We start from the raw sequence: 57,671 nt of genomic DNA on the forward strand, positions 1-57,671 counted from the left end.
GTGCTGGACGAAGTCGATGTGAATGAGACCATCGATGATACATTTTCTTTTACCTCCTCTGTCGTTGACTATGAATATAATGAGATCGCCCCTTATGTAATGACCAAATCTGGTGGGGAGCAAGGATGGATCCAATCCGCCTCGATGCTGCCAGATAAAACCAATCTTCAAATCATTATTCAAATTCAATCGCAAGTCACGAATCAGACGCAATTGGCTGAAGGGCAACCGCGAGTACATACAGCTTCTGCCGAATATATCTATGAAATGCAGCTTGAAGAAGAAGACCTCGAACAAAGACAAACACAGCTGGATATTTGGCGAAACATTTTTTATCCCTATTACTTACCTTCTACAGCAGGGCAAGCTGTATCCGCCGATACTTGGGTTCGAAAATTGTTTGAAGTCGCCGATTTTCAACGCGTACGTCCATCGTTTGATTATCTCGCTTTTGAATCGGATGACTTCTTGCAATTCGGGTTTGCCAACAATGTCCTGCAAGATTTTCAAGACGGCAGATTTTTAGATTTTCGAACAAAGCCGATTCTTAATTGGCTGCATTTCGATGGTTCCTTTTTCTTTAATCATGGGGTCCAGATGGAAGGACAGGGAAGCGGGCAATTTTCGGCAAAAAGTCTGCTTACGATCCAGAATGATGGCGGACAGCCTAGTAACGGGTTGAACGTGATCAAAGACATCTTCTTGCAAGCCGGTTTAGGAATGTATATCGATTTGGGCAGTCGAGCTGGCAGTCGCTTGGTCCTATCACAAGCATATACGGATATCCTTGCTGGAAACGTATGGATCAACAACACCAATAGTTCGGCTTCGAGAGTTGAGCAAGAAGGGGTTCTCTTTGCTGAAGGCCATCTGAATGTTTCCGTAAATTCACCGGATGCGGGCACTGGGTTAGGCGAATTAAATACCAATTATTTTAATTTTTATCATCGAGAAGCTACGAAACAGAACCCTGCGGCAGATGGTAGTTTGACGTTTATGAAGCCGTCGATGGTTCTGACGAGCAGCAATTTTTATGCGGGACCAGTCACGGAAGGCTCGATCGTGCATAGTACCGAAGATACGGAACGAAGGATTACTGTTTATGGTGATTTTATGCTGACGAATACGATGATGCCTAGTGGTGGAACGATCGATGATTTCTCGTATTTTCAGAATCAAAATCAATTCACAGTGCCCCATGACCCGTCAAGAATCACATTGGATGGCAGCAATACCATAATGGAGGTTCACGGGCTTTCATTTATCGATGCGCCGAAAACTGCTCGTAGATTGGCATTAGCAGAAGCCGGCAGTTCCGCGGTTTTTGATTCTTATTATGAAGATCCAGCGTATTGGAATCAAATCACCTTAAAAAATGGTGCCCAGCTGATCTTGGGTCATACAGGCGTTGAACCCTTTCATTTAGCTGTGGATAGAGAGTCGACCTTTGTCATGGAAATACTGCCAGATTTGGCATTATTTGACCCGACTTTTTTAGCAACAGGGGCTCATAACCGTCGTCTTGAAGGAACGGTCGTTCTCGTACCTTACTATATGGATGACCAGGTGGAACTAGAAAATCAACTGCAACAATTAGGCGTCAATTATCGCGTCCGCGACTTTGAAAGTCAGGCGCAATCGGGGGAGGTAACGATCCTCAGAAGTTTTTTGGATCGAAACATGTGGTCTGATGATGAAGCATATTTAACCGTTACACGAATGTTTGACTATATCAACAAACTCGATTATTGAAAGGAGGGCGCCAGTTGCCGCAATCAAGTGAAAGAACGCCACGTAGAAAACCTAGAAGGCCTCTCAAAAAGTCAGAGAACACCACAAGTTCAACCACTGCTGAGAAAACACAAACAGGCAACCTGTTTGACTTAGAGATCAGCTCAGAGGTTTTGTCCTTGATCCCCCGCTCGTTTGCCAAACAGCACAGCGTCTTTCCATTAGAAAAAAAAGGCAACCGCTTGACCGTTGCGATGGCAAACCCTGGGGATTATGCGGCGATCAATGAAATGCGTTTGATCACTGGGTTATTGATTCGTCCGCAAAAAGCCCACAATGCCGATATCCAACAACTGATCGTTCGCGATTACCCTTCTGAGATCAGTTTGGATGGCTTGAGCGACTCTCTCGTTGAAACCATCGACCCAGAAGGCGACTCAAAATTAGATGATTCGCCGATTGTCAAATTGGTCAATACCCTGCTGCAAGATGCGGTGGATCGGGGCGCCAGTGATATCCATTTCGATCCCCAAGAAAAAGGATTAGTCGTCCGCTTACGGGTCGATGGGGAGCTTCGTACCCATGAAAACTTGCCTAAGAGTATTCAGACTGGTGTTACTTCACGACTGAAAATCATTTCCTCCTTGGATATCACCGAAACACGTGTGCCACAAGATGGTCGGGCAATGATTCGTAACGGGGGCAACGTGGTTGATTTGCGGGTCTCGGTTTTGCCTGTCATTCATGGGGAGAAAGTCGTGATTCGGGTGTTGGATCGCTCCAGTGGCATTCGGCGCCTAGATGAGTTTCGCTTTGAACCGAAGGTATTGGCGACCTTTAAAGCGATTTTGCATAAACCCCATGGAATCATTCTTGTCACAGGACCGACAGGATCAGGGAAATCATCTTCCTTGTATGCGGCGCTGCAAGAGTTGAACACGCCGGAGATCAATATTATCACCGTCGAAGACCCAGTAGAGTTTCAGCTGCAAGGTATCAACCAAGTGGCAGTCAACAGCAATGTCGGTTTGACCTTTTCCGCTGGGTTACGGTCGATCTTGCGACAAGACCCCAATGTCGTGATGGTGGGAGAGATTCGAGATGGCGAAACGGCGGAGATTGCGATTCGGGCTTCCATGACCGGGCACTTGGTATTATCCACCCTGCATACCAATGATTCCGTCAGCACCATCAATCGCTTAGTCGACATGGGGGTAGAACCGTTTCTGGTCGCCAATGCGTTAGAAGGCATCTTAGCTCAACGGCTCGTCCGAACCCTTTGTTCTTCTTGTAAGACAGTAGGACCAGCCAGCGACAAGGACAAGCAGTTATTTGAATCCTATGGCATCACGGTTACGGAACTGGCACAGCCTGTGGGCTGTCCAAAGTGTGGCAATACGGGATTCAAAGGGCGAATGGCCGTCCAAGAGCTGTTGACGATCGATGCCAAGCTGCGTCGTATGATCACGAACAAAGCGACTAACGACCAGCTGATGGATTATGTTCAGGAACGAAAGATGCGCTTTTTGTTGGATGATGGGTTAGACAAAGTGCAACAAGGCTTTTCCACCATCGAAGAAGTCTTGAAGGTGGTCGCCGCAGAAGAGTGAGGCACGGATTGATTTATCGGTGATCTAGGGATCACCGAAGAACTACATACATTGTTTTAAAAGGAAATGCACATAGAAAGGGGCTGGTTTAATGGATCAAACGAGAGTGGCAACACAAGAGCGAGCAACCAAAAGGGCGACGAGAGAAAAAACAGCTCCGACCCGTACCCGCATCCGTGAAAATCGTGAACTGAGAGAAAAAAAACGTGCCCGCAATCGCCAGAGCGATCAAGACCGATCTGTCTCGACGCGGGAGATCATTCAAAAAGCAGAACGGCAAGCAGCGACAAAAACGACGACTGCCAGCAGTGCACAAGGCGTCAATCGCAACGAAGCGGCGCAGTTTGCTGCCATGTCACCTAAAGAGCGGATCGATCATTGGCTGATGATCGCTGTGGAACAAAAAGCATCGGATATCCATTTAGTCGAAGGCGTACCGCCGATTTTTCGTCGCCACGGCGACTTGCTACCGATCGAGGGGGTTCCGACCATCGACACCAAGGATATCGAAGCCATTGCCGAAATCCTTTGCAACCAACGGCAATGGGAGGAATTCAAGGAAAAAGGCGAAACCGACTTGGCCTACGAATTAGGCGACATCTGCCGCTTTCGGGTCAATATTTTCCGCCAAAAAGATACCGTTTCGATCGCCTTACGGCAGATCCCCATCGAGATCCCGAAGTTAAGCAAACTCGGTATGCCAACCGTCTTACGGACCCTGATCCATAAAAGCCAAGGCTTGTTCTTAGTTACAGGGCCGACCGGTTCTGGAAAATCAACGACACTGGCTGCGATGCTGGACTATTTGAATGATACCAAAAAGACGCATATTTTGACGTTGGAAGACCCGATTGAGTACATCCATAACCACAAAAAAAGCATCGTTGCCCAGCGCGAAGTCGGCAGCGACACCCTGTCCTTTGGCAATGGCTTACGAGCTGCCCTGCGTCAAGATCCAGACGTCATCTTAGTAGGGGAGCTACGAGATTTTGAAACAATCTCGATTGCCTTGACGGCAGCGGAAACGGGACACTTGGTATTAGGAACCTTGCATACGTCAAGTGCACCGGCGACCATTGAACGGATCGTCGATGTCTTTCCTGCCGATCAGCAGACTCAGATTCGTACACAGCTTGCTGGCGCATTACTAGGGATCTTGTCCCAGCGCTTGCTGCCAACGATCGATGGCAACGGACGGGTAGCAGCAACCGAAATGATGCTCAATACCCGAGGGATCGCCAGTTTGATCCGTCAAGGGAAAACCCACCAGATTCATAATATGCTGCAGATGGGGAAAAACGAAGGTATGCATACCATGAGCGCTTCTTTAGAAGAACTCGTTGCTGCGGAACGGGTCGATGCCGATGTGGCAGATAACTTGATGGAGGAAGGGGGCGAATAGCCGATGGCACTCTTTGCCTATCAAGGCACCAATGTCCGAGGCGAAACGTTTTCTGGCAGCTTACGTGCCAATTCCTCCGTTGAAGCCCGCCAAAAGCTGCGCCAAAAGCATATCAAAGTCAACAGTTTGATCGAACAGCCAGAAACCTTGGCGAATAAAGAGATTCAACTCTTTACAAAAGTTTCGTTAAAACTGCTGGTAGGGTATTTGCGCCAGTTTTCGACATTGATCGCTTCGGGGATCACGATCGTTGATGCTTCACGAATGCTGGAAGAGCAACAAAAAAACCCGAATTTTAAGAAAATTCTTGGTGAAGTTCGGGATGAGATTGATAGCGGACGCCCGCTCTCAGAAGCCTATAAAGATCATCCCAATGCCTTTCCGACACTTTTGACCAGTGTTATCGCTGTTTCGGAGATGTCTGGATCACTAGAAGGAAATTTAAAGGATATGGCGGATTACTATGAAAAAAGCGCCGAAAACCGTAGCGGGATTGTTACCGCGATGGTCTATCCGATTATTTTAGTGATTTTAACCTTTATCGTAGGGATCATTTTATTGGTGATGATCGTACCGATGTTCGTGGAAGTATTTGAAGGATTTGATGCCGATCTGCCGACGATCACCGTCGCAACAATGGCGATCAGCGAGTTCCTTCAAACCAGAGGGTGGGTTTTAGCCGTCTTGATCGTCGGATTTTTCGTCGGACTGTGGATCGCGCGACGCAATCCAACCTTTGATTTTGCTTTTCAAAGTTTTCTATTACGTATTCCGCTGATTGGCGATATGATCACCAAAAATAGTTTTTCATTATTTATGACAACCATGTCGACACTGCTCAGCAGCTCCGTCGGTATGGTGACCGCCTTGAATATGAGTCGGGATGTCGTTTCCAATAAATACATCAAGCGAATCATCGATAATTGTGCCTTTCAAATTGAAGAAGGTGGCAAGATGAGCGATGTCTTTCGCGGCAACATGATGGTCCCGATGTTAGTGACCCAGATGGTCGAGATTGGCGAAAGTACTGGTTCCCTAGAGGACATGCTGAAACGATTGAGTATCATCTATCAAAAAGAAGTTGATGAAACCAGTAAACGACTGAAGACGATCATGGAACCGATTGTCATCTTGATAATCTGTGTGATCGTTGGCTTGATCGTTGCGGCGATCATGATCCCGATGTTCGATTTATTCGGTGCGATCCAAGGGTAATGATTTTGGTATTATCAAGCCACCTAGACGGCTTGTTTAATATATATGGAAGAAACAGGAGGAGTAAACACACTATGATTGATGCAATTTTAGCAGAAGAAACAACGGACAATCGATTGAATAAATTATTGAAAGACGAGCGCGGCCTCTCCTTGGTCGAGTTGCTGGCAGTAGTCGTTATCTTAGCGATCATCGCTGGGATCGGGGTTATTGCGATCGGTAACGTAATTCAAAATTCACGGGAAGATGCAGCTGTTGCAGATGTACAACAAGCATTTTCAGCAGCAATATTGTACCAATCAACGAATCGTACATTAAACAATGGAACAGCAGGAGCAGCAAATTTTGATTTGGCAGATGTGATTGAAGACGGCTTGTTGAGTGCAAATGCGTGGACATCAGTGTCAGCAAATGCTCCAGGCACAGTCCAATTCTATGTTTCAGCAGATGGTGAACTTACAATGTTTGTTCCAGGTGATGTTTTGAGAGCAGGGCAAGTAACCAATGATCCTGTGGGAGCAGCAAATGCTGGTTATAGTCAGAGTCAAATCAATGCTTTAACACGAGATGATCTATTTACACGACCTTAAGTCACTAACCTGACCTAAGGTGTACGGCAACTCAACCCCCAGGAAAAAAGGAGTTTTTTATGAACGAAATTTTGCAACAGATCCCAATGGGCCTAATCATTGGTTATCTTTTCATCATAGGAATGTGTCTAGGTTCTTTTTTCCTAGTGGTTGGTTGGCGGGTTCCCAAAAAGGAATCCCTGCTGACTCGCTCGCACTGTGATGACTGCCAACAGACATTGGGTGCAAGGGACCTCATTCCAGTTTTATCATACCTTATTTTAAAAGGCAAGTGCCGTAAGTGTCAAAAAAAGATCCCGCTGATTGCTTTTCTTTATGAAGTGTTGATCGGCATGCTATTTACGGGTACGACCTTGCTGTTTTGGGGCACTGCTGAAGTGATTGCCGCTTGGTGTTTATTAGCCTTATTAGCCATTATTTCTGCCAGCGACATCTTCTATCAGCTGATCCCCAATAAAGTGTTAGCCCCTTTTTTCGCCGGAGGGATCGGTTTACGGTTGATCCAACCGCAAAATGAATTTTGGTGGTATTGGCTCGTCGGCTTCTTTGCTGGCTTCTTGCCATTGTATCTCTTAGCGGAGCTCAGTAAAAAAGGCATGGGTGGCGGCGATATCAAATTATTTGCCGTCTTAGGCGTGTATATCGGCCCAGTGCAAGTCTTGACCGTTTTATTTGTCGCTTCTTGCTTGGCAGTGATCTTTTACGTGATCCAAATGCTACGGGGCAAAGTCAAAAGCCGCTACATTGCTTTTGGTCCCTTTATCGCCATTGCTACCGGCATGGTTTATCTTGGCAGCGGCTGGTTCCTTTGAATTGGGTTGCTGACCTTGACGTTTGCTTGATTAGCTAAGCAAGCGTTGTACATAGAAATAACGTTGGTTCCTTCATATAAAACCAACAAGAAGAAAGCAGGTCCTCGTATGTTTGGCAAAAAAACAATTCCCCGCTTAGTAGGGATCGACATCCAAAAAAACTGCATCCGTTACTGTACCAAAAAAGGTGACCGTCTCAAATACGGCGAGCTGGTTGTGAATGGTACGATTTTTAAAGATGATAAGCTGCGCAATCCTGATAGTCTTGAAGCCGCCTTCAATGAGATTGCCAAACGCTTGGGATTACGCACGATGAGTGTGGTGATCACGGCACTAAATTCTCGTCTGCTGATCAAACAGATCCCAATCGGTAAGATGAACTCGGAAAAAGAGATTCGCGAGTACTTGTATTTTGAATTGGGGGAGTCCATCTCTTTGCCTTTTGAAAACCCGATTTTTGATCTACTGATCCTTGGTAAAGGTAACAAGGAAAAAGCACCAAAAGCACAAAAGAAAAAAGCCAGCAAGAAGGAAGAGAAAGCAGAACCGCAAGCTGTGGTCATCCAGCGGAATCGGTTTACCATCAATGGCAATGTGCCAGTCGTGGTCACATCAGAGCCGATTTTGATTCAACTCGGCGACACATTGAAAAAAGGCGGCCATCAGCTGATGGGCGTCGATTGCAGTTTTCTGGCGTATAGTCGTATGTTTCAGCGACAGATCAACTGGAGTGAAAATTTTGTGCTGGTCGAGTTAGATGCTGGCATCGCTAATATCACCTTTTTTGAAGAATTGGTGCCGACTTACGTGCAGTATGAAGATTATAATCAAGCCAACTGGAAATATATTGAAAAAGCCCAATCTGTGCAAGTGAACTTTAGGGAAAGTGCGGAGATCCAAGCACTGGAAGGGTTAGCAGAAACCTTGAATTCGGTGATTGCTTACTATTATCAGGAAATCTCGCCTGATTGTGAATTGAAAAAAATCTACTTAGTCGGCGGTCATCCAATGCTGCGGAAAGAAGTCCAAGAAATATTTCATGAGTTGTCTTCTTTGCCGGTCAAAACGATTTCCGCAAAAGTAAGTGAAACCAGCAAGAAAAAAATTCCCGACCGCTATATCTTGGCTGCGGGATTAGCGACGAAAGAGGTGTAACCATGAACATCAATCTATTGCCTAATAAATTTATCCGTAATCGGGCGTTTGAAGTCATTCTTTCGGTTTCGCTTCTCCTTTCGTTAGTAGTCGTTGGGGTTTGTGGGTTAGGCTTTTGGTATTATCAAAGGCTGGTGACCAATAATCAAAGCAATATCATGTCTAGTCAAACAGAGCGCATCGTTTTCCAGCGCCAGTTAGAAGAGATGCTAGCGTCAAAATCTCAAGACCTGCAAGAATTCATTGCCTTGCAAAAGCAAGAGAAATATTTCACAGCGCCTATTATGGAAACCTTTGAGGAAGTGGCATCAGGAATCGATGTGACCATCAATTCGTATAATTTGCTGCTAAATGGCGAGGGGACAATGTCCGAAACAGCCCAAGACGGTACACCATTGTTTCCTTTGGTGAGCATGGCAGTCCAAGGGGATGTTTATGAAAGTCTGATTCGCCTTAAATCGGCTTTTGAAGCAATCGATTGGGTACATCATGTGACTTATCAATCTTTTTCTCATAGTTCAACGCCGCAAGATGGGCGCATCACTGTCTACCTCTCACGAATCGCTGCACCACAAGTGATCAGTGAAGAGAGCGAAGAGGAAAGCGAGGTGGAAGCGGATGACTAGAGTCTTTTTCTCCAAAAAACACATCATCATCTCCGCGGTGATTGCATTAGTTCTTGCTACCTCCGTACTCATTTTCTGGCTATTTTTGCTGAACCCCAAACGTGCCGAAGGGATCGAATTGGCTCAGGAATTAGCTGGGATCGAAGCTGAGATCCGCGACATTCAAGAACAGCTGGTCTACCTGCAAGGGGAACCAGACCTTCTTTCATCAGAGACGGTCAATGAGGTGCCGATCATTCCCAATGGCATGGCGATCGAGTCTTATTTTACCGATCTCGCTGCCCTTGAAACGGAATTGCCGATCACGATTTTGCAATCGACCTTTAATGAGGAGATGCTTTACCCTACACCAGAACAACTGGCAGATCAGACTGGTGACAATCCTTTGGCTACGCAATTTCGGGTCACAAGGATCGGCTTTGACCTCCTGAGTGAGACGAATGAAGGAATCGTGCGTTTTATTGATCGGATGGAAAACCTGAATCGCTTTTTAAAAGTGGAATCAGTCGAATATCGGCAAGGAAGCAATACGTCAGGAGCAGATGCGTTTTCGGCAAGTGTCGTTATCAAGCTGTATTATCTATCAAGCTTTGAAACGGGACAAGAACTGTTGGAGTAATCAAAGGAAAGGGGTGCCTAGATGAAATCATTTACTGTTCTAGCGACTGTCTCGAAAATCAAACTGGCTGCCGCTGCATTAGGGGGTTTTATCGTTATTTCTGTCTTGTATGCGGTCTTTGCTATCCATGGTGGCAATTCTTATGAAGTGTCCGGTCACTTTGACCCAGAAACAGGACAATATGTATTGACGATCGAATCGGAACAAGCTGCGGGCGAGACGCTTTTCTTGATGGCGAATCATGAAGCGCTGGTGTCATTAGAAATGTTTGAAATGCTTGAGCTGGAAGAAGCGACCTTGCATCCAGCTGAACAAGAGGGTGTTTATGGTGTGGAAATCGAAGTGGCGGATACGGAAGAAACGTTGTCCTTGGCATTACCAGTCTCTTTAGGAGAAGAAGACGCCATCGAATTTGTTCTAAAGCGGGGAAACCGGACGCTGCAAAAAATCGCTCCGCCTTCTCTCGAGGAACGACAAGCCTTGCGATTGGAAGCTGACAAGGCTGTAGAAGAAGCAGCCTTGCTTGACATTCAGCAGCAGGAAACCAATGAGTCAGCGACAGTCGAACTGCTTTCAGAACGGGCGACGCAAGGAGAGCGTGCCGAAGTTTCGGACTATCAAGAGCTTCGGGCTGCTTTTAGTGATTCATCGATCTCTGAAATCGTGTTTCTCGCTGACATTACCGCTGATTATACGGATGAGGCCAACAATCGTTTAACAGCGTTGGATCGGTCGGTGTCCATCGATGGGAATGGCTTTACCTTAACCACACCGAAGCGTTTCAACACGAACGGGACACCAAACTATAGCACGAATCCTACTGGACGTTTCTTTGAACTGACGACTACCCATGATCATCAGCCAGCGGTCTTTGAGTTGAAAAATATGACGATCGATTTTCAGGGAAACAATCTAGGATTAAACGCGTTGATCTATCAACAATCGTTGGCAGCCTCAGCTTTTTGGACGGTCAAAATAGAAAATATCGAGGCAAAAAGTGGTGTGCTAGAGGGAAGTACGGGCAATAATTTCCTTTATTTGCAACAAGGAAATCTCGAGATTCGCGGAACGTTCCATTGGGTGGCTCACAGGAACCCAGCCGCGGGCAACAGTTCAGATACTGGCAGCTTTAATGTCAAAAGTGTCTTGATCACAGATGAGGCGGATGTCAAGATCTCAAATACGCAGCCGATTTTTCGGTTCCGACCAGACAACAATAATATCTCAACCTCGTTTCGGGTCAATAAGGGTTCCAAAGTAGATCTCTATAGTGTCCAGTGGCAAGCAATTTGGGCAAATCTCGAAGGACGTACTAACGAGGTGATTTTTGAAGTCGATGGAGAAGGCACGGTCTTAAATGCCTCATCACAAATGGACTTAGCGGGAGCAAACGGCGCAATCATTTCCTTGATTGGACAACGGGATGAAACGCAAAATAAGTTTTCTCGTACGATTATTTCTGGTGGTGCGGTCGTAAACTCCTATTCTAGAGCGCCTGCTCCCACGAGTGGTGTACCGAGAGGAACCACTGCTTTTGTCAATCAAATTTCAAAAGCGGGATCGACCACCAAACTCGGCGGCAATGTGACGGTAACTGGGGAAGGGTCGCAGTTTAATATGTTTGGCGAAGGTCAACATCATGAGTATGGTTCAGTTATGCGGTTTCGCTTAGTAGGGGAACAGACCTTTGTGCTTGCCGACCAAGGGAGAATGAATATCGTCAAATACCACGGAAATGCGGCTGCAGTGCGGATGTACGGGCGGAACAACGAATTCTATGTGGAGTCAGCCGGTCAGTTGAATATCTTTAACCATGCAGGCACCAGGACTGCGGCAGATGATGGCATCTATATTGATGAAACAGGTTTTGCCGTATTTGATCAGTACAATGATGAAGAACGAGAATTTGATCCGTCAGCCGATTCTACCATTACTGCCAGTAATGGCTCAGATACGGCTGGTCGGCAAGGCATTCAATTTCCTCTTGATGGCAGTGGAACCTCGGTCTTTCATGCACAAGGTGAAAACAGTCGAATCCACATCTATGCACATCGTGGTCCTGCTGTTTGGATGCAAGGCGGAGAAGCCGAGTTCTTAGCTGGAAAAGACGCGACCTTTCGAATGGAAGGTCGGACCCTAGGCGCAAATAACGGAATAATCAGTTCGGCCGCAAGAAGCAATTTTGTGATTGATGAACCACTTTTTTATGATTTTCGAAACAATCGACCCAATGGCGGACAAGCGTTCTCAAATACAAATCGCAACAGTACCTTTACGTCTAATCGTGTTGGACTAGCGGTTTGGGAAAAACGCAACGGAGTGAATCTAGATGGTGATCCGGACAATTTCTGGAATCCATTGAGCTATCAACTAGGCAATGTCAATTTTGCACAAATCGTTAGTCCGCAGCCGGGAGAGCCTTTTTCAAATGAGTTCAACAGTACGACTTTTAGGGGCGGGAATGCCTACACGCGATTTTCTGCCAATAATTATCCGCCAATGATCCAGCACTTAGTGACCCCGACCAATGCCGACAAAACCTTTTATGCCAAAGCGGTCGTTCCGTATGAATACACGGGGGCGATTCGCGATGCTTGGGATGATGAGGTCTGGGTGGAAGTTGCTTTGAAGGACGAAGCAGGCAACCAGCTTGAAACGCAATGGCTTTCCTCCAAATCAACTGTCGATGTTTTTGGTGAGGTGCATAATGGTGTGATCGCATGGACGCGGGACGACTTTTTCAAGACAGGTCAACGTTTTGAAGTGCTGCGTGCCCACCGAGGATTAGACCCAACGATGGAGGATGTTGACGATTCGATTTTCATTCATGCAACAGAAGAGAGTATTGCCGCTTTGCCTGATGCGGTCGTCGTGGATGTACGACCACCGACTGGTCTGCAAGTGGCAGAGGATCAGGTCTTTAATGAACGGACGACAACAGTTTCGGGGATCATGGATTTTCATTCTCCGCAAGACGACCAGCCAAAAGAGCGCGTCGCCATTTATGCGAGTACCGCGCAAGGATTGATCCGTGATGCTTCAGGTGACCCATATGTCATTACGCTTGATGCTGAACAAGGCAACTCCGTGCCATGGCAGTATCAATTACCACGTCGCCTTGATCCTGAAGAGGATGTGTATATCGAATTTTACGCGAAAGATTTTGCAAATGATCGTTACGACGATTTCGTAGGAACCTTACCAGATACGACCACGACGGAACCCAATGGTCAGTTGGGGAGCACGAATCCGTCCGCCAGCGATTATGAGGACTATTTAGGGTATCGTGATGCCATTGGCGATGAACGTTTCCCACCAGCGCTCTCCTTTGAAGTCACCAGTATTCGACCTTCTGACCCATCGATTACGTTGCGAGTACCGCAAAGCTTTGATCGTGATGAAGAAGGCAATCCGATTATCACCGTCGGCAATCAATTGATCTTGCGAACGATCGTAGAAAGCAACGATGCGCGAAATTCTGGGAAAGACGATATTGAGAATGCTGTCGTGACACTAGATATCTCGCCGAATTTATTGACGTTCTTAAATGTCGATGCGCTCGTGTACCAAGACAATATAGCCTCGGCTAGTCTTTCTGGCGATCGTATCACGATCCACTTAGAACGCCCGATCGCACCGGGGGATCGCATGGAATGGAACTTGACTGCTCGAGTGGATGAACAGGCAGCTGCTGGTAATGTTCTGACCCCGGTAACGATCAACGGTAGAGTTTCGGGGAATCAACCAGAGACGGAAAACATTTTGATAGGGGAAGACAGTCTCACGCTTCAGACCGGTACACGCGCTGTCACTGGTGAGTTGATCAACCTTGCTGTTCATAACAATCAGCTGCAGATTTTTTACTCCAATCTTAGTACCTTTGACGTCTATATGGATGGCACCTTTTATCGAACATACAACGTGCAGCAAAGACCCGTAACGGATTCTGTCACCCTTGACATTCCTGTTCATGACATCCGTAATTTGATTTCTGTGCGCTACAAAGATGAAAATGGCGCAGACCGTGTTTCTTATTGGAACAATATCTGGGACTTCATCGATTAAACGTGAACAACCTGTTTTAAAACAAACAGAAGAAGAACAGTCTTTCACTGCTGGATCCGCTTGTTGCTGACCGAATTGCCTTGGTCAACAACGTGGGGATCTATGTAGGAAAGGCTGTTTTTTGGTGGGAAAATGACTGGAGGAAAAGGAGAAAGCAGGGTTTTTGTTCCGCAGGTTTTTTCGTGCTAGACTAAAAAGCAGAAGCACGTGAAGCAACAGCAAAACGAAGGGAACAAAGAAAGGACGTGCCGCAATGGCAACAACAGCCAAAGAAACCAAAGTACATGATGTATTTGAATCGATCGCTTCCCGTTATGATCGAATGAACGGTATTATCTCCTTTCAGCTCCACAAACGGTGGCGCAAGGACACCATGAAACGGATGGCAGTACCAATGGGTGCTGAGATATTAGATTTATGCTGCGGGACCGGGGATTGGGCGTTTGCTTTAAATGAAGCGGTCGGTCCGACGGGGCAAGTGACCGGCGTTGATTTTAGCGAAGAAATGTTAACGGTTGCCAAAGCAAAGGCACAGAAAAAGCAACAAACGCAGATCCAGTGGCAGACCGGCAATGCGATGGCATTAAGTTTTCCAGACGCGCACTTTGATTATGTGACGATCGGGTTCGGGTTGAGAAATGTCGCGGATCGCCAACAAGTCTTGGCAGAGATCCATCGGGTGCTGCGCCCAGACGGGAAAATCGTTTGTCTCGAAACATCACAGCCCACACTGATCGGCTGGCGGCAACTGTTTACTTTTTATTTTCACCATGTCATGCCGTTATTTGGCAAATTGTTCGCCAAAAGCTATCAAGAATATTCCTGGCTCCAGGAGTCTGCGCGGGATTTTCCTGACAAGGAGGCATTGAAACGGGAGTTTCAGGCAGCTGGCTTTGATGTGTTGCAAGTCAAAAGCTATGCAGGAGGTGCGGCAGCGATGCATATGGGCGTTAAACCTCAAAGCTAACGGCGTTTTTTTTCGATAGAAGAGCGACGAAATGAAAGAGACCATCAAGCGGATTGATGGTCTCTTTGCGTTGAGCAATTCAGAAAGTCTGTACGAGTTATTTTTTGTTTGGTCGTAAAACGATGTTGGTGTATAACCAGATGGTCACCACGTAATAAATGGCATAGAGAGCAATAAAGATGCCAAAGGGCAGCCATAGATCGTGGTACGGATCGATCATCAATGTTGTGAACATTTGTAATCCGAACAAGACATGGATCATCCCTAAGATACCAGGAACTAGGAAGAGCACACCAATCTCTTTGCGGATCGATCCTTTCAATAAGCTAGTCCGGGTTCCGATTTTTTTCAACATCGTATAGCGTTGAATGTCGCTGTTGGCCCCAGAAAGAATTTTAAACATCAAGCAGCTTGCTAACATCGTCAAGAAGGCGATCCCCAAGAAAAAGCCCATAAATTCAAAACCGGAGAAGAGACCATTATACGTGTCATAGACGAAGACACGTTGCGAAAAATTCGTATCGGCAGTTTCAGTAGTATTGGTTTCTTGGTTTGTTTGCGCCAATTCATGTAATGCATCGTAACTTGCTTGAAAGTCTTTGACTTGCACCATTCGCAAGCTGGATTCAGGGGCATTGATTGTGTCAAAAGCGGTTTGATCGACAACTTGGATCTCTTTGCCTCGTTGTTCTGTCAAGAGGTAGCTACGCAATTGGTCCTGCGCGGTGATGTCTTTGGCTAATTGGTCTCCCGACAGCTTGTTGTAGGTAACGTCGATACTCAACTGATTCGTACTGGTGCTGAGCAAGTTGTTCTTGTTGAATTGATCTTTATTGTAATAAAGGGTGTCGTCTGTTTCCTTCAGACTATAAGTGACATCAAGAGTCGGCTTTAAGGCTGCAACTTTTTCGTCAGAAGCATTTTGGGCATTATTCAAATACAAGTCATAAGGGGCAACGGATTTTGCCATAATTGGGATCTCGTTTTTGAAGCCCAGACCAACAGTCAAAGCACCTAATGCTAGAGCAAAGAGCATGGCTACCATCGATAGCATCTGCGTATAATCACGAATCCGAAAGCTTAGCTGAGACAAGGTGAAATTGTTTAACCTTTTCAAAGCAATGGCATCGGTCCTCTTCAGTAAAGATAAAATCGTGATGATCACGGAACGAAAGACGAGGTAAGTCCCTAAAATAATAGTAACTAGGGCAACACCGATCCCCACCAATTGGAATTTCATCAAGTCGCTCATCATATAATAACCGACTGCTAAAGAACAAATCCCTAAGACAGTTTGCAAAAAGAGCATGAAAGGACGTTGCTTGACTTGCGCCGGTGTGCTGGTTTCTCGTAACAAGGCTAAAATTGATTTTTTGGCAATTGCCCGTGCATTAAAGATAGCAGCGATCAAAAAGAGAATCGAGAAGAAGGCAAGTGTCACGACTAATGCTTGTAGATTAAAGGCCGCATAATGGCTGATCTGTAAATTTAATTGGTTCACTAGTAAGGTATTGACACCACTGGCTAATCCAATACCTAGTAAAGAACCAACAGCAGTGGCGGCGATCCCGACCAAGAATGTTTCAATGAAAATCATTTGGGCGATCTTACGTCCTTTGGCTCCTAGCATCATAAACATGGCATAGTCTTTTTGCCGCATCGCCATTAAGAAAGAATTGGCGTATAAAATGTAGGCAAAGGTGATGATCCCCAATAAGACAGAACCAAAGCGAAAGATAAAGACCACCATACTGATGATCGAGTTGCTTTTTAAAAAGGCTTCATTGCTGGCCATTGATTCGAACATATAGAAGATGGCTGAGGCCATGACTAAACCAGAAAAGAGGACGATATAATCCTTCAACCGGCCTTTGATTCCGGTAAGTGATAATTTCCAAAGCATGTGTTCTTCCTCCTTATTGTTCCAAGTTTCCTAGAATGACAAGGATCTTGCGGTAAAATTCTTCCCGGCTTTGATCCTCACGTTTCACTTCTTGATGGATCTTCCCGTCCTTGATAAATAAAATACGTTGGCAATAGCTGGCAGAAAGGGGATCATGAGTGACCAATAAAATCGATACTTGGTCATTGGTATTCAAGTCGTCCATCATATTTAATAAGTCTTTGGCACTTTTTGAATCCAAGGCACCTGTCGGTTCATCCGCAAAAAGAATCGTTGGTTCCGTGATCAAGGCTCGAGCGGCTGCCACCCGTTGTTTTTGCCCACCTGAGATTGCTGCCGGATAGTTGTCGAGGATATGCGTGATAGACAAACGTTCTGCGACTCGTTTGATCCGTTGTTGGATGATCTTTGGTTTGACCCCTTGTAAAGAAAGGGGCACCGCGATGTTTTCAGAAGCTGTTAAGTTTTCTAGGAGATTGAAATCTTGGAAGATGAAGCCAATTTCACGGCTGCGAAAATCTGCCAAGGCATCGCCTTTTAGTTTGGTGATGTCGCTGTTGTTGATGCGGATCGTACCTTTGGTTGGATGATCCAAGGTTGAAAGAATGTTCAACAAGGTAGACTTACCGGAGCCTGAAGCTCCCATGATTCCGATAAATTCACCTTTTTCAATATCAAAGCTGATGCCTTTCAAGGCTTCGGTTTGTTTTTCGTTGGCTTTTCCGTAAACTTTAGTAAGTTCACTTGCTTGAATAATTTTTTCCATGATTAAGTTACGCTCCTTTTAATTGAGTTAGTGCTTTTGCGGGAATGTCTTTTTCTTTGACCTCTTCATAGCTGGTCACGCCTTTTTTCTCATTCCAAGTAAGTTTCAAATAGGCTTCTTTACGCAAAGGCCGCTCTTGGAAACCATTGAAATCAAGGGTTTTGCTTTTGCCATTTTCGTCATAAGCCGGTAGTTCATAGTGGTATTGAGTATAGACATTGCCACTGTCATCTTTAGAAGTCGTCTTTTCGCCATCTGTCGTGATTTGGACATAATAGCTGTCGCCTCCCATGATGACTGATTCAGCAATTTGCAATGCACCAAATCCCACAAGCACGACAACTGCTAGTCCAATCAAAAATTTTTTCATAAATAGGTCACCTCGTTTTTTATTATGATGAAAGTATAACGCTAGTTTTCTGAAAAGGAGTGTGAAAAATCTATCAATAAACTTTCAATTTTGTCACGAGGAACGAACAAAAAAACGTTTCTGAATTGTGTGATCCACAAATCAGAAACGTCGTTTGCTTGTTACTCTTCAGTCATATTTTTTGCGAAACAGTTCAACGACTAGTTGTCCCTCATCATACATAATGGCGGCTTCATCGATCATTAATCCCAATAAATAGTAATCTTTTTCTTCATGGATCGTTTGATGACCGCCCAACAGTTCAACGTAATAGTTTTCCAAGGTACTGTCTCTTGGTGTATTGAGCATGTTGATAAAATGTTCTAGATCAGAGGGCTGTTCAGGGAAAGGGCCCTGCACGACTGCTTTGAAACCTTCTGCTTCAAAGGCCATCTCGCTCGTTATCTTTTGACAGTCATGGGACAAAAAGTAGGTGACTACTTCATCGACGATTCGTCGTGCCCGTTCTTTTTCAATCATTTTTTTCGCCGCCTTCTGATTTGTTGGTATTCATCTAACAATGGTACCATTGCCGCCGCGACAAATCCACTGGAAAAACCGTTATTGTATAAGTTCAATCCTCCATGTAAATAAGTGATATTTGTGACCAGTGCTGCATGGACGATGCCTGCTAAGATACCAGCTACAGGACCATAATACCCACTGATCGGAGCTAAACTTGTTCCAAAGATCGCTGTTAGTAATAAGCTGAAGGTGGATACATCAGAAGTCAAACCGACTTTGGTGGCTAAAACCACCCCAATCATCACGGGCAAACTATTTTTCCAATGGTTTCCAAAGGCACTGAAACCAATCACGGTCAATACAGCCCCTAAAAGTGGACCGGAAAGCTCGCCTTGCAGCAGGAAAATAAAGACTAACATCAAGAGCCCCATCATTGCCATGTTCATCATGGTGATTCCTAGTGAAAAAATTGTGACATAATCGGTCATCAGTTTCCCAGAAGTTTTAAAAAGATCCGTTAAACCTTTTACCGATCGTTTATTTAAAAAATAACCAATAAAAAACAAGAAAAAACAAAGGATCAGCAAGAAAGCCGTCAGATAATAGTGATAGTCAGTCGTCAATTGCTTGTTCGAATAGACTTCCATGTCAAATAATCGTAAAAAGCTAGTGAAAAACATAGTGATAATACCGGTGGCAAAGCCAATATTGTACAAAGAAAATCCTTGATGGAATTGTAAAAATTGTGCTGCCAGTGGGGGGAGTGTTAAGCCAATCAAAATGCCGATTCCATAACCTAACGCGATTCCTAGGGGCAAAGGTAAGCCTAAGCCAAATGCTAAGTAACTAATGACGGGTGAGGCAGCACTGCCAAATAAAGCGACAAGTGAGTACTGGGTTGAGGGCCTTTGCTGTATGTAAGAGTATAGATAGACACCCAAGGGAATGGGGATTGAGTTAAAGATGTTTTTTCCAAAAAAAGAAAAGCCGGATATGGTAAAGAAAGCGACGATCATCGGACCACTAATAATGGTTCCTTGCTTTTTAGCAAGCAGGATACTGATCAAAGTCAATAAGCCGCTATTCAAAAAGGCGCTTCCGAGATTGCCGATTGCAAAATAATCAGAAATCAAATTGCTAGGGGCATTCAAAATAGCCAGCGATCCTTGCCACAATGCCTGAGGCGGCGAGGTGAACAAGCCGAGTAGAATCAACACACAGCTGTAAGCCAGAAGCAACCGCTGAGTTAAGAGCTGTGAGATCGGTGCAAAAGGTTTCGATTTCGTTTGTAAGAAAATTCGTTTGTCTGACATAGTTTCACTGAACGCTCCTTTTTTTCATAGTATCACATCTTTTCTCGTCTAAGAAGGTTTTTTTGACAGTTTCCACAAGGCGTTTTTCGAAAAATATGAGAGAAAAGGAACGTCATAAAAGAAAAACTTAAGGATATTTGAAAAAAAGCAATAGCGATTTATCAATGATTTTCGTCTTATTTTCAATAATTTCATAGATTGATGAAATTATTGACGGAAAGAGTTTTGAGAAAATTGTTATAATTTAGTTAATCTCGTTCAGATTTTCTAATAAAAAAGCCATTTTAAGATAAAAAAACTGTTTGCTTGGTTTTTTTATCAGTGAATCACAAATGAGGGGATTTAATAAGGAGGAAGAGTATGAAGAAAACGAAGTTTGGCATGATTACTTTATTGGCAGCGCTTGTTTTAGGGGCTTGCGGACAAAGTAACGGAGGTGGAACAGGTTCGACAGATACAGGAGAGTCGTCATCAGACGCTGCAGCATCAGATATCAGCACATTACCGCTAGCGGTAGTCAATGATGATGAAGTGATTGAAGGTGGAGTTTTAGACGTTGCTGTAGTAATGGACACTCAGTTCCAAGGATTATTCCAGTGGGAGTTCTATCAGGATGCCTATGACCGTGACTTTATGTTACCAAGTCATGAATATCTATTCTTACAAGATGAGGATTTTAAGATTATTGATGGTGGACCTGCAGACTTAGACTTGGATGTCGAAAACAATAAAGCGACGATCACATTACGTGATGAACTAAAATGGTCGGACGGGGTAGATGTTACAGCCGAAGATGTCATTTTTTCTTATGAAGTCATTGGTCATCAAGACTATGATGGCGTTCGCTACAATAATGACTTTACTAATATTGTTGGAATGGAAGAATACCATAGCGGTGAAGCAGATACGATTTCTGGGATCACAGCAGTTAGCGATAAAGTAGTTGAGATCGAATTTAAGGAAATGCATCCTGGAATGCAGCAATCCGGTGGAGCAATTTGGAACGCGGCATTACCAAAACATACCTTTGAAGGTATTGAAGTAGCAGATATGCCATCCAGTGATCCTGTACGGACAAACCCAATTGGTTTTGGTCCTTACAAGATGACGAATATCGTACCTGGGGAAACCGTAGAGTATGTTCCGAATGAACATTATTATGGGGGAACACCAACATTAGAAAAAATTGTGATGCGTAATGTTCCATCTGCATCGATCAATGAAGCACTAAATGCAAAACAATATGATTTAGTATTGAAAATGCCAACAGATACGTTCGATACGTATCAAGATATGGATGGCTACCAAATGTTAGGACGACCAGAACAATCTTACACCTATCTTGGTTTTAATTTAGGAACATGGAATGACGAAACAAATAGTGTTGATTTTGATCCAAACGCAAAAATGGCCAACAAAGCATTGCGTCAAGCAATGGGCTATGCTATCGATAATGATGCGATTGGTGAGCGTTTCTACCATGGCTTGCGTTCAAATGGTACAACATTGATCCCACCGGTTTATGGTAGTTTGCACAGCACTGATGTGGAAGGTTACCACTTAGATATGGATAAAGCAAATCAACTCCTAGATGATGCTGGCTTTATCGATGTTGATGGTGATGGCTTCCGGGAAGATCCAGATGGCAATAAATTAACCATCAATTTTGCTTCAATGTCAGGTGGAGAAGTGGCACAACCACTGGCAGATTACTATGTCCAACAATGGCAAGAAATCGGTTTGGATGTCCAATACTCTACAGGACGTTTGATCGACTTCCAAGCATTCTATGACAAGTTGAAAAATGATGATCCAGATATCGATGTTTTCCAAGCTGCTTGGTCTACTGGATCAGATCCATCACCAACTAGCTTATGGGGACCAAATTCAGCCTTTAACTACACTCGTTACGAGTCTGAACGCAATACAGAATTGTTAGCAGCCATCGATTCAAATGATTCCTTCGATGAAGAAAAACGTAAAGAAGCATTTGATGCATGGCAAGAATATGCATTTGAAGAAGCGTTTGCTATTCCGACATTGTACCGTAACCAAGTTTTGCCGGTCTCTGATCGTGTCGCAAACTTTACGTGGGCATATGATCCAGATCATAATCCATGGGCACGAGTTGGAGTGACTTCAGAATCTCGCTAATCGATTTGTTGAATCACTGAAATCAAAAAAGAACAACGCTTTTGTCGTTTTCTGAAAAGCCAGCTCAGTTTACTTCTATAGTTAACCGGAGGGATGAGTTGTGCAAAATCAAATCTGGGTCAGGATAAACCAGATACGTTTTAAGATTTTAGCCCGAAAACCAGTTAGGTCTACGCACCTAACTGGTTTTTTGTGTACAAGTTAGGCCAGCATTTGACTGAAAAACGCCTGTCCTTCAATGAGCAGACAGGCGTTTACGAAAAAGATAAATCATGCTTGTAAGTATATAGGATGATTCAAAGGGAAGAATGTTAAATGGAGATATTCGTCACGGTATGAATCAAGTTTTGCAGGTCATTTTTATGGTTCTGGTAACCGGCTTGTTCGATAACGATTAAGCTGTTTCTTAACACTTCTTTGTTTAATTGAGAAGATTGCAAATAGGAGTAAATTTCTTGATACAAGACTTGATGGATTTTCAAATAAAAATACAGAGGTGTATTAGGCAAGGGATGAGACAAAAGCAGAAACTTGTTAAGCAGATAGGAATCCTTACTTTCACTGGCAAAGGCGCAGCCATTTAAGATCACAACACTTAACAGATTTGCATAAAAGGGATCATTGGCGTAGTGAAGGATTTTTTTGATCCCATGATCTAAATAGTAACTGATGGTTTCTTGGTCGAAAATAAATAACAAATTTGAGAATAAGTTCAACTCAAAGCGCCCCCAGGTTTCGATATCAAACAAGTATTGCTTTACCAGTTCAACTTCTTGGGTGTAAGCTCCTCGATTCATCAGAAATGATTCACGGTTGAGCAACAGCAGGCCTTGGACATACAAAGAATAATAAAAAAAATTTTGTGTCTCAAAGTAGCGTTCCTCAAGGCTAGTCAAGTAGTCGATAGTCAGTGTTCGATCATAGTATCGGGTATAGAAATCTTGCACCAGCTGACGTTTCTGTCCTGTGGCTTCGCTGTCGATCAACAGACTGAACTCATGAACCGTGATATTCATTTTGTCTAAGTAGTCAAACAAGGTTTGTGAAGAGAGATTTGTTTTGCGATTTTCGAAAGAAGAAAGGGTGGTGCGAGAGGAAATACCTTCGGCAAGCTTGGCTTGCGAGATTTTGCGATCTGTGCGCAGTTTTTTGATTAAAGAGCCTTGCTGTTTCATGGGGGACCTCCTTAATTGTGACGCATTTCTGAACAATGTGATTTTAATAACATGTTATCAAATATAATAGGGCATAGCAAATAATAAAGGAGGTCGTTTTTCATGGAATTTGAACCATTTGGTCCTTGGGAAATCAACCCATTTAAAAACTAGTACAGGCTTTCATTTAGATACTTGTCATTGAAGGATCAGTGACAGATTGATAAATGAAATTTAGTTTACGTTCTGCTTTTTTCGCGGCGAACTGCGAACATTCTAAGCAGGAAAGAGAAGATCTTGAAGAATCGAAAGGTTATTTGGTTGATTCCCCCACTCAAAGAGACCTTTTCGTTTGTGGAAGTCATGAAACGCATGAATCGCGCAAGGTGGTCAGTCCCATTGAATGTCTGTCATGCACCAGACCTTCCCCAATTTTCTGATTCTTTGTGATTGATCGTCTTTCAAGCATCATACTTCCAGCTATGACCGTAATGCACGAAGATTACGGTTTTTTTGTAGTCTTATTGTGCTACACAGTAAACCTTGTATTTCAAGTGAACTAAAAGACCAAAGCTAGAAAAGAAATTCAGTGAGAAAGATAGTGAAAAAAAGTCAAAAACAAAAAAAGAAAAACGTTTGCAAAAAAAGTGTTGACATTTTTTCTCAGAATGAGTACTATTATCTCAACGGAACACGAGAGTGTTCTCATTACTGGATTCGTTACTGTTCGGCAGGCAAGACCAGAGGAAAAAAGTGCATTGATTACCCAAAGTTTCTTGGGTTGTACACTTTTTTGCTTTGGTCTTCTTTTTTTGCTCCATTATTTCTATTCGCTAAAAAAGAACCGGTTCCAAGGTAAGGTCCAGTCATTGATCATCAAAGGAGGGGAGAAGTAAAACGCAATGAAGTGCCAGCTAGGTTTGACGATATCCTGCAGTACTGCCTGGAGCAGACATTCACCTCGTCACTTAATGGCAAGTCAGAGAAAGAAAAAAATACAAGACCTTCTGCATAGACGTCAAACGATGCAAAGCTGTGTATGCGCTATGCTGATCAAGGAGGATCGTTCGTGAAGATTATCAAGAGGATCAACAACAATGTTGTACTTTCAAAAGAAGATGAAGTTGAAGTGATCCTAATGGGAAAAGGGATCGGCTTTCAAACGAAACCGGGTGACCTGATTCCGGCTGAGCGAATCGAAAAAAAATACTACCCAGAAGATGACTTGACAGTGGAACATATGTCGAAAGTCATGACGAAGGCTGACGAGAAACAAATGGCCGTCATTTATGAAATCGTGCGTCTTTTTCGGGAAAGTGTTGGAACCGATTTCAATCCAAACGTTTATTTCACACTGATGGATCATATCTTGTTTGCCATCAGTCGTCAAAAGCAAGAAATTGTTTTGACCAATCCCATGCATTGGGAAATCAAGAAAATCTATGCCAAGGAATATGCGGTCAGTGTCCAAGCGGTCGAGTTGATCCGCAAAGAGCTGTATCCCGATTTTTCGCAAGAAGAAGCTGCGTTTATCACTTTGCATTTCGTCAATGCGCAAATTGAAAAAAGCGCCAATCAAAGTGCCTATGAGCACACCGAGTTGACCAACAATATTTTACGGATCGTTAAGTATAGCATGAACATCGAGTACGATGAGAATTCTTCCTACTTCCAACGGTTTGTGACCCACATTCGCTATTATTTAATTCGACAAAGTCAAGAAAAAGAAGAGCCAGTATTGGCTAATCCGATGATTGCCTTGGCTTTCAGCAGCTATCCGAAAGAAAAAGAAACCGCAGATTCGATCAAAGAATACTTATTTGAACAAAAGGGCTGGCATGTCAACGATATGGAATTGATGTATTTGATTCTGCATATCGGTAACTTAGCCGCTCACTCAAAATTAACCTAAGAATGGAAATGGATTCGTTACAGTTCGGCTGGCAAGACCTGCACTTTCTTACAATACTCGTTGAGGAGACCCGTCTCGTTTTTTATGGGTGATACTCCTGCTTGTTTATTGTAGAAATGGCCGGTCTTTTTATTTTTATTAAATGATCTATTAAAAAGGAGAAATCAAAATGGCAAAATATACTGAATTAGCACAAGACATTTTGGCCCACGTTGGCGGCAAAGAAAATGTCTCTTCTGTAAAACACTGTGTGACTCGCTTACGTTTCCACTTAAAAGACGAAAGCAAAGCAGACACAGATTATTTGCAAAAACGTGACGGTGTCGTGACCGTTGTCAAAGCAGGCGGACAATACCAAGTGGTTATCGGTAATCATGTGCCAGATGTTTACGATGAAGTGCTGAAAGTCGGCGGATTAGCCGATGGCGGCAGTCTTGATATCGACGAAGGCGACGAAAAGAAAGGCAGTTTGTTTGACCGCTTTATCGATGTCATCTCAAGCTTGTTTCAACCGTTCTTAGGTCCATTAGCGGCAGCCGGTATTTTAAAAGGGATCACGGCGCTACTTGCAGCAACTGGGATGGAAGCGACCAATGGAATCTATGTAGTAATGAATACCCTAGGCGATGGTTTGTTCCAATACTTACCTATGATCTTAGCCGTAACTGCTGCAAAGAAATTCAAGATGAATACCTATACAGCATTAGCGATTGCAGGTGCGATGGTCTATCCTGGTTTAGCAGAAAGCGTTGCTGAAGCGAGCAAAGTCTTTGGTCTAACCTTGACCTTACCAGCAGGTGGCTACTTTAATAGCGTACTGCCGATTATTTTAGCGATTTTTGTCGCTTCGAAAATTGAACAGTTTATGCGCAAAGTTACACCTGATGTAGTCAAAATGTTTGTGGTTCCTTTTGTAACGATTTTGATCACTGTGCCGTTGACCTTCTTTGTGGTAGGTCCAGTCGCAAATACAGCATCTAGCTGGATCGGTATTGCTTTCCAAGCGGTTTATGATTTCAGCCCAATCATTTATGGATTTGCTTTAGGGGCATTATGGCAAGTATTGGTAATGTTTGGTCTTCACTGGGGTCTTGTGCCATTGGCGATCATGGATATGGCGCAAAACGGCTCTTCGATTATTTTGACCGCCGCAGTGCTACCATGTTTCACACAAACGGGTGTGCTAGCAGCGATTTGGTTGAAAACGAAAGAACCAAAAGTCAAACAAGGCGCAATGCCAGCATTGATCTCATCGATCTTCGGTGTGACTGAACCTGCGATCTACGGTTATACTTTGCCAATGAAAACACCATTTATCGTTTCTTGTTTAGTTTCAGGTTTCGTTGGTATCTACTTGTCAATCTTTAACGTTACTGGTTACGCAATGGGCGGTATGGGTATCTTCTTGTACCCTGCATATATCAATCCAGCAACAGGCAGCTTCCATAGCGTGATCCACTTAGCCATCGGTACAGTTATTGCAATCGTAGCGTCATTTATCATCATGATGTTATTGAAAGTACCAACTTTGTATACAACTGTTGATTCACCAGTCGACGGTCAAGCAACACCAGCAGCACCAGCACCAGAAGCGAAAACCGTTTCTGCCAGCGTCAAAGATGAAACAGTCAAAAGCCCAGTAACCGGTCAAGTGGTTGCTTTAGCAGATGTGGAAGACAAAGTCTTTTCTTCAGGTGCTATGGGAAAAGGGATCGCCGTTGAACCAGCGATCGGTGAAATCACTGCTCCAGCAGATGCAGAAGTCAAAATCTTGTTTCCAACAAAACATGCCATCGGCTTAGTCACTGAGGATGGGACAGAATTATTGATCCACATCGGCATGAATACGGTGGAACTTGAAGGCAATCACTTTACTGCCTACATCAACCAAGGAGACAAAGTCAAAGCCGGTCAAAAATTGATCTCTTTTGATACTGAAGCGATTCGTGCGGAAGGCTATTCCTTACTGACACCAGTCATCGTCACAAACTCTAACGACTACAGTGACATCCAAACGACACAGTCAAAAGAAGTAACAGCGAACGACAATTTGATCGAAGTCGTAAAATAAATGCGTTTATCGGCACGTCGTAGGATCAGTAAGAATGCTTTCTTACTGATCTGCTGTGTCGATCAATAAAGAAAAAGAAAGTAGGCTAATCATGACAGAAAAACAATTTCCAAAAGGCTTTTTATGGGGCGGCGCCACTGCAGCCAACCAATTTGAAGGAGCATGGAACGAAGGCGGACGTGGCCCAGCGACATCCGATACGGCGATCGCTGTCAAACCAGAAGACCGTAAAAACATGGCAGAATTTGCTGCACCAATGACTCGGGAAAAAGTCTTGTTTGCCTTAAATGACAAAGAAGGCTTGTATCCAAAACGTTGGGGATCAGATTTCTACCATCGTTACAAAGAAGATATCGCCTTGTACGCAGAGATGGGCTTTAAAACGTTCCGTCTGTCCATCGCTTGGTCAAGAATTTTTCCAAATGGTGACGATGTTCAGCCAAATGAAGAAGGCTTGCAATTTTATGACAACGTGTTTGATGAGTGTGCAAAATACGGGATCGAACCCTTAGTGACCCTCTCTCACTACGAAACACCTATCGGGATCGCGTTAAACTATGGCGGCTGGAAAAATCGCCAAGTGATCGATTTGTTCGTCAAATACGCAGAAACTGTGTTGACCCGCTACAAAGACAAAGTCAAATATTGGTTGACCTTCAATGAAATCAATATCATGGGGATCTCTGGCTATGTTGGCGGTGCCTTGTTATCCGAAGATGGCACGCAAAACCTTTCTGACATGTATCAAGCTGTGCATCATCAATTTGTGGCTTCTAGTTTAGCAACAAAATTTGCCCACGAAATCAATCCTGATATCAAAGTAGGGATGATGTTGGCACGGATGCAAGCCTACCCAGCTACACCAAATCCAGCAGATGTGATGGAAGAAATCAAGCGTGACCACGAGAATCTCTTCTTCTCTGATGTCCAAGTTCGTGGGAAGTATCCAGCGTATACGAAGCGCTTCTTTAAAGAAAACGGCATCGAAGTGACCTTCGAAGATGGCGATTTAGACATTCTTGCGCAATACCCTGTCGACTTCATGTCCTTTTCTTACTACATGAGTTCTATTGCCCGCCACAATCCTGAAGAAGGCGGCGAAGCAACGGCCGGCAACTTTTCTTTAGGCGAATCAAACCCATACTTGGAAGCCTCTGACTGGGGGTGGCAAATCGATCCAATCGGCTTGCGTGTGACTTTGAATAACTTGTACGACCGCTACCAAGTACCATTGTTTATCGTTGAAAACGGCTTAGGTGCCTTGGATACGGTGGAAGAGGATGGTTCGATCCATGACAGCTATCGAATCGATTATTTGAAGGCGCATATCGAACAAATGTATGAAGCGATCGAAGATGGTGTGGAATTGATGGGCTATACGCCTTGGGGTTGTATAGACTTAGTTTCGGCTTCAACGTCAGAAATGTCGAAACGTTATGGCTTTGTCTATGTAGACGCGGATGATGAAGGAAATGGCAGCTTTGATCGTTCTCGCAAAGATAGTTTCTACTGGTACAAAGAAGTCATTGCCACCAATGGCGGTAGTTTGTTAAAGGATTAAAAATAAACCAAAGCGGCTCTCAAAAAAGAGAGCCGCTTTTTTGTTGTGCTCAGTAAAAAAAGAAGAGAAAGGGGGTTAGCAGCTGCCATGATAGAAAGATCAATGAAACAGTCAACGCCCATTTTTTCATTTTGGGCTTAGGCACAAGGGATTCGGGCATCAAATAGACGAGAGAGAATACTGTAAGAAAAAACAGCAGGGTCAGTGGTTGGACGACAAAGGTCAGCCAGTTCATAGGGTAAGCTCCTTTTATGAGGATAGATGATTTGTTCTTTTGTGTTATTATTTTGCAAATTCATTATATATTTAGTTCGTTAAAAAGGCAAGGAGCTCATGGAATAACGATCGTGTGCAGGAAGGGGGGAGAAAAACGAGTGGCACATCCTTGTATTTTGATTCGAATCTTTCTAGAGTAACACAGTAAGCTTGAGGTTAGAATCAGAACTAGCAATAAAAAAGCCCCTTTTCAGGGGAGGGGAGTTCTTTAAAAAGATAGGAAGAAACCCGTGTATTTGATGAAGCTATTGATCCTTAGTTACTGGGGACCTGACTAATTTACGTGGAAAACCCGCCACTGTCATTCACCGTTTTCTGCTCCTCAAGTAGAAAATAAAACAAAGAAGACTAGCCGAAATCAAGAAACCCATAAAATAGAAAGTTAGCTGCATGTCAGGCATCGTATAGGAATACTCTAAAATCTTACAAACAAAGATCACTAAAGAAACCGTGATGGATAAGGAAACCCATGTGAAACGCGGCAATCGTTTCGTTACGATGATCAATCCTAACGAAAAAAAGATGACTGGTACCCAAAAGATCAAGCGAGCAAGTTGGATCATTTTATCTCTCCTCATTCAAATTGATTTGAGTAAAAGGATAGCTTACAACGTTTGTTATTAAAAATAATAACCATTGTTTCTGAGCATTTTTTCGGAAATTGTGTCTTTAACTTAAAGCATGAGCGTAATGTTTCTCTTTAAATTCTTTTGGTGTTTGCCCGGTAACGGCTTTGAAATTGCGGATAAAATGGCTTTGATTGGCAAATGCCAACTGGGTGCTGATTTTTTCGTAGGAAAAATCTGTGAACAGCAATAGATGCTTGGCTTCGCTGATCTTTCGTTCCTGAATGTAGCTGTGGATCGTTTTGTTCATTTCTTTTTTGAACTGATTACATAGATGGGTCTTATGTTTTTGAGTGATGGCTGCGAGATCATCAATGGTCACTTTTTCATAGAGATGGCTGTCGACATAATTAACAATCGTCTTGACCAACAGTGATTTTTGCGCCAGCGGATAGCTATGCAGAAGCTCCATAAAGCGGTAGGTGGCTTCTTTGATATAGCGGAGGCACTCATCGGCAGAATGAATATAAACCAGACCTTGGATCAAGGAATCAGATAAGCCGAATGCTTGGTTGACTGGTACTCCTTCATCAATGCTCATGCGGGTCACGACAGCGACAAAGGCCGAAAACTTTAGTTTTAAGCCTTCCAGTTCATGAGGGGAAAGGGAAACACTGTAGGTCTCTTTCATTTTGTTAAATACCCAGACTACTTTTTCCGGCTCGTTTCGTTTGATGTAGTCAAGATAGCGCAATTCAAAATGATAGGAATCAAAGGTAGCTTCATGCACACGGCGTTCATAAAGATTAGTTTCCAAGCTAAGATCTGTTTGCATGGATCGGTCGTGGGATTCAGTTTGGTAATGCCAATGGATTTGGTCTTTTGCCAACGGCTGCTCCGCAAACAGCGTATAAAGCAGCTGGATGTATTCTTCAAAGGAGTATTTGTCTTCTTTGGAATAGTGCACATTGTAGTGGTATTCATGTTCAAGAAATAGGTAAGACGTATCTGGTGTACCAATCACTCCACAGGGTCCGATGACCATATAACAGGTTTTTCCAGCTAACTGAAACGCAAAACAACCAAGCATATATTTGCCGAAATGATAGAGATTTGCAACTGGGCCGTTCGTTTCTTCCAAATAGTGTTTCAGAGGATTCTTGGCTGTTAAGGTGAGTGGGGGATACAGCGGAGTCCCTTCTTGATCCAAGAGAATCATCGGGATCAAATATTTGCGATAAAGCAGATCCATGGCGGTCGTAAGTGTTGTTTTGTTCATGAGACACCTCAAAGTCCAAACATTGTTTTTTCTTTTAGTATAACGTAAATTTTTTAGCATTCAATAAACAATTTATTATAAACACTAGTTTTTTAGTATATCTAAGGAAGGATTCTTTCTATAATTCAGATAAATAAAACGGTTACAGGAAGGAGTAAACATGGATAGTAAAAAATTGAAAGAATTGTTTCAGCAATTGACGCCAGAAGAAAAAATCGCTCAGACGATTCAATTGAATGGCAGTTTAGTCATTGAAAATGAGGTGATGACTACTGGCCCGATGCAAGATTTAGGGCTTCCACCAAATTTGAAGATTCACGAGATTGGTTCGATTTATAATGTGAACGATTACCAAAAATTGATTCAGTTACAGAGGGAAACGTTAGCACACAGCCGACTAAAGATTCCTATGCTGTTTATGTCGGACGTCATCTACGGGTTTCGAACGATTTTTCCGATTCCCCTTGCCCAAGCAGGTTCCTACGATTTTAATTTGATCGGGCAAGCCGCTGAGATGACCGCCAAAGAATGTTACCAAAATGGCCTTCATGTGATCTTTTCACCCATGCTGGATCTTGTTCGCGATCCTCGCTGGGGCAGAGTGATGGAGTCGCCAGGAGAGGATGTGTATACGGCAAAACGTTTTGCTAAAAGCGTCGTGACCGGCTACCAAGGCAATCTTGATCAAGGAGTGGCAGAAAATCACGTTGCTGCTTGCATCAAACATTTTGCTGGTTATGGTGCACCCGAAGCGGGCAGAGAATACAATACGGTCGATATGTCCAATCAGCGCTTATTCAATGAATATTTGCAACCCTATCAAGCGGCGATCGAAGCCCAAGCACTGCTAGTGATGACGGCCTTCAACCTATTGAATGGTGAACCTGCAACGGGTAGCCGCTGGCTGAACCGAGAGATTTTGCGAGAACGTTTCGGTTTTGATGGGGTACTGGTCTCCGATCATGCCGCCATCAAAGAATTGGTCCCCCACGGTTTTGTCAAAGATGAACGGGAGGCCGCTCAGAAAGGTTTGGAAGCGGGCGTTGATTTTGATATGATGACATCGGTCTATGCAACTTACTTACCAGAACTGATCAAGCAACCTGAACTCGCGGCTTTATTAGACGAAGCAGTTTGGCGTATTCTGGTATTAAAAAATCAACTAGGACTGTTTGAAGACCCTTATCGAGGGTTGAAAACGCAACAGACGGGAGAAGTTTTGTCGGATGAAGCCAAAGAGCTAGCCGTTAAGCTAGTAGAAAAAAGCTGTGTGCTTTTAAAAAATGAGGGCAGCTTACCTTTGAAAAAGGACCAAACCGTCGCTGTGATCGGTCCTTATGGAGAAAGCCGGTTGACCTTAGGTTTTTGGGCGTCAGTCAGCGGCAAGCCACAAGACACGATTCCTTTAAAAACCGGTTTGCTGCAGCATTTCGCACCCGAAAACTTGATCTTTGCTCGTGGATACAATCTATTCGACTCGTATGAGCAATTTGGTCCTTTAAAAGCCGGGATCGAACAGCTGAATGGACCGATCGAACCAGAAGATCAGTTGCTTTTGGAAGCCATGGAAGCCGCCGAAGCCGCCGAAGTTATCGTCTTGACTTTTGGAGAGCAGTTTTTGGAGAGCGGCGAAGGGGCATCAAAAGCTCATTTGCAGCTGCCATTGAAACAAATTCGTTTGATCCAAGCGTTGAAAAAAACTGGCAAGCCTTTGATTGGCGTGCTTTACACTGGCAGACCGTTAGTCTTAACACAAGTGGAAGCATTATTTGATAGTCTGTTGCTCGTATGGTATCCAGGAACGATGGGCGGGATCGGGATCGCCAATCTGTTGAGTGGGCAGGCTTCTCCGACGGCAAAACTGGCGATGACCTTTCCTCGGAGTGAAGGACAGATCCCACTATACAGTGCCCAGCTGCCAACGGGCAGACCTTTGACAGATAGTGAGCATTCTGATCGCTTTTTGTCAAAATACCGCGATGAATCAAATGAACCCTTATTCTCATTCGGAACAGGTCTTAGTTATAGTTCGTTTACTGGAGAATGGCTTGGTAGTGAAGTGTTTAGCGAGACGATCCAATTGGCTTATCGAGTGAAAAACCAATCAGCAACAGCTGCAGAAACCGTCATTCAACTTTATCTCATGCAGCGTCCAGCGGCAGTGGTTCGTCCAAGTCGCCAATTAATCGCAAGTGACCTCATCTCATTCGCGCCCCAGGAAGAAAAAGAGCGCAGATTGTCATTGCCGTTGTCAGAACTTGTTTTCTATGACAATCAAGGGAAGAAACACATAACCAAAGGTACTTATCGATTTCTAATGCGGATCGATCAAAAAGAAACGATGCTTAGTGTAACGATTTAAACTAAAGGAGTGAGAGAAAATGGAAAAATTAGAAGCATTTTTAAGTAGCAAACTATTACCAATGTCACAAAAATTACAACAAAACAAAGTATTGGCCGCTTTGATGGAAGGTTTTATTCGAACGAGTCCCATCACTTTAGGGATTGCGTTTATCACGATCATTGGAAATTTTCCGATTCCTGGTTGGACGGACTATTTGACGAAAATTGGCATCTTCCAGCATGTTGAAGCGATCACCAACGGAGCAACTGGCGTTTTTGCCTTGTATGTTGTATACAGTTTGGCGTATTCTTACGCAAAACAATTAGGAAGCAATGAACGCAATTCAGCGATTATTTCTTTAGCTAGTTTCATTATGTTGATGCCACAAACCGTCGCAACAACTGTCATGCAAGATGGCCAAGCAGTGGAACAAACGATTGGTGCATTGAAGCTTGATTTCTTAGGCGGGCAAGGACTGTTTATCGGCATGCTGACCGCTTTATTGGTGACACGTTTCTATGCTTTCTTATCAAGAAAAAATATTATGATCAAGCTACCGGATAGTGTTCCCCCAATGGTAACCCAATCCTTAGCACCAGTGTTTGTGGTCACGATTATTTTTGTCGTCGTCTTTGTCATACGCGTCTTGTTTGGGTTTACTTCATCCGGCTCGATTTTCCAATTCTTTATTGATGTAATTAATGCACCATTAAACTCCTTAGTTGCCAGCCCGCTATCGATCATCATCATTATGGAAGTATTAGCCGTTTTATGGTTCTTCGGAATTCATAACGCAGTTTTACAAGGACCGCTCGGCGCGATTAGTATGACCATGGTCGTTTCGAATATTGCCGCTTACCAACAAGGACAAGCGCTGCCGTATCTGATTCCTTCAGTGATTTATATGGGCATGTATGCTGCTGGCTTCATGGGCTTTGTGACCTTCTTTATGATCCGCAGCAAATCGGCAAAAATGAAACAATTAGGAAAATTGTCGTTTATCCCGTCGATCTTTAACATCACAGAGCCAATCATGTTCGGGATGCCGATTATTTTGAATCCGTTGTTCTTTATTCCGCAAGTCTTTACACAATTGATCGCTGGCTTTGTGACCTGGGGATTGGCGACAACGATCCTCCCAATCAGTTTGAATCCAACCATGAGTCTATTGCCATGGACTACACCGACTTTTATCAAAATGCCCTTTTCAGGAGGGCTCAATTACACGATCTTGATGGTTATCTGTATGCTGATCGGTATTGTTATGTGGTATCCGTTTCTAAAAATTGCGGATAAAAAAGAGTACGAATTAGAAATGGCTGCTGAAAAAAAGCAAGCAAGTGAAGCAGCAAAAATGACAGAAAAAGTCGTGGAAGAAATTCAAGCGTAAACAAAGGAAGTGGCACATTTGGTTTATTTAGGAATTGATATCGGTGGGACGCACATCAAAACGGGATGGGTCGAACACGACGAGGTCAGTAAACGACGCACCATTTTAACCCCTGTAGCTTTTGAACCCTTTAAAGAAGCTATCAAAGGGCTATTGCAAAGCTATGCCCGTCAAGTTTCTTTCACGAAAGTGGCTATCGCAGTCCCTGGTTCAGTTAATGAAACAGGGACGGTCTTCTTTGGTGGTGCCTTGCCATACCTTGATGGGGTAAATTTGCCAGAATTGATCTGCCAGTTAAGCGATGGCATGGTGACAGAGGTTACGGTCGAAAACGACGCAAAAGCCGCCGCGCTAGGGGAAATGAAAGCCGGCAATCTGCAAGGGATCCAAAATGGTGCGGCGATCATTTTAGGAACCGGCGTGGGAGTTGGTCTTTGTCTCAATGGAAAACTCTATCGTGGGCATCATGGACAAGCTGGTGAAGTCAGTTTTATGATTCGTGACCGACAAATGAGAGGCGCGGACTCTTTTGTGGGGATCGGTCTTTCGGCTGTCGGATTAATTGAGCGTTTGGCTGCTAGTATGGCTATCGCGCCTGACGGTCCTTTGGTCTTTGATACCCTTACGAAAACTGCTGATTCTGAGGCAGAGGCTTTATTTTTAGCTTATACCAAAGAAATCGCTGTCTTGTGTTTCGATCTTCAGTGTCTTTTAGCTCTGGAGAAAATCGTTATCGGTGGCGGGATCAGCCGTCAGCCACGCTTGATCGAAGCCATAGCTAGCAGCTATCAAGCTATTTTTAAAACCGCACCAATCATTGAGAAAACGCTGCAGCCAGTTGCGATCCAAGCCGCTTATTTTCAAGCGGACGCCAATTTGATCGGCGCAGCCAAGGAGGAACCGTGGGATGAGTAAATTTCCGGAAGCATTTTTGTGGGGAGCATCCACTAGTGCTTATCAAGTAGAGGGCGCATGGGCAGAAGACGGCAAAGGTCCCTCAGTGCAAGATCTCAAAGAGATTCCGCAAGGGACCACTGATTTTAAAGTAGCATCAGACCACTATCACCGATATGAAGAAGATGTGAAATTGTTTAAAGAATTAGGGTTAAAAGCCTATCGTTTTTCCATATCATGGAGTCGAGTCATGCCCGATGGTCAGGTCAACCCAGCAGGATTGGCGTTTTATCAAAAACTGATCGATCTGCTACTAGAAAATGAGATTCAACCGATCGTCACCGTTTTCCATTTTGACCTGCCCGTTGCGATCGCGAAGCAAGGTGGGTGGGAAAACCGAGAGACGATCCAAGCATTTGCTGATTACTGCCAAGTACTGTTCGAAAACTTTGGTCATCAAGTCCCGCTATGGCAAACCATCAACGAGCAAAATGTGATGGCACTTGCTGGTTCGGTCATTGGGACGAGTCAAAAATCCATGAAAGAAAAATTTCAAGAAAATCACCATATGCTAGTGGCCCAAGCATTGGTGACCCAACAGTTTCATGCCGGTAATTTTAGCGGCAAGATTGGCCCAGCACCGAATATCGCCAGTGTCTATCCAGCTTCTGAAAAACCAGCCGATCAGCTGGCAGCTCTTTCTATGAGTGCGCTGAGAAATTGGTTATTCCTAGATGCGGCTGTTTTCGGCACATACAACCATAACGCATGGCATTTGTTAGAGACGATTGGTGCAGCACCGACAGTCACTGAAGCAGATCGAAAGATTTTGGCGGCTGGAACATGTGATTACATCGCATTGAATTATTATAATACGATGACCGTCAGCAGCTATTTTCAAAAAGAGACAAAACTCGATCAACAGTCTGGTTTCGGGATTCCCGGCTTTTTCCAAGCAGTAGAAAACACCCATTTGCCCATGACTGAATTCGGCTGGCCGATTGATCCAGAGGGCTTTCGCTTTACGTTGAACGAAATCTATTCCCGTTATCGTTTGCCTCTTTTGATCACGGAAAACGGCATCGGTGCCAAGGATGTTTTGACAACTGATGGTAAAATCCACGATGATTATCGCATCGACTACTTGCAGCAGCACATAAAACAGATGGCATTGGCGATCGAAGACGGTGTCGATGTGATCGGCTATTGCCCGTGGAGTGCCATTGATCTCGTCAGTACTCACGAAGGCATCGCTAAACGCTACGGGTTTATCTATGTCAATCGTACGGACGAGCAGCTGTTGGACTTGGCGCGATACAAGAAAGATAGTTTTTATTGGTATCAAAACGTTATCGATAAAAACGGGTTAGGAGAGTAAGTGATGTTTTTTCAGGAATATCTATTTGATCCAGAAGCGCAAGCCGGTTTGACAGTGTACCTGCATGAGGAAAAAGCCGAGTATGAACGGGTGGGCGATCGTCCGTTTGTCTTGGTGATTCCCGGTGGCGGCTACTCCTTTTGCAGTGAGCGGGAAGCTGAGCCGATTGCTTTAAATTTTGCTGCCCAAGGTTTTCACGCCGGGGTCTTACGCTATCATGTAGGGACACATCGCAGTTTCAGCCATTCCTTAGCAGATGCCGAAAAAGCGATTGTCAAAATCCAAGAACTAACCAGTGAATGGAGAATCGATGCCGAAAAAATCGCTGTGATCGGCTTTTCTGCCGGCGGCCATTTGGCAGCGGCGTTATCAACACTCTCCTCAATGAAACCGAGTTTATGTATTTTAGGCTACCCAGCGATATTGTCTTCATTTGCTACTGTGATGAAGATCGATGCCCCTTCATTAGAGGAATGTGTCACAAAAGATACGCCGCCCACCTTTTTGTTTTCAACCTTTGAAGACAATGTCGTTCCTATCGAAAATTCATTGGCGTATCTGCAGGCCCTAGAAGATCACGAGGTTCCCTTTGAAAGTCATATTTTCCAAAAAGGACGTCACGGTCTTTCTTTGGCGACCGAACGCTTCGGTAATCGTAAAGAAATGGTTGATCCACGTTTTGCCCGTTGGTTTGATGAATGCGTCGAATGGCTAGAGTTGAACTGGGCAGATAAAGTTGCCCAGCCAGCTTTGTTTCCTGATTTAGGGCAGTGGCCAATTCGGGCATTACTCGAGTCAGGTGAAAACAAACGCTTGCTGTTGCAGGCTTTTCCATCATGGGCAGACAAAAGCCGCTTAAAAATCGTAAAAAACATCAGCTTGCAGCAACTACTAACGATCATGCCAGAAGCTTTTGAGAATGTTTCTTATCAAGCGCTTGTTTTGCAGCTGATTGATCCTAGAAAGGAAGAGTAAAAATGAAAGCAATCCTGGTCCATGAAAGCTATAAGGCTTCAACAGAATTGATCACCCAAGAGCCACAAGCGATTGAACAGTTATCAGCTGTTCGTAACAGTACTGCTGCTTGTCAGTTGCTGCTGCACGATGGCAACCGCAATCATTATATTATTGGCGACGAGTTTTCGATCCCCGATGAAATCGAGATTCCCATGATACGCGTTGAGATTTTTAGCGAATTGCCGGTCAAAGCGCAATTCGTCGACTATTATGTCGGTCAGCAGGAATTGGCGTACGCCGATAAATTACTTGAACGAACTGCCAAAACCTATCCTGGCGATCGCTTTGCGCCTCTTTATTTGGAGTGGCAGATCGATGAGACAATCAAACCGAAAGTTTATCCCGTGAAAATCAAGGTCTATCGGGCACACTTGACTAGCCAAGAGGAGTGCTTGTTAGAAAAGAACCTAACGATTGAAGTGGGCACTTTTACTTTTCCAAAAGAATATTTAGAAACGTTCCACTTAAATATGTGGCAGCAGCCCAGCAATTTGGCTCGCACCTTTGACGTTCCGTTATGGAGCGATGCCCACTTTGACTTGATCAAGGAAATGGCTGAGAGTCTCGCTGCGATCGGACAAAAAGCGATCACAGTGATCGCCGGAGAGATCCCTTGGAAGGGCTGGTTCAATTACATCGTCAAAGATTATCCCGCCAATTTATATGAGTATTCGATGGTAAAGGTCAAAAAGACGCCAGACGGAGAACTTTCCTGCGATTTTTCTGTGCTGACACGTTACCTTGATTGTTTTTTTGCTGCGGGCATCAAAGATGAAATTGATGTGTTTGGTTTATTAGGGGTCTGGGAACCGCCATTTTTTCCGTTAGTCAACTTGGACCATCCAGAAAAATTGGTGATTCGCTTTTATGATGAAGGGAAAGGCGCCTTTGGCTTTATTCATCAAAAAGCTGAGTTGCAGGAGTATCTACGCCAAGTATTTGATTATTTTAAAGGAAAGAATCTGTGGGAGAAGGTTCGCATCGTTTCTGACGAACCGAAGAAACATCAAATCGACAGTTTCCGAGCCTCGTTAGCTGTTTTAAAAGAAATTGATCCGTCGATCCAGATCAAAGCTGCTTTTGATAAAGAAGACGTGTTATTTGAGCTGCTGCCAGTGATCGATCATCCTGTGACTTCCTATTACTGTACTTGCAACCATTACGAAACACTAGCACAAAGCCATCCGGGCAAGATGCAGTACTATGTCTGCAATTATCCCGACAAACCAAATACCTTTTTGCATAGTCCCCTGTTAGAGACGCGAATGCAAGGAATCTTATCGTATCAGTTCAAAACAGACGGCTTTCTGCGTTGGGCCTACAATTGCTGGCCAGAACATGCTCGGTCCGATATTCGGTACAATACGAGCTCACTACCGATCGGTGATCTTTGTTTCGTCTATCCTGGCAATCACGGACATTTATTGTTGTCCCTAAGGTATAAACAACTACAGCGGGGGATTGAAGATTTCTATCTCTTGAAGACCGCTCAAGCTGCACAACCGCAGCAAACCGACGCCGTAGTAGCAGATTTTCTTAAAGTTACAGACACGAAACACTGGATGATCGACAGCCATCACAGTCATCCCGATGTTTTTCTACAGACCGCGGAGGAGATGGAGGCCTTTCATCGGGCCCTCCTCGAACTGCTAGAAAAGTAGCAAAATCAAACACTGCACCCAGAAATTTCACTACGATTTTCCAGAAGAATAGTGAGATACCTGTGGGCGTTTTCACTACTGATTCACGCAGCTTTTTCGTTTTACTAGGCATCTGTTTTCTTACAGATGCTTTTTTTCTGGTGAGCGTTTCGTTTTTCATTCCCTCCATCTTCCTTTACACTTTTAAGTAAGGTCATAACAAACGATGACAAATAGAAGTAGAAATAATCAAGGAGGAAACGAGCATGTCAGAAAAAATCAACAATCCGTTAACGAAGTATTATGATGGCAAATTTGAAAAACAGGTGCAAGAAGCACCGGCAATTCAAGGAAAGATGCAGCCAGTACCTGATTGCGGGGAAGAAAGCTACGCAGGTTCAGGCAAATTAGCTGGACGCAAAGCATTAGTGACCGGTGGTGATTCTGGTATTGGTCGAGCAGCAGCGATTGCTTTTGCCAAAGAAGGCGCCGATGTTGCAATCAACTATCTTCCTTTTGAAGAAGAAGACGCGCAAGAAGTCAAAGCAGTCATTGAAAAAGCTGGACGCAAAGCAGTTTTGATCCCAGGAGACTTGAAAGATGAAACTTTCGCTCGTCAATTGGTTCATGAAGCAGCCAAAGAATTAGGCGGGTTAGATACGTTGGTTCTAAATGCTGGGATGCAACAAGCGGTGAAGGACATCAAAGAGTTGACTACACAACAAATTCAAGATACCTTTACAACGAATATCATCTCGATGTATTGGACAGTCCAAGAAGCGTTGGATTATCTGCCAGCTGGTGGGAGCATCATCACGACCACTTCGATCCAAAGTGCGGAGCCTAGTGCCCATCTTTTAGACTATGCAGCCACGAAAGGTGCTATTACTTCCTTTAGTAAAGGGCTAGCTGCTCAATTAAGTGAAAAAGGCATTCGGGTCAATACGGTGGCTCCTGGTCCAATCTGGACACCACTTCAAATTTCGGGTGGACAGCCACAATCTGCGATCCCAGAATTTGGTCAAAAAGAACTGATGAAACGTGCTGGACAACCAGTTGAATTAGCACCAGTCTATGTTTTCTTAGCCTCTGATGAAGCAAGTTATGTAACTGGTCAAGTTTACAGTGTAACTGGCGGTAGCTTCTTCGCTTAAAATTCCTAGGACTAAAATAGTAGAAAAAAAGCTCGAGCAAAGAGGCTCGGGCTTTTTTTGCGGATGAAAATGGAATCGGCAACTTATTTTCCTTGTTCGGCAAACATCTTGGTCATCATCAGTTGATTGATCTTTGCAAAAACGGCTGCCCACTCTTGCTCGGCTTGCAGGTTAGACAGTAAGACTAATTTTTCGGAAAACATCACTTCTTCATAATTATCCGTGATCAATAAATCTGCGGCTTCCATTTGTTTGACGAAAGTCACAGAAGCTTTAGAATAAATCGAACGAATCCTCGTCTCAATCATTTGCTTTGTGCGGTATTGAATCGTCGTTTGAATATAGATCGACACGGTCGGGGGCGTATTCATCTGTGTTTCCAAATACAAGAGATGAGCCAGATAAGGCAACTGTGTCTGTTCAAAATACTCTTTATCCAAGTCAGCAAATGGATACTTTTCAACATGGGTCAGTAAAAGTGTGCAGATTGCTTCATAGGTTCTGTCTTTGGAAGGAGCATTTTCAGTCAACAGTTGGTGTTCTAGCTGCCACACTTCCAGAAGATCGATGCCGATAATGATCGATAGATTGAAGACCAGCAGACAGCTGCTTAATAATTTTTCGAATTCGGCGGCTTCCTGACTTGGAGCAAAGGTATCGTGCCAATCTTTGATCATTGCAGTGAAAAAGCGCACAAGATCAGTATCAGAATGATTGATCTCTTGGATGATCGTTTGATTCTTTTCTTGGGGAACAACCCCTGGCAAAAAGACATGCAAAAAGAAATTCAAGTAAAGATACTCTGACTGAAGCATCTTTTCTGAGGCATAATCGGCACTCAAAAAAAGTGATTCGAGAATTTCTTCTGGTAAAAAACAATAGAAATTCATCAATCCCATGTATTTTTCAGGAATCGGTGGCAAATATTTTTTCTGGATCGTTCGGCTGACCACTGCTTGCCAAAATGCAGCGAGTTTATTTTTCGTCAACGGATCAAAGTGAGAAACAGCAAAGAACGCTGTAAACTCTTCGACATTTATATGGGAAACGCTCGGCAATAGCCACAAATCAGCAGGCGCACTTTGGGTCAAGAAACTGTAGGTGAAAATACGGATATCAAGCTCTTTTCCAGCAAGAACGATGCGATTATTCAGGTCTGTTCGAATTCGGATTTGAAATTTTTCCAATAGTTGGTTGATTTTCTTGATCAACCGATACATATGCGATTGGCTGACATGCAAATCCAAACATAATTGCGTCAAGGTCATTTGCGGGCGCCCAATCAAGTAATGAATCAGGTTGTATTGTGTGGAGTTGAGCAAGTAATGATACATCAATTGTGCATAAAAAGGTTCATCATCCTCTGTTCGATCAAGAAAATACTGATTGTAATGATTTTTTGATAGAAGCAGGTGAGGTGAGAGCAGCTGCAAATCTTCATTTAAAAAATAGATATATTTTTGCAGGCTTTTTTGCGGGATATTCAAAACTTCTGACAGTTGGACCAATGTCACTCCGTTGGAATTGCAGACAACTTTGAAAATCTCTAATTTCTTTTCTTCTGCGGGAGAAATGAATTCTCGATACATAAGGGATTCTCCTTTTTGGCGTTTTTTTTACGCTAAATCTGTGAACCGTATGATAACCATGATGGATTATACTTATGATAGATGAGAATAGAATGAAAAAACACCAATTAAATTATTATTTTTTAAGGCTGTTTTTTCGATGACCCTCGGTTTCTCATTAAAAAAAGTGAAGGAAGAGATGAAAATGAACAAAAAGGTACGAATGTTAGGTTTGGTCGGAATGGGTTTAGGAATGGCGCCCACTGCGGCAGCTGCAGCAGAAGCGAATCCAACGGCTTCAATGACGAGTCAAGCAACACTAACGATCGAACAAGGAATCTTGTCACTGGATCAGGTGACCAATTTTAACTTCGGTACAAGCAGTATCCAAGATATCGCTACCGATGAACAAGTGATTCAAACAACGTCGGATGAAGTGACATCGATCACGGATTACCGTGGACCAAATCAAGCTGGCTGGCAGTTGACTGCGCAATTATCGAAAATGACGAATGCCAGCGATAACGAGCTAGCAAATGCCAAAGTCACTTTAAATGGTTCAACGGCTTCGGGCGATGCAACGCTAGTATCGGGCACCGAATTGATGGTAGGGGCAACAGAACCTACATTGATCGCTTCTGCTAATGGGACGACCGGCTTAGCAACCAATGACTTTAACTTCTCCAATGCTTCATTAACCGTACCAAAACAAAATGTGAACAGCGGCACTTATAGTGGAACGATCACTTGGACATTATCAAACACCTATCAAGCAGAATAGCAAGGAAAGGGCGACAATGAAAAAACAAATCAAGTGCTTCGTACTCATTAGTTTCTTTATCAGTTTGTGTTGCTTTACGAAAGTCACCGGTCATGCACAGACCACACGGTTCACTGTAACCCCAGAACTTCCCCAAAATCAAGTCAGTGACGTCAGTTATTTCGACTTACTGGTAAATCATGAGACCGAACAGAATTTGACCGTTGCCCTTCATAATACAAGTTCAGAGCCGTTGACCATTAAAGCAGCAGCACTAAATAGTTATACGGCCTCTACTGGGATCATCGCGTACCAAGCAGAACAGACCGCCGAAGAGAACCAAGGAATCTCGTTTAGTCAATTGATTGAAAATCCGAGACAGACGATCCAGCTTGACCCTGGAGAAAGTCGTCAGGTCCATTTTACCCTTTCAATGAAGGCAAAAGAATTTGCAGGAGAAATACTTGGTGTGTTTGACTTTGAAGAAGAACCGGCGGAAACAACTGAAAGTCAGCAAACAAATCTGCAAGCCAACTATAAAATTCAACAAGGGGTCCGCTTGCGTCAGAATGTAGCAACCATGCCTGACCCCCAGTTGTCTTTGGTCAATTCTGAGGCGGTGGAAAGATATGGTTCTACAGCTCTCAAAAGTAGGATCCGCAATGATCAGCCCACAGCCTTTGGCAACATCACTGTCAAAACAGTGATACGTGAGCAAGATAGCGGTAACAAGGTCGGTGGGTTTTCTGCAGAGAATTTTCAAATAGCTCCGAATTCGGTTTTGGAGCTGTTTAGTGCCTTTGATCAGAACATTCTCGAACCGGGAACCTATCTATTAAGGATTGAGTTGAATGCGCCTAAAGGAACATGGGTGTTTGAGGATTCGGTGGTGGTTGATCGCAAGCAAGCCAACCTTATCAACCGTCAGACAACGTTAGGTGCAGCGTATCTTCAAAAACAGTACTGGCTCTATGCAGGAGGGCTACTTCTCTTCCTGTTTGTCCTACTTCTCTTGTTCATTTTATATAGGAGACGTAAAAAAGCAGAAGCAGATGTTAGGCTGTCAGTGCAAGAAGAATCAGAATGAAGAAAGCGGAGGACAGTGATGAAAAAGTTTGGCATTATCCGATGGGGCTATGTGTTCTTTTTTAGCATTTTGCTGCTATGTGGGAAACAAGAAATCGTCCATGCTGCGGTATCTGCGCCAGATTTTCCTACGTTAGCGATTGACGATTCTCTGATCACTCCTGTGGGACAAGCGGGGTCGCCACAAGGGGAACCGGGCGTTAATTATGTTCAGATTAATGATGGAGCTACTACCAACTCCAGTGGTGGTGTCTGGTTCAATAAGCCGGTTTCTTTTACTCGCTCTTTTCGGTTAGAAATGGCATTTTGTATCGATAATACAGCAACGGACAGCGATGGGCTCGCTTTTGTGATGCAAAGCAATGGCTTAAATGCGCTGGCAGAACAAGCAGGACCGACGATTGGCGTCTGGTCAAATACAGGAGGAACGACTCCTTTAAATACGGGGGCAATCCCGCAAAGTTTTGCGATTGAATTCGATACGTTCTATAATAATGCCGGTTTGACTGGGGACGGTATGATGGATCGCGATGTTCCTTCCGGCCATCATATCGCATGGAATTTTCCCGGCTCAAATGACGCATATACCACCGATGGCTGGCTGATTATCGATAAAGTCTTAAATCATCGTGATACGGTATCAGTGAGTGATATTTCCGATGGGGTGTGGCATAGTTTTACAGTAGTTTTTGATCAGCCAACGCAAACGTTGCGTTACACCGTACCAGATTTCGGTGTTGATGTGACGGTACCTGTTGATGACACCTTCAAATCAAATTTGAACCTGACTAATAGTGCACCGGTCTATTTTGGTTTTACTGGTGCAAACGGGGGCTATGTTCAAGAAAAAGCAGTGGCGTTTGTCGATGTTGAAGGATTAGTAGAACTTGAGATGCGAACCGGTGTTTTTGAAAAAGACCCAGTCAAACTATTGTTGGATACTGGTACGACACTTTCCCAGCCAGCCACTGTCGACAATAGCAAAACCATTACTTATGCGACCTATCTCTCCTATAAAAGCACCAGTGATCTAGCTGACTTGGAATCGGGAATCTTGCTCTCATCGCTTTTTCCAGAAGGACTATCATTAGTTCCCGAGGCGGTTTATTTTGGAAAAGCCAGTGAAATCATGGTTAATGGCATGCCGGAAGGCGGAACTGCCTTACCTTTTGTCATTGAAAATGGGCAATTGGTTGCGACACTGCCTGACATGGTCAAAGGGAATGAATACATCGTTCACTTTTCCGTCAATTACACAGAAGCGCCGCTCAATCAGAATTTAGATATAGCCATCCCTGTCCAAACTGTTTTTAATGGAAATGCTTTTGTTTCCAGTATGACGTCAGGTGATCCAGAAATTCATTATTATCAAATGACTGGAATCTTTCCACCAACGCTTACAACAGGTTCGGCGTCATTGGCAGAATCAAAAGCAGACCTGCAGATCGTGCGGCAAAAGCGCAATTCCTATATACCGATCACGATTGATGACCAAAACTCGACCCAAGCCAAAATATATGTCACGGAGTTCTTTACGGAGGATGTGACAATCACCGAAACCGATTTCTCTGAAGCAGCGTTGGTTGAACGGGGAACATTGTCGGAGCCGCTAACGGATACATTGGTGTTAGACACCGAAGAACTAGAACCAGGCACAACCTATTATCTGGCTTCCTATGTGATCGATACAGAAGGCAATCGATCGGCGACACGTTATTATGGGATTGACTTTCGTGGGATTGTAGAATTTCAGCGTGCGCCTGCTTCAATCACAGCGACAGTGACCTTGAATGAACTGGTACGATCCATCAGAGACGATGGCTTTGCTTATATAGCGATTGCTTTTGATCAAGAAGCCCTTTTGTCTATCAGCAATACCAGCGAAGGAACCTGGCAGTTAAGTGGACAGATAAAGGATTTTATGCAAGAGCAGCAACTATTGGCAGAGGAAATTCAGTTGGTACTCTATGATCCGGTGAGCAATCAGCTGGTGGCTTCTGTCACTTCTGAAGAACAAGTGATTTTCCAGCAGGAGCCAACAGGAGCAACGGACTTAACCTTGGATCTTCAGGAATATGATTGCTACTTTCGCTTTGTCCCCAAGTTAGATTTGATTTTACCAGGTACCTATACAGGCACAGTCAACTGGCTGTTGGAGAGTACAATCATTAATGAATAGAAAAAAAAACGCCTAGAAGGCGTTTTTTTCGTCTAAAAGTTTATGTCGGTCCCTTTAACTTTGGCGGCTTTTCGCAATTTTTAAAACTAATGATAGGCCTGCTAAAGCAAAACTGCCGTATTTAACGAATTTTTCCAAGGATTCTAAGGTTTGCTGTTTTTTGTGTTTGCAGTCTGGACAGCTTTTTTCATGGGCATTCATTTTTTTTCCACATTTACAATGACTCTTCATCTGTGATCCACTCCTCGTTTCGTTTTATTTTGATGACTTTCTATAATTTAATTATACATGTTGTATAAGGTTCTGTCTGAAATTATGCTGTGTAAGACGTTTGTTAAAATGAGAAAAAACCTACGTTTATTGGGGGGGAGGCGTGGAAGTGTGTAATTGCGAGGCTATTGGCAGTTACAGAGCCCGATGGGTAGGAATCGCTATAGATAAAAAAGGAAGGAAATCTGACAATTTTCTCATTTTCGATAGGTGCTGAATCGCTTTGCTTATCAGTTTAGCAAAATTTTGCTATTGTGGAGTAAGATTAGGGGACAAGAAAATACGCTTCTCTTTTTTTTCTATATTCTATCCTTAATCTGAGAACGAAAATCACCGATAGTATGCTATATATAAGAACAAGGAGCCATCCTTGACAATGTCGAATATGGCATTTGAATGAAAGGATTGATGAAATAAGTGATTTCTTCAATAATTTATACCGATACAAAGGCTTATTTAGATAAAGTGCTAGACCAAGCACTGTTGGATCTACTAAAATCTGATTATCCTAAAGTCTATGAACACGTGCAAAACTTGATTGTTGCTATGGAACAAACGATCCAACAAATTGACAGCACAAATTTTTGGCGGTTGATGCCGGAAATTTTAGGCTATGATTCTCGCTTTGTTTTGTTGAACTCGCTGCAATTGTCAGAAGACAAACTGTTGACGGAAATCGAGATTATTCAGATGATCGAACGTGATTTTCCGAATTTGAATAAAGAATTTTGTGGCTATTCCTTAAAAGAACAAGAGCATGAGAGTTTGATCTTCAGTGTTCAATAAACACTTCTCGTAGGAATATCAAGTAGAGTAAGAAAACGACTAGCTGATCTAGTCGTTTTTTTTTATCAAGAAAAAGAATAATTAAACATGTTATTTATCATTAAAATAAAAATTATTTTGAAATTATGAATAAAATAGATTATTATTGGTATATAATCCTTTTAGTGAAAGAAAAAACAATCGAAAAAAGGAAGAGGAAAGCCAGCTGACTGAAATAGCTGCGATTGTTTTAATTTAGAAAATAAGAACCAGCCTCATCGGCATGGAAAGGAGCAATTATGGATTACTTGAGTTTTTCAAAAAAAGAGTGGGAAGTCTTAGTTTGTTTTTGGGCTGTGGATGAACCTCTGTGCTGTACAGAATTTAGTGAACGTTTCGGCTTAAACCGTAACACATCACTGTCCGTGATTCGCAAGTTAGTAAACAAAGGAGTTCTGGAGATTGCAAGTATCAAAATGAGCGGATCAGTCTTGGCTCGTCGCTTTCAGCCAGCTGTAAGTGAATTGGAGATATTACAGACAGGCCTAACCGATGACCAGATTTTTGAATTAGTGAAAATCGCCATCAGAAAAATCGAAGATCCTGAACAATTAACCCAGTTGCTAAATGTGATTGGTGAATTGAAAACTAAAGCTTCTTAAAGAATACTCGTTTGCATGATAAAAAAATGATCCGCTGTGAAAACAGCGGATCATTTTTCTTGTTCTTGAAATTTTTGTACCATTTTTGTCGTCAATTGATGGAGCACGGACAGTTCTTCCGGTTCAAGAGGCAAGAATTCGGTCACTCTGTAGGGGATCTCTAACGCTTGTTCATGGAGCGCTTTGCCTGAGTCAGTCAATGTGACCCGCAAAGAACGTTCATCGTCTTGATTTCGATTTCTTGCTAGGTAGCCTTTTGCTTCAAGCTTTTTTAAAACCGGTGTCAGTGTGCCAGAGTCGAGACATAATTGCTTCCCCAATGCTTTGACACTGATCGCTTCATCTTCCCATAACACCAACATCACTAAATATTGGGTATAGGTCAAATTCAACGGGTCCAGTAAGTCTTTGTACTGTTTGATAATTTCTTTTGAAGCGGCGTATAGAGGAAAACACAATTGGTTTTCTAACGCTAAGACATTCATGTTTTCACCCCTTTTTCTAATATCCGCCTCTTATCATAGCTGTTTTTTCAACGAAAGTCTACTCGCTAACGGCTTTGACAGTCACTTCAATGTTGCCAGCTGTGGCTTTTGAATAAGGACATACGGTATGAGCGATCTCAAGCAATTCTTGTGTTTCTTCTGTTGACAATCCTTCGATTTGACCTTCGATCTCAACACCCAAGACAAAACTGGATTCGCTTTCTGCGTACAAGGTCACTTGTGCGCTCACCGTAGAAGCACCATCGATTCCTTTGCTGCTTTTCACCAATTCAAGGGCACTGTTGAAGCAAGCACTAAAACCAGCTGCAAAAAGTTGTTCTGGATTGGTAGCATTTTCGACACGTTTGCCAGGTGCAGTGATGTTTAGCTCAAATGAATGATCGGGACTGTGTACTTCTCCTGAACGGCCACCAGTGTTGATCATTTTAGTCGAATACATTTTTTTCATCATTTCTTCACTCCTGATTTTTATATTTTGTACAATTAAATTGTATGCAATTTAAATGAAAAATGCAAGGAATTGGTTTTCGTTCTATGTTTTTTTTCTAAAAAAAAGCGGAATCAGCATAAGTTTACTGTTCTCTTGGGTGAAACGTGCTATCATAGTTAGTAACACTTGTAATAGATTAACAAATGAGTTTGAAGCTTCAAATTTACTGCATGAAGGCAAAGAGGGTGAAAATCATCGTAGATTATATGGAAAAACGAGCGGTAGGGCGCTATTTTCGATCGTTGACGGATCATTATTCAGGCTATATACGGCTTTATGGCACCTATACAGAATATCGGGTGATTGCAGGGATTCCTGCTGAAAATGTCATGTTAGAGATTATCGGGGTTGAAAACGGTGTCTTATTGACCCGTGTAAACAATACATTATTTGAAAATGGAAGAGGGTTTTTACAATGATCATTATCCAAATTATTTTAGTTATTTTAGTATTAGTGATTCTGATTTGGCTGTTTGCAAGCACTGCTGTGATCGTTCGTCAAGGGGAAGTCAAAGTTGTCGAAAGTTTTGGGAAGTACGTTCGAACGTTGGAACCAGGGCTTCATTTTCTTGTTCCGATTTTGTATACAGTTAGAGAAAGAGTGTCCTTGAAACAGATTCCTTTGGAGATCGAACCCCAAAGTGCAATCACAAAAGATAATGTAATCGTTCAAATTGATGAAGCAATCAAATACCATGTCACAGATGTGCGTGCCTTTGTCTACGAAAATGAAAACTCCGTTGTTTCAATGATCCAAGATGCCCAGTCGAACTTGCGGGGAATCATCGGGAAAATGGATTTAAATGAAGTTTTAAATGGGACTGAAGAAATCAACGTAGCATTGTTTACTTCAATCAAAGATATCACGGCAGGCTATGGGTTAGCGATTGACCGAATCAACATTGGGGAAATCAAAGTTTCGCAAGAAATCATTGAATCAATGAACAAATTGATCACTGCCTCTAGAGACAAAGAATCGATGATCACAAGAGCCCAAGGTGAGAAATCTTCTTCAGTCTTGAGTGCAGAAGCCAAAGCTTCTCAAATGACGATCGACGCCGAAGCCCGAGCGGAACAAACTCAAATCGATGCCGAGGCGCGGGCAAAGCGTGTACGGATTGATGCCGAGGCGGAAGCAGAACGAATCGCGAAAATCACTGAAGCTGAACGCAAACGGATTTTAGCCATCAATGAAGCAATCAAAGAAAGCCAGCTCGACGAGCGCTCACTATCATATCTAGGGATCGAAGCCTTCAGAGATGTGGTGAATAGCAATACCAATACGGTCATTCTGCCATCAAATATGACGGAACTGGGAAATATTCCAGTCGTCAAACAACTTTGGGAAAATGCACCATCTAAATCGGCTGAATAAGTTAAGCACAACAATTGAAAAAGGTTCCCATACTCCGAGAAGAAAGAGGAGTATGGGAACCTTTTTTACTTCGTTTTTTCCGCCGATTGATTATCGACGATCAAGAGGGCCATCATGACATACCCGATCCAACTATCCCGAGAGTATAAAATGTAGCGAGGGGACCAAGAAGCGGCATATTTCTGTTTGTATTCGCGTAACCCTTCAAAAGAATAGAAACGAGAACCAAAGGTGTAAACGAGATAGGCGATCCGCTCTTGCAAGAAACTGCTGCGGAAAGTACCAACGTTGGCTAATGGTGCCATGCCTAAATCAAATTGTTGGTAGCCTTGTTCTTTAAAATAGTCGAATAGCTGAATAAACAAGAAATCCATCGTTCCATTCGGCGCTTTTTCAGGATCGTGGCGCATCAAATCAATGGATGCTAGGCCTGTTTGATAGGTGGGCATAAAGGAAGCGAATGCGACGATCTCCTGTTGCTGATTACGGACGACAGCAATTGGTGCGGTGCTTAGATAGGATTCTGAAAAGAACCCAAGGGAGAACCCTTTTTCTTTCCGTCCATCTAGCCAGTTGTCAGAAATTTCCTTAAGCGTTGCAAATGTTTCGGCTGAAAAGGGAGGGGTGAGCACATCAAAAGTAAAGCCTTCTTTAGTGATCTTATTGTTCAATGCCCGCTGTCCCTTCATTTTCTTTCCTGAGAGGGTGAAGCTAGGTAGATCCACATAAGCTTTCTCACCGAATTTGATAAAGTCATACCCAAATTCATGCAGCAGCATCACCATTTCTTCACTACTTTCATAAAAGACCGGCAGATAATTCCATTGATCCATTTCTGTTAAGAAAGTTTCCAGTGCCTGTGGAAAGTCTGCTTGCTTCCCAGAAGGATCCCCCATGACTAAACATTTGTTATTAAAGGTCGTAAATTGAAAAAAGACCGTCGGCTCGCCAATTTCTGGATACACGTATACTTTCTTGTCTTTTAGATACACCAGATGGCTGTCGCTGTTGCCACCGTAAGTATTTAAAACATGTTTCACTTTATCAGTGGCAGCACTGACGCCTAATTGGTGTTTTGGTCCCATCAAGTACCGGGCAAACAGCAGCATCGCAATGGCGACGAATAAAATCGCAACGAACCCTTGCAGCCATAATTTTTCAGAAGGGAAAAGCAAAAAATCCATCGAATGGTGATGCGTTGGATGTCGATTGATATGAGGCATATTGTAGACCCCGATAATGACATAGAGGATCGTCAACGAACCAATTAACAAACCATCGATCGTCAGCCATTCCCACGAGAAGACGAGTTGTTTACGGAACAACTCGCTTTTTGAAAAAATCATGATTGCTAATAATAATAGAAGAAACAGCATGGTCGAAAAACGGAAGCCCGCAAAAATAGCATAACCGATTGTTGCTGCAATCAACAAAAGCGTCGGCACGTACGCGCGACTGACACGGGCAGATATCCCTCGACCGGCAATTAAAAAGAGGTAACCGAGAAAAATACTCGGGTACTGCATCACAAAATTCAAGCGAATCGGATTGAGGTGGGCTAACCATTTGATTTGATCAAAGGCTTCTGGAATCGTGGCGGAGAGCACCAACATCGTTCCCGTCAAATAAAGCAGCAACACTTCGATCTTGTGGAACACTTCCAACAACAAGCTTTTTGGAATACCAGAAAAGCGCTGGTTGAGGGAGACGCCGACATTTTTTGAGAAAAAAAGCAAACCGATCAAAAAGGGAATGATGTAATAAAACAGGCGGAAAAGCAACAGCCAAGCAATGACACTTTCACGGGGAATCTGCAGTGAGCCCATTCCCATGATCATCATTACATCAAAGGTTCCAAGTTCTCCGGGAATCATCGAAACGATCCCAATCACGGAGGCAGCGATGAAAAGTGGCAACAATTGAAACACATCCACCGAGATGCCCATCAAGAGACCAGTCGTAAAGAAGGCTGCAAAAACACCTAGCCATTCTAATAAGGAAGCGGCGATCAACTGCAGACGATCACGCCGTTGCAGTCCACCTAAGTAAGCATTTTTTTTGGAAAAACTAAGGGCATAGACAACTGGAAAATAAAGACTACCACCTAAAAGCCAGATCCAATACTGTTGCAGATAATCTGTCGTTGGACCAAATAAGACGAAGGCTAGTGCAGCAAGGGATAAAATCGAAAGACCAGACATCAGGTAAATAAAAATCTTCGAAATTGCTTGGGCAACTTCTTTGCCTTTTTTTCCTTTGCCGTAAAATTCCGAGCGTAATCCGATGCTGATGAAGCCGCCGAAGCCGATTAAGTTGTTCATAGTGTTGATGATCCAGCTGGTTTCCAGCAAATAACGGCGATCAGGTTTGTCCCCTAATAGGCGGTTCAAGACAATGTCATATAAGACCATTGGCAAGACACATAATAACCCAATGACAGCCATTAATGCCACTCGCCAAAGTGCCAGTTGCGCAAACAACTCTTTTAATTGATCAATGGAGATCGTCTTGCTTAATGAAAGCAGTTCGCCCAACACGATCACGGCTACTGCAATCAAGAAGAGTGTTTTAAACAGTGAGCGGTGGTCGCGGAGCCAAGTAAAGATTCTCATAGTTATTCACCGACCTTTTCTAAAAAAGATAATACTTTCGTGTTAAATACCTCTGGATTCTTTCGTGCAAAACTATGTCCTTGTCCTTTGACGACGATAAAATTGGACTGAGGGATACTGTTTGCAATATAAAAAGAATGGGAAAGTTTGATCGAATCACGTTTGCCGACCAAAATCAATGTCGGCACACTGAGGTGATTCAAATCGGCTGTAGATAAACCGATTGGACGAAACAACAATCCCAAAATAGGGAGAAAGCCCCGCATTCCTTTTGAGAATGGGGAACAAAGCCAAACGATCAGATATTGCAAGACACTCCCCATTCGAGAAAAGAGTCTAACTCCCCGTGGCTCAGTATTGCCCGAGTTTAAAATCATACAACTAACATACTCAGGGTAAAGATGACAAAAGACCATTGCTAGATTAGCCCCATCACTAAATCCTAATAGGGCGATTTTAGACAAATTTTCTTGCTGAATGATTGCTAAAAGATCCGTTGCCATTTTAAAAAAATCGATCTTTTTCTGTGTGTTAGTGGACTTGCCATGCCCACGGCTATCGATTAAGTACAATTGATGTTTTTGTCGCAATGCGTCGACCTGCTTTGAGAAATAGGCACTGCTACCGCCATTTCCGTGCAATAAAAAAAGAGGGCATCCTGAACCGGTTTTTTCGTAATAGAGGACAGACCCATCCGGTAAGGGTGCGTAACATTTTTCAACTTCCATTTTTTCACCTACTTTCTAAGAGTATACCTTGAAGTCAGTAGCTATCACAAACATATCACTAGATAAAATGAGAAAAAATAACATTCTACTCATTTTTTCTTTAGCAGATATTTAGGAAAAGGCTTTTTTCTTTACAATGTAAATAAAAATAATCGGCTAAGTTAATTAATTTATTTTCAGAAAATTCTTTACAAACACGGTTTCGTTGACTATAATCGAACTAACTAATTGAGAATGATTTTCATTTATGAGAGAGAGGCTAGCCAATGACCACTATAGCAGATGTTCTGATTATCGGAGGAGGGCCCACGGGGCTCTATGCGAGTTTTTATGCTGGATTACGTGATCTATCGGTCGTATTGTTTGAAGCACAAGCCGAATTAGGCGGGAAGATCAATTTTTATCCTGAAAAAATGGTCTGGGATGTGGGTGCATTGCCGCCAACCAAGGGGAAGAAAGTCAAAGAACACTTGATTGAACAGGCTAAGTTGTTTGATCCAACGATCTATCTGAAAACGAAAATCATCGAATTGACCAAGGAAGACGATCTTTTTTATGCAGTGGATGACCAAGGGAGGACCCATGTTGGACGCACCGTTTTAGTTTGTATTGGCGGCGGTGTCGTTTCTCCGCAAAAATTGCCTTGTTTCATCCATAATAATGTCGACAACTATATCCACTATCAGTTTCCTGACCAGCAAGCGATCCAAGGCAAACATCTTGTGATCTCTGGCGGCGGGGATGCAGCAGTTGATTATGCGATTGAAGCGGCGTCTTATGGGGCAAAAGTTTCGCTTTGTTATCGGGGCGAGAAATTGAAGGCCCATGAAGCACAAGTAAAGAAGATGAAAGCAGAAGGGATTCAAGTGCTGATGAATCACACGATTGACGGGGTGAATCAAGCCGAAACCTTCAATATGGTTCTAAGATTAAAAAACAGTGCTAACCAAGAAACGATCGATTTTTTATGCGATCATTTGTTGATCCAACATGGCTATGACCGGGACAGTGCCTTGTTAGATAAAGTTTCCTTTGATCTCGCACGTCATGAAGATTTTTATTTGAACTGTGAGATTCCAACAAAAACCAGCCATCCCGGTGTGTTTGCAGCTGGTGACATCCATTACTTCAAAGGCAAAGTGAATCTTTTGGCAGGCGCCTTTCAAGATGCTGCGCAAGCAGTTAACCAGATCAAACAGTATTTAGAGCCCGCTAGTGTCCCACAAGCGATGGTTTCTTCCCATAATGAGAAATTTAGTGAAAGAAATCGACAGCTGCTGGTGAACGAGTAGCAGCGATTCTTTGTGAAAGAAAAAAAGCAAAAACAGGATTCCCTTGGGAGTCCTGTTTTTTGGTAGCCTCAGAACAGAAATTCGTTTCACTAGAAGTGAATGTTTGCCACTCCTAAAAAATAAAATCTCTCAAATAAATGATGCAATTGATGAAAATTTCAGCTATTATTTTCAAGTTGACTAATTGGAGGGGATGACATGAATCAAACAAGATATGCAGAATTAAAACAAGCAGAAAGAGGCGCCATCTTAAGTATCGTTGCCTACATTTTTGTTTCCATCGCCAAACTAGTTATTGGTCGTTTGGCAAACTCTGAAGGATTATGGGCGGATGGATTAAACAATGCGACGGATATCGTAGCGTCTATCGCTGTTTTGATCGGTTTGCGTTTGGCTCAAAAGCCAGCAGATGAAGACCATAAATATGGTCATTGGAAAGCAGAAAATGTGGCGAGTCTCGTAACATCCTTGATTATGCTGGCGGTCGGTCTGCAGGTTTTATGGTCCTCCATTCAAACGATTCTACTCGGTGAAACGCAAAGTCCCGATATGATTGCGGCAGTCGTCGGTATCATTTCAGCTATTTTGATGTATGGTATGTATTACTACAATAAGCGATTATCCGCTCGCGTAAAAAGCTCCGCTTTGCTAGCAGCTGCGAAAGACAACCGCAGCGATGCGTGGACGAGTATTGGAACGGCGATCGCTATTTTTGCCGCCTCATTTGGTATCGGTTGGTTAGACAGTTTGACTGCGATCGTGGTAGCTCTTTTGATTATCAAAACCGCCGTTGACATTTTTCGCGAGAGTGCCTTTTCACTTTCTGATGGGTTTGATGAATCGTTAGTCGTGGAGTATGAAGCGGCAATCGCTGGTTTTTCTGAAGTGAAATCTGTCAAATCGATTCGAGGAAGAATGTATGGCGCCAATGTTTTTCTCGATGTCGTCGTGACGATGGACAAATCTTTGACGGTTGAAAAGAGTCATAACGTAGCAGATGCTATTGAAGATCTCTTAGCTGATCGTTTTCAGGTGTTTGATACTGACATCCACATCGAGCCTGCTACCGAATAAATTTTCTGTCAAAACCTTGATAGGACAAGGATGTAAACCACCCGTTTCCTGTTTGTAAACTGAAAAGTTCTTACGGAACCTGCTCATTCATGGCAAACTAGAGGTAACAAAGGAAGAAAGTAGGGAGCCCTATGAATAATAAGCAGGTAGTAGAAAATGAATTAGTTATTTCTTTAGATAAAATGGATGAAACAGAAATGATGGCAATTTGCCAACAATATATTGCGGCTATCGATGATAGCCAAGTCCTCTTCGCTTTACTGAAAAAAGTTCAAGCCTCTAAAGCAGCAGTAAGCAAATAAAAAAAACCGGCATCTTATGCATTGATGTTCCCCACAGCGAAAGCGAAAGGAGCATTGATCAACAGGAAAAGATGCTGGTTTTTTTTGATTTGTTCAAGTCTTTTTAAAAACTTTTAAAGGACGTTTAATAGTGCGGTTAATCCATAGACGAGCAAAGAGGCTATTCCTAAAGGAATAATGCCTCGAAATATAATCTCTTTCAAGCGCTTGCCTGCTTGTCGTTCTTTTTAATAGTTAGAATCATGAGCGTGTGCTTTAAATTGCTGAGGAGAACGAGAAAAGATCAAGCCATTGGTCATCGATAAAACCCGTGTAATCAACACCATGAAGAAAGAAACAAAAATGATTGCCAGTAAAAGTAGTTGTAAGAGTTGCATCGTATTACTACCTCCTTTTTGTAGCCATTTTTTCACTTCTAGTTTACCATCTTTTGAAACTTTTAAGAATCTTTATTCAACGTGCCCTTTCTTTTTTTGGTTCTTCCCTTATAATAGAGATATTTATAAGCGAGTTTCTGTTTCGCACAGCAACAGAGAGAAGGGATTCTTATGGCAATTACACAAAAAATCATTCAATCACCAGAAGACTTCCAAACGTTGGATCGTTTGATCAAAGAAATCTGGCCAGAAGTGTTTACACCAATCATTGGTTCGGATCAAGTCGCGTATATGCTGGCTCATTATCAATCACCAGCAGCGATTCAAAACGAAGTCCAGCAAGGAGCCGTCTATCTTTTACTAATGGAAGGTGACCAAGCAGTGGGGTATACAGCGTATGAAGAAACGCCGCAGCAGATTTATTTAAGTAAATTGTATCTCCACCTATCCACAAGAGGCAAAGGCTATGCCAGCCAAGTCTTTGATTGGTATGAGGAAATCGCCTCAGGCAAAACGTTGCATTTAAACGTCAACAAACAAAATCAGCAGGCGATCGCTGTTTATGAACATCGCGGCTTTGAACGCGTTTCTGAACGCACCGTTACGATTGGTTCGGGATTTGTTATGGATGATTTTATTTATGAGAAGAAGATTGCTGGAGACGAAGGGGCGTAACAAGGAGAAAACGAATGGAACTCACTGCCAAGAATAAGTCGTTCAGTAAGAAAGAATGGCAACTATTTCAATACGTTTTAAATCAGCAAGCAGAAGTCTGTTCGATGTCTATTCGTGAACTGGCTGATACAACAAAAACTAGCTCAACGACTGTTCTGCGGTTTTGTCGAAAATTTGATTGCGAAGGTTTTTCAGAATTTAAAATCAAATTGAAAAAGACGTTACAGAAACAAGGAAAGACTGATCGATTATTCAAACAAGATAAAAAAGCCCTGCACTATTTTTTTGAACGTATGGATGAATCCTTCTATCGAGAAACATTATTAACGATCGCCAAACGAATAAGTAAAGCAAAACTTTTGATCTTAGCCAGTGATAGGGAATCGACACTTGCTTTGAGCTATGCCCAACAAAAGTTTGCACGTTTAGATAAGATCGTGAGCGTAGAGGAAGAAGCAACATCGATTAAATCCGTTTGGCGAACCTTAAGTAGCGAAACCACGTTGCTAGTC

General features: G+C 43.2%; 49 protein-coding genes (2 of these 49 only partly in view). 34 read left to right on the plus strand and 15 right to left on the minus strand.

The window, feature by feature from the left end; genetic code table 11:
• The 11 genes from IGI89_RS11145 to IGI89_RS11195 all read left to right on the plus strand — a co-directional run.
• On the plus strand, nt 1–1,752 hold the 3' portion of the coding sequence (locus tag IGI89_RS11145) for a type II secretion system protein (protein WP_438735665.1). The gene continues 297 nt to the left of window position 1, outside the view; only the last 1,752 of its 2,049 coding nucleotides appear in the window; the start codon falls outside the window, past its left edge; it ends in the stop codon at nt 1,750–1,752.
• Between the two features lie 14 nt (nt 1,753–1,766).
• Nucleotides 1,767–3,341, plus strand: coding sequence for a GspE/PulE family protein (locus tag IGI89_RS11150; RefSeq protein ID WP_223347100.1), 1,575 nt, complete (start codon nt 1,767–1,769; stop codon nt 3,339–3,341).
• A gap of 91 nt (nt 3,342–3,432) precedes the next feature.
• Nucleotides 3,433–4,743, plus strand: a complete 1,311-nt coding sequence (locus IGI89_RS11155) for a type IV pilus twitching motility protein PilT (protein WP_438735666.1) — start codon at nt 3,433–3,435, stop codon at nt 4,741–4,743.
• Between the two features lie 3 nt (nt 4,744–4,746).
• A complete protein-coding gene (locus tag IGI89_RS11160) occupies nt 4,747–5,958 on the plus strand; it encodes a type II secretion system F family protein (RefSeq protein WP_015509433.1) in 1,212 nt (403 codons plus the stop codon).
• A 74-nt stretch (nt 5,959–6,032) separates the two neighbouring features.
• Entirely contained in the window at nt 6,033–6,548 is a 516-nt protein-coding gene (locus IGI89_RS11165) for a type II secretion system protein (RefSeq protein ID WP_061054314.1), read from the plus strand.
• A 59-nt stretch (nt 6,549–6,607) separates the two neighbouring features.
• Nucleotides 6,608–7,360 (plus strand): prepilin peptidase, encoded by a 753-nt coding sequence (locus IGI89_RS11170; protein ID WP_008378680.1) that lies wholly within the window; start codon nt 6,608–6,610, stop codon nt 7,358–7,360.
• A gap of 108 nt (nt 7,361–7,468) precedes the next feature.
• On the plus strand, nt 7,469–8,515 hold the full coding sequence (gene pilM, locus IGI89_RS11175) for a type IV pilus biogenesis protein PilM (RefSeq protein WP_086316320.1): 1,047 nt from the start codon (nt 7,469–7,471) through the stop codon (nt 8,513–8,515).
• Nucleotides 8,516–8,517: 2 nt separating this feature from the next.
• On the plus strand, nt 8,518–9,141 hold the full coding sequence (locus tag IGI89_RS11180) for a hypothetical protein (RefSeq protein ID WP_086316319.1): 624 nt from the start codon (nt 8,518–8,520) through the stop codon (nt 9,139–9,141).
• The gene (locus IGI89_RS11185) at nt 9,134–9,760 is read left to right on the plus strand and encodes a hypothetical protein (protein WP_016613452.1); all 627 of its coding nucleotides are present in this window, start codon (nt 9,134–9,136) and stop codon (nt 9,758–9,760) included. Before IGI89_RS11180 ends, IGI89_RS11185 begins: the two co-directional genes overlap by 8 nt.
• Nucleotides 9,761–9,781: 21 nt before the next feature.
• The gene (locus tag IGI89_RS11190) at nt 9,782–13,825 is read left to right on the plus strand and encodes a pectate lyase-like adhesive domain-containing protein (protein WP_438735667.1); all 4,044 of its coding nucleotides are present in this window, start codon (nt 9,782–9,784) and stop codon (nt 13,823–13,825) included.
• A 253-nt stretch (nt 13,826–14,078) separates the two neighbouring features.
• Nucleotides 14,079–14,792, plus strand: coding sequence for a demethylmenaquinone methyltransferase (locus IGI89_RS11195; protein ID WP_244732008.1), 714 nt, complete (start codon nt 14,079–14,081; stop codon nt 14,790–14,792).
• Nucleotides 14,793–14,889: 97 nt separating this feature from the next.
• Here IGI89_RS11195 and IGI89_RS11200 read toward each other — a convergent pair whose 3' ends face one another.
• From IGI89_RS11200 to IGI89_RS11220, 5 genes are all read right to left on the minus strand, one after another.
• Nucleotides 14,890–16,695, minus strand: a complete 1,806-nt coding sequence (locus IGI89_RS11200) for an ABC transporter permease (RefSeq protein WP_438735668.1) — start codon at nt 16,693–16,695, stop codon at nt 14,890–14,892.
• Nucleotides 16,696–16,708: 13 nt separating this feature from the next.
• Complete coding sequence (locus IGI89_RS11205; RefSeq protein WP_005235131.1) at nt 16,709–17,461, minus strand: ABC transporter ATP-binding protein; 753 nt, start codon at nt 17,459–17,461, stop codon at nt 16,709–16,711.
• 7 nt (nt 17,462–17,468) lie between these two features.
• Nucleotides 17,469–17,831 (minus strand): YxeA family protein, encoded by a 363-nt coding sequence (locus IGI89_RS11210; RefSeq protein WP_005235132.1) that lies wholly within the window; start codon nt 17,829–17,831, stop codon nt 17,469–17,471.
• A 168-nt stretch (nt 17,832–17,999) separates the two neighbouring features.
• Entirely contained in the window at nt 18,000–18,350 is a 351-nt protein-coding gene (locus IGI89_RS11215) for a hypothetical protein (RefSeq protein ID WP_008378669.1), read from the minus strand.
• Nucleotides 18,347–19,648 (minus strand): DUF1576 domain-containing protein, encoded by a 1,302-nt coding sequence (locus IGI89_RS11220; protein WP_438735669.1) that lies wholly within the window; start codon nt 19,646–19,648, stop codon nt 18,347–18,349. Before IGI89_RS11220 ends, IGI89_RS11215 begins: the two co-directional genes overlap by 4 nt.
• Nucleotides 19,649–20,008: 360 nt before the next feature.
• Between IGI89_RS11220 and IGI89_RS11225 the strand changes: the two genes are divergently transcribed.
• A complete protein-coding gene (locus IGI89_RS11225) occupies nt 20,009–21,802 on the plus strand; it encodes an oligopeptide ABC transporter substrate-binding protein (RefSeq protein WP_008378667.1) in 1,794 nt (597 codons plus the stop codon).
• A 311-nt stretch (nt 21,803–22,113) separates the two neighbouring features.
• Here IGI89_RS11225 and IGI89_RS11230 read toward each other — a convergent pair whose 3' ends face one another.
• Nucleotides 22,114–22,977 (minus strand): helix-turn-helix domain-containing protein, encoded by an 864-nt coding sequence (locus IGI89_RS11230; protein ID WP_016613447.1) that lies wholly within the window; start codon nt 22,975–22,977, stop codon nt 22,114–22,116.
• A gap of 1,048 nt (nt 22,978–24,025) precedes the next feature.
• Between IGI89_RS11230 and IGI89_RS11235 the strand changes: the two genes are divergently transcribed.
• The 3 genes from IGI89_RS11235 to IGI89_RS11245 all read left to right on the plus strand — a co-directional run bounded on the left by IGI89_RS11235 (nt 24,026) and on the right by IGI89_RS11245 (nt 28,500).
• The gene (locus IGI89_RS11235) at nt 24,026–24,868 is read left to right on the plus strand and encodes a PRD domain-containing protein (protein ID WP_008378663.1); all 843 of its coding nucleotides are present in this window, start codon (nt 24,026–24,028) and stop codon (nt 24,866–24,868) included.
• 169 nt (nt 24,869–25,037) lie between these two features.
• On the plus strand, nt 25,038–26,939 hold the full coding sequence (locus IGI89_RS11240; protein WP_438735670.1) for a beta-glucoside-specific PTS transporter subunit IIABC: 1,902 nt from the start codon (nt 25,038–25,040) through the stop codon (nt 26,937–26,939).
• A 91-nt stretch (nt 26,940–27,030) separates the two neighbouring features.
• On the plus strand, nt 27,031–28,500 hold the full coding sequence (locus tag IGI89_RS11245) for a glycoside hydrolase family 1 protein (protein WP_438735671.1): 1,470 nt from the start codon (nt 27,031–27,033) through the stop codon (nt 28,498–28,500).
• 49 nt (nt 28,501–28,549) lie between these two features.
• Here the strand turns inward: IGI89_RS11245 and IGI89_RS11250 are convergent, their stop codons facing one another.
• From IGI89_RS11250 to IGI89_RS11260, 3 genes are all read right to left on the minus strand, one after another.
• Nucleotides 28,550–28,735 carry a hypothetical protein gene (locus IGI89_RS11250; RefSeq protein WP_016620504.1) on the minus strand — a complete coding sequence of 62 codons (186 nt, stop codon included), beginning with the start codon at nt 28,733–28,735 and terminating at the stop codon, nt 28,550–28,552.
• Between the two features lie 346 nt (nt 28,736–29,081).
• The gene (locus IGI89_RS11255) at nt 29,082–29,339 is read right to left on the minus strand and encodes a hypothetical protein (RefSeq protein WP_430618990.1); all 258 of its coding nucleotides are present in this window, start codon (nt 29,337–29,339) and stop codon (nt 29,082–29,084) included.
• Nucleotides 29,340–29,445: 106 nt separating this feature from the next.
• Nucleotides 29,446–30,621 (minus strand): helix-turn-helix transcriptional regulator, encoded by a 1,176-nt coding sequence (locus IGI89_RS11260; RefSeq protein WP_253271636.1) that lies wholly within the window; start codon nt 30,619–30,621, stop codon nt 29,446–29,448.
• Between the two features lie 160 nt (nt 30,622–30,781).
• On the opposite strand from IGI89_RS11260, the gene IGI89_RS11265 reads away from it, so the two are divergent.
• The 7 genes from IGI89_RS11265 (at nt 30,782) to IGI89_RS11295 (ending at nt 40,438) form a co-directional block, all read left to right on the plus strand.
• Entirely contained in the window at nt 30,782–32,983 is a 2,202-nt protein-coding gene (locus tag IGI89_RS11265) for a glycoside hydrolase family 3 N-terminal domain-containing protein (RefSeq protein ID WP_438735672.1), read from the plus strand.
• A gap of 19 nt (nt 32,984–33,002) precedes the next feature.
• Entirely contained in the window at nt 33,003–34,355 is a 1,353-nt protein-coding gene (locus IGI89_RS11270; protein WP_438735673.1) for a PTS sugar transporter subunit IIC, read from the plus strand.
• 9 nt (nt 34,356–34,364) lie between these two features.
• Nucleotides 34,365–35,270: an ROK family protein gene (locus IGI89_RS11275; RefSeq protein WP_431409344.1), complete on the plus strand. Its 906-nt coding sequence runs from the start codon at nt 34,365–34,367 to the stop codon at nt 35,268–35,270.
• Entirely contained in the window at nt 35,263–36,627 is a 1,365-nt protein-coding gene (locus IGI89_RS11280; RefSeq protein ID WP_438735674.1) for a glycoside hydrolase family 1 protein, read from the plus strand. Before IGI89_RS11275 ends, IGI89_RS11280 begins: the two co-directional genes overlap by 8 nt.
• Before the next feature lie 3 nt (nt 36,628–36,630).
• Complete coding sequence (locus tag IGI89_RS11285; protein ID WP_194188330.1) at nt 36,631–37,602, plus strand: alpha/beta hydrolase; 972 nt, start codon at nt 36,631–36,633, stop codon at nt 37,600–37,602.
• A 2-nt stretch (nt 37,603–37,604) separates the two neighbouring features.
• The gene (locus tag IGI89_RS11290) at nt 37,605–39,305 is read left to right on the plus strand and encodes a DUF4091 domain-containing protein (RefSeq protein WP_194188329.1); all 1,701 of its coding nucleotides are present in this window, start codon (nt 37,605–37,607) and stop codon (nt 39,303–39,305) included.
• A 245-nt stretch (nt 39,306–39,550) separates the two neighbouring features.
• Nucleotides 39,551–40,438 (plus strand): SDR family oxidoreductase, encoded by an 888-nt coding sequence (locus IGI89_RS11295; RefSeq protein WP_005235175.1) that lies wholly within the window; start codon nt 39,551–39,553, stop codon nt 40,436–40,438.
• A gap of 83 nt (nt 40,439–40,521) precedes the next feature.
• Here IGI89_RS11295 and IGI89_RS11300 read toward each other — a convergent pair whose 3' ends face one another.
• Nucleotides 40,522–42,027 (minus strand): helix-turn-helix domain-containing protein, encoded by a 1,506-nt coding sequence (locus IGI89_RS11300; RefSeq protein ID WP_244731969.1) that lies wholly within the window; start codon nt 42,025–42,027, stop codon nt 40,522–40,524.
• A 139-nt stretch (nt 42,028–42,166) separates the two neighbouring features.
• Here IGI89_RS11300 and IGI89_RS11305 point away from each other — a divergent pair, with 139 nt between their 5' ends.
• The 5 genes from IGI89_RS11305 to IGI89_RS11325 all read left to right on the plus strand — a co-directional run bounded on the left by IGI89_RS11305 (nt 42,167) and on the right by IGI89_RS11325 (nt 47,728).
• A complete protein-coding gene (locus IGI89_RS11305; RefSeq protein ID WP_005235179.1) occupies nt 42,167–42,787 on the plus strand; it encodes a WxL domain-containing protein in 621 nt (206 codons plus the stop codon).
• 16 nt (nt 42,788–42,803) lie between these two features.
• Nucleotides 42,804–43,853, plus strand: a complete 1,050-nt coding sequence (locus tag IGI89_RS11310; protein ID WP_086373084.1) for a DUF916 and DUF3324 domain-containing protein — start codon at nt 42,804–42,806, stop codon at nt 43,851–43,853.
• Between the two features lie 18 nt (nt 43,854–43,871).
• Nucleotides 43,872–46,031 carry a lectin-like domain-containing protein gene (locus IGI89_RS11315; protein WP_430601047.1) on the plus strand — a complete coding sequence of 720 codons (2,160 nt, stop codon included), beginning with the start codon at nt 43,872–43,874 and terminating at the stop codon, nt 46,029–46,031.
• A 687-nt stretch (nt 46,032–46,718) separates the two neighbouring features.
• Nucleotides 46,719–47,087 (plus strand): DUF7006 family protein, encoded by a 369-nt coding sequence (locus IGI89_RS11320; RefSeq protein WP_005235188.1) that lies wholly within the window; start codon nt 46,719–46,721, stop codon nt 47,085–47,087.
• A 278-nt stretch (nt 47,088–47,365) separates the two neighbouring features.
• Entirely contained in the window at nt 47,366–47,728 is a 363-nt protein-coding gene (locus IGI89_RS11325; protein WP_008378626.1) for a hypothetical protein, read from the plus strand.
• 50 nt (nt 47,729–47,778) lie between these two features.
• Here IGI89_RS11325 and IGI89_RS11330 read toward each other — a convergent pair whose 3' ends face one another.
• Both IGI89_RS11330 and IGI89_RS11335 read right to left on the minus strand, forming a co-directional pair.
• Nucleotides 47,779–48,213 (minus strand): MarR family winged helix-turn-helix transcriptional regulator, encoded by a 435-nt coding sequence (locus tag IGI89_RS11330; protein ID WP_008378623.1) that lies wholly within the window; start codon nt 48,211–48,213, stop codon nt 47,779–47,781.
• 58 nt (nt 48,214–48,271) lie between these two features.
• Nucleotides 48,272–48,682, minus strand: coding sequence for an organic hydroperoxide resistance protein (locus IGI89_RS11335; RefSeq protein ID WP_034872372.1), 411 nt, complete (start codon nt 48,680–48,682; stop codon nt 48,272–48,274).
• Nucleotides 48,683–48,867: 185 nt separating this feature from the next.
• Here IGI89_RS11335 and IGI89_RS11340 point away from each other — a divergent pair, with 185 nt between their 5' ends.
• Entirely contained in the window at nt 48,868–49,143 is a 276-nt protein-coding gene (locus IGI89_RS11340) for a hypothetical protein (protein WP_016620494.1), read from the plus strand.
• Entirely contained in the window at nt 49,140–50,099 is a 960-nt protein-coding gene (locus IGI89_RS11345) for an SPFH domain-containing protein (RefSeq protein WP_086299333.1), read from the plus strand. The genes IGI89_RS11340 and IGI89_RS11345 overlap by 4 nt, the downstream gene beginning before the upstream one ends.
• A 65-nt stretch (nt 50,100–50,164) precedes the next feature.
• Here the strand turns inward: IGI89_RS11345 and mprF are convergent, their stop codons facing one another.
• Entirely contained in the window at nt 50,165–52,711 is a 2,547-nt protein-coding gene (mprF, locus tag IGI89_RS11350) for a bifunctional lysylphosphatidylglycerol flippase/synthetase MprF (RefSeq protein ID WP_005235200.1), read from the minus strand.
• A 2-nt stretch (nt 52,712–52,713) separates the two neighbouring features.
• Entirely contained in the window at nt 52,714–53,439 is a 726-nt protein-coding gene (locus IGI89_RS11355; RefSeq protein WP_008378615.1) for an alpha/beta fold hydrolase, read from the minus strand.
• A 266-nt stretch (nt 53,440–53,705) separates the two neighbouring features.
• Here IGI89_RS11355 and IGI89_RS11360 point away from each other — a divergent pair, with 266 nt between their 5' ends.
• The 3 genes from IGI89_RS11360 (at nt 53,706) to IGI89_RS11370 (ending at nt 56,107) form a co-directional block, all read left to right on the plus strand.
• Nucleotides 53,706–54,731 (plus strand): NAD(P)/FAD-dependent oxidoreductase, encoded by a 1,026-nt coding sequence (locus IGI89_RS11360; RefSeq protein WP_086299335.1) that lies wholly within the window; start codon nt 53,706–53,708, stop codon nt 54,729–54,731.
• Nucleotides 54,732–54,929: 198 nt separating this feature from the next.
• On the plus strand, nt 54,930–55,805 hold the full coding sequence (locus tag IGI89_RS11365) for a cation diffusion facilitator family transporter (protein ID WP_005235206.1): 876 nt from the start codon (nt 54,930–54,932) through the stop codon (nt 55,803–55,805).
• Between the two features lie 131 nt (nt 55,806–55,936).
• Entirely contained in the window at nt 55,937–56,107 is a 171-nt protein-coding gene (locus tag IGI89_RS11370; protein WP_005235207.1) for a hypothetical protein, read from the plus strand.
• A gap of 227 nt (nt 56,108–56,334) precedes the next feature.
• Here the strand turns inward: IGI89_RS11370 and IGI89_RS11375 are convergent, their stop codons facing one another.
• Nucleotides 56,335–56,484 carry a hypothetical protein gene (locus tag IGI89_RS11375; RefSeq protein WP_438735675.1) on the minus strand — a complete coding sequence of 50 codons (150 nt, stop codon included), beginning with the start codon at nt 56,482–56,484 and terminating at the stop codon, nt 56,335–56,337.
• 171 nt (nt 56,485–56,655) lie between these two features.
• On the opposite strand from IGI89_RS11375, the gene IGI89_RS11380 reads away from it, so the two are divergent.
• Nucleotides 56,656–57,159 carry a GNAT family N-acetyltransferase gene (locus tag IGI89_RS11380; RefSeq protein ID WP_005235209.1) on the plus strand — a complete coding sequence of 168 codons (504 nt, stop codon included), beginning with the start codon at nt 56,656–56,658 and terminating at the stop codon, nt 57,157–57,159.
• Nucleotides 57,160–57,173: 14 nt separating this feature from the next.
• Nucleotides 57,174–57,671, plus strand: the 5' portion of a protein-coding gene (locus IGI89_RS11385) for a MurR/RpiR family transcriptional regulator (RefSeq protein WP_086373076.1). The gene runs 240 nt beyond the window's last position; 498 of the gene's 738 nt are visible here — the first part of the coding sequence; the start codon lies at nt 57,174–57,176; the stop codon falls past the right edge of the window.

This window comes from Enterococcus sp. AZ141 (assembly GCF_051714385.1).
Taxonomy (GTDB): domain Bacteria; phylum Bacillota; class Bacilli; order Lactobacillales; family Enterococcaceae; genus Enterococcus_D; species Enterococcus_D entomosocium.

What these genes read in the sequence shown, in the direction of transcription:
- IGI89_RS11165 (WP_061054314.1), top strand. Translation starts at nt 6,033, where the DNA reads ATGATTGATGCAATTTTAGCAGAAGAAACAACGGACAATCGATTGAAT.
- IGI89_RS11365 (WP_005235206.1), top strand. Translation starts at nt 54,930, where the DNA reads ATGAATCAAACAAGATATGCAGAATTAAAACAAGCAGAAAGAGGCGCC.
- IGI89_RS11250 (WP_016620504.1), bottom strand. Translation starts at nt 28,735, where the DNA reads ATGAACTGGCTGACCTTTGTCGTCCAACCACTGACCCTGCTGTTTTTT.
- IGI89_RS11215 (WP_008378669.1), bottom strand. Translation starts at nt 18,350, where the DNA reads ATGATTGAAAAAGAACGGGCACGACGAATCGTCGATGAAGTAGTCACC.
- IGI89_RS11220 (WP_438735669.1), bottom strand. Translation starts at nt 19,648, where the DNA reads ATGTCAGACAAACGAATTTTCTTACAAACGAAATCGAAACCTTTTGCA.
- IGI89_RS11260 (WP_253271636.1), bottom strand. Translation starts at nt 30,621, where the DNA reads ATGAACAAAACAACACTTACGACCGCCATGGATCTGCTTTATCGCAAA.
- IGI89_RS11345 (WP_086299333.1), top strand. Translation starts at nt 49,140, where the DNA reads ATGATCATTATCCAAATTATTTTAGTTATTTTAGTATTAGTGATTCTG.
- mprF (WP_005235200.1), bottom strand. Translation starts at nt 52,711, where the DNA reads ATGAGAATCTTTACTTGGCTCCGCGACCACCGCTCACTGTTTAAAACA.
- IGI89_RS11265 (WP_438735672.1), top strand. Translation starts at nt 30,782, where the DNA reads ATGGATAGTAAAAAATTGAAAGAATTGTTTCAGCAATTGACGCCAGAA.
- IGI89_RS11155 (WP_438735666.1), top strand. Translation starts at nt 3,433, where the DNA reads ATGGATCAAACGAGAGTGGCAACACAAGAGCGAGCAACCAAAAGGGCG.
- IGI89_RS11240 (WP_438735670.1), top strand. Translation starts at nt 25,038, where the DNA reads ATGGCAAAATATACTGAATTAGCACAAGACATTTTGGCCCACGTTGGC.
- IGI89_RS11340 (WP_016620494.1), top strand. Translation starts at nt 48,868, where the DNA reads ATGAGTTTGAAGCTTCAAATTTACTGCATGAAGGCAAAGAGGGTGAAA.
- IGI89_RS11330 (WP_008378623.1), bottom strand. Translation starts at nt 48,213, where the DNA reads ATGAATGTCTTAGCGTTAGAAAACCAATTGTGTTTTCCTCTATACGCC.
- IGI89_RS11170 (WP_008378680.1), top strand. Translation starts at nt 6,608, where the DNA reads ATGAACGAAATTTTGCAACAGATCCCAATGGGCCTAATCATTGGTTAT.
- IGI89_RS11190 (WP_438735667.1), top strand. Translation starts at nt 9,782, where the DNA reads ATGAAATCATTTACTGTTCTAGCGACTGTCTCGAAAATCAAACTGGCT.
- IGI89_RS11285 (WP_194188330.1), top strand. Translation starts at nt 36,631, where the DNA reads ATGTTTTTTCAGGAATATCTATTTGATCCAGAAGCGCAAGCCGGTTTG.
- IGI89_RS11290 (WP_194188329.1), top strand. Translation starts at nt 37,605, where the DNA reads ATGAAAGCAATCCTGGTCCATGAAAGCTATAAGGCTTCAACAGAATTG.
- IGI89_RS11205 (WP_005235131.1), bottom strand. Translation starts at nt 17,461, where the DNA reads ATGGAAAAAATTATTCAAGCAAGTGAACTTACTAAAGTTTACGGAAAA.
- IGI89_RS11210 (WP_005235132.1), bottom strand. Translation starts at nt 17,831, where the DNA reads ATGAAAAAATTTTTGATTGGACTAGCAGTTGTCGTGCTTGTGGGATTT.
- IGI89_RS11270 (WP_438735673.1), top strand. Translation starts at nt 33,003, where the DNA reads ATGGAAAAATTAGAAGCATTTTTAAGTAGCAAACTATTACCAATGTCA.
- IGI89_RS11295 (WP_005235175.1), top strand. Translation starts at nt 39,551, where the DNA reads ATGTCAGAAAAAATCAACAATCCGTTAACGAAGTATTATGATGGCAAA.
- IGI89_RS11280 (WP_438735674.1), top strand. Translation starts at nt 35,263, where the DNA reads ATGAGTAAATTTCCGGAAGCATTTTTGTGGGGAGCATCCACTAGTGCT.
- IGI89_RS11310 (WP_086373084.1), top strand. Translation starts at nt 42,804, where the DNA reads ATGAAAAAACAAATCAAGTGCTTCGTACTCATTAGTTTCTTTATCAGT.
- IGI89_RS11195 (WP_244732008.1), top strand. Translation starts at nt 14,079, where the DNA reads ATGGCAACAACAGCCAAAGAAACCAAAGTACATGATGTATTTGAATCG.
- IGI89_RS11370 (WP_005235207.1), top strand. Translation starts at nt 55,937, where the DNA reads ATGAATAATAAGCAGGTAGTAGAAAATGAATTAGTTATTTCTTTAGAT.
- IGI89_RS11180 (WP_086316319.1), top strand. Translation starts at nt 8,518, where the DNA reads ATGAACATCAATCTATTGCCTAATAAATTTATCCGTAATCGGGCGTTT.
- IGI89_RS11230 (WP_016613447.1), bottom strand. Translation starts at nt 22,977, where the DNA reads ATGAAACAGCAAGGCTCTTTAATCAAAAAACTGCGCACAGATCGCAAA.
- IGI89_RS11200 (WP_438735668.1), bottom strand. Translation starts at nt 16,695, where the DNA reads ATGCTTTGGAAATTATCACTTACCGGAATCAAAGGCCGGTTGAAGGAT.
- pilM (WP_086316320.1), top strand. Translation starts at nt 7,469, where the DNA reads ATGTTTGGCAAAAAAACAATTCCCCGCTTAGTAGGGATCGACATCCAA.
- IGI89_RS11160 (WP_015509433.1), top strand. Translation starts at nt 4,747, where the DNA reads ATGGCACTCTTTGCCTATCAAGGCACCAATGTCCGAGGCGAAACGTTT.
- IGI89_RS11305 (WP_005235179.1), top strand. Translation starts at nt 42,167, where the DNA reads ATGACCCTCGGTTTCTCATTAAAAAAAGTGAAGGAAGAGATGAAAATG.
- IGI89_RS11355 (WP_008378615.1), bottom strand. Translation starts at nt 53,439, where the DNA reads ATGGAAGTTGAAAAATGTTACGCACCCTTACCGGATGGGTCTGTCCTC.
- IGI89_RS11255 (WP_430618990.1), bottom strand. Translation starts at nt 29,339, where the DNA reads ATGATCCAACTTGCTCGCTTGATCTTTTGGGTACCAGTCATCTTTTTT.
- IGI89_RS11335 (WP_034872372.1), bottom strand. Translation starts at nt 48,682, where the DNA reads ATGAAAAAAATGTATTCGACTAAAATGATCAACACTGGTGGCCGTTCA.
- IGI89_RS11245 (WP_438735671.1), top strand. Translation starts at nt 27,031, where the DNA reads ATGACAGAAAAACAATTTCCAAAAGGCTTTTTATGGGGCGGCGCCACT.
- IGI89_RS11375 (WP_438735675.1), bottom strand. Translation starts at nt 56,484, where the DNA reads ATGCAACTCTTACAACTACTTTTACTGGCAATCATTTTTGTTTCTTTC.
- IGI89_RS11380 (WP_005235209.1), top strand. Translation starts at nt 56,656, where the DNA reads ATGGCAATTACACAAAAAATCATTCAATCACCAGAAGACTTCCAAACG.
- IGI89_RS11225 (WP_008378667.1), top strand. Translation starts at nt 20,009, where the DNA reads ATGAAGAAAACGAAGTTTGGCATGATTACTTTATTGGCAGCGCTTGTT.
- IGI89_RS11325 (WP_008378626.1), top strand. Translation starts at nt 47,366, where the DNA reads ATGGATTACTTGAGTTTTTCAAAAAAAGAGTGGGAAGTCTTAGTTTGT.
- IGI89_RS11300 (WP_244731969.1), bottom strand. Translation starts at nt 42,027, where the DNA reads ATGTATCGAGAATTCATTTCTCCCGCAGAAGAAAAGAAATTAGAGATT.
- IGI89_RS11185 (WP_016613452.1), top strand. Translation starts at nt 9,134, where the DNA reads ATGACTAGAGTCTTTTTCTCCAAAAAACACATCATCATCTCCGCGGTG.
- IGI89_RS11315 (WP_430601047.1), top strand. Translation starts at nt 43,872, where the DNA reads ATGAAAAAGTTTGGCATTATCCGATGGGGCTATGTGTTCTTTTTTAGC.
- IGI89_RS11360 (WP_086299335.1), top strand. Translation starts at nt 53,706, where the DNA reads ATGACCACTATAGCAGATGTTCTGATTATCGGAGGAGGGCCCACGGGG.